General features: G+C 64.6%; 39 protein-coding genes and 2 pseudogenes. 7 read left to right on the top strand and 34 right to left on the bottom strand.

The features are described 5' to 3' along the window. Positions 1-234: 234 nt before the first annotated feature. A complete protein-coding gene (locus ACFXKA_RS37885; protein ID WP_379431084.1) occupies positions 235-987 on the bottom strand; it encodes a TetR/AcrR family transcriptional regulator in 753 nt (250 codons plus the stop codon). A gap of 247 nt (positions 988-1,234) precedes the next feature. On the opposite strand from ACFXKA_RS37885, the gene ACFXKA_RS37880 reads away from it, so the two are divergent. Together ACFXKA_RS37880 and ACFXKA_RS37875 are read left to right on the top strand one after the other, a co-directional pair. Next, complete coding sequence (locus ACFXKA_RS37880) at positions 1,235-1,819, top strand: flavodoxin family protein (protein ID WP_379431083.1); 585 nt, start codon at positions 1,235-1,237, stop codon at positions 1,817-1,819. A gap of 100 nt (positions 1,820-1,919) precedes the next feature. Next, positions 1,920-2,876, top strand: coding sequence for an SDR family NAD(P)-dependent oxidoreductase (locus ACFXKA_RS37875; protein ID WP_379431082.1), 957 nt, complete (start codon positions 1,920-1,922; stop codon positions 2,874-2,876). A gap of 534 nt (positions 2,877-3,410) precedes the next feature. Here the strand turns inward: ACFXKA_RS37875 and ltrA are convergent. Further along, positions 3,411-4,673: a group II intron reverse transcriptase/maturase gene (ltrA, locus tag ACFXKA_RS37870; RefSeq protein ID WP_379431081.1), complete on the bottom strand. Its 1,263-nt coding sequence runs from the start codon at positions 4,671-4,673 to the stop codon at positions 3,411-3,413. A gap of 787 nt (positions 4,674-5,460) precedes the next feature. Here ltrA and ACFXKA_RS37865 point away from each other — a divergent pair. Both ACFXKA_RS37865 and ACFXKA_RS37860 read left to right on the top strand, forming a co-directional pair. After that, positions 5,461-6,315 (top strand): GntR family transcriptional regulator, encoded by an 855-nt coding sequence (locus ACFXKA_RS37865; RefSeq protein ID WP_379431080.1) that lies wholly within the window; start codon positions 5,461-5,463, stop codon positions 6,313-6,315. Then, complete coding sequence (locus ACFXKA_RS37860) at positions 6,312-7,736, top strand: amidase (RefSeq protein ID WP_379431079.1); 1,425 nt, start codon at positions 6,312-6,314, stop codon at positions 7,734-7,736. Before ACFXKA_RS37865 ends, ACFXKA_RS37860 begins: the two co-directional genes overlap by 4 nt. Before the next feature lie 449 nt (positions 7,737-8,185). On the opposite strand, the gene ACFXKA_RS37855 is transcribed toward ACFXKA_RS37860, so the two are convergent. Further along, positions 8,186-8,650, bottom strand: a complete 465-nt coding sequence (locus ACFXKA_RS37855) for a hypothetical protein (protein WP_379431078.1) — start codon at positions 8,648-8,650, stop codon at positions 8,186-8,188. Positions 8,651-9,036: 386 nt separating this feature from the next. Between ACFXKA_RS37855 and ACFXKA_RS37850 the strand changes: the two genes are divergently transcribed. After that, positions 9,037-10,191, top strand: coding sequence for an alpha/beta fold hydrolase (locus ACFXKA_RS37850; protein ID WP_379431077.1), 1,155 nt, complete (start codon positions 9,037-9,039; stop codon positions 10,189-10,191). A 453-nt stretch (positions 10,192-10,644) separates the two neighbouring features. On the opposite strand, the gene ACFXKA_RS37845 is transcribed toward ACFXKA_RS37850, so the two are convergent. From ACFXKA_RS37845 to ACFXKA_RS37720, 26 genes and pseudogenes are all read right to left on the bottom strand, one after another. Then, a complete protein-coding gene (locus ACFXKA_RS37845) occupies positions 10,645-11,880 on the bottom strand; it encodes a DUF445 domain-containing protein (protein ID WP_379431076.1) in 1,236 nt (411 codons plus the stop codon). Position 11,881: 1 nt separating this feature from the next. Further along, positions 11,882-12,484, bottom strand: a complete 603-nt coding sequence (locus tag ACFXKA_RS37840) for a hypothetical protein (RefSeq protein ID WP_379431075.1) — start codon at positions 12,482-12,484, stop codon at positions 11,882-11,884. A 7-nt stretch (positions 12,485-12,491) separates the two neighbouring features. Next, entirely contained in the window at positions 12,492-13,433 is a 942-nt protein-coding gene (locus ACFXKA_RS37835) for an MlaD family protein (RefSeq protein ID WP_379431074.1), read from the bottom strand. 17 nt (positions 13,434-13,450) lie between these two features. Next, positions 13,451-14,500 (bottom strand): MlaD family protein, encoded by a 1,050-nt coding sequence (locus tag ACFXKA_RS37830; RefSeq protein ID WP_379431073.1) that lies wholly within the window; start codon positions 14,498-14,500, stop codon positions 13,451-13,453. Beyond that, positions 14,497-15,600 (bottom strand): MlaD family protein, encoded by a 1,104-nt coding sequence (locus ACFXKA_RS37825; protein ID WP_379431072.1) that lies wholly within the window; start codon positions 15,598-15,600, stop codon positions 14,497-14,499. The genes ACFXKA_RS37830 and ACFXKA_RS37825 overlap by 4 nt, the downstream gene beginning before the upstream one ends. Next, positions 15,600-16,616, bottom strand: coding sequence for an MlaD family protein (locus ACFXKA_RS37820; protein WP_379431086.1), 1,017 nt, complete (start codon positions 16,614-16,616; stop codon positions 15,600-15,602). Before ACFXKA_RS37820 ends, ACFXKA_RS37825 begins: the two co-directional genes overlap by 1 nt. After that, the gene (locus ACFXKA_RS37815) at positions 16,613-17,620 is read right to left on the bottom strand and encodes an MlaD family protein (RefSeq protein WP_379431071.1); all 1,008 of its coding nucleotides are present in this window, start codon (positions 17,618-17,620) and stop codon (positions 16,613-16,615) included. Before ACFXKA_RS37815 ends, ACFXKA_RS37820 begins: the two co-directional genes overlap by 4 nt. Next, complete coding sequence (locus ACFXKA_RS37810; protein ID WP_379431070.1) at positions 17,617-18,708, bottom strand: MlaD family protein; 1,092 nt, start codon at positions 18,706-18,708, stop codon at positions 17,617-17,619. The genes ACFXKA_RS37815 and ACFXKA_RS37810 overlap by 4 nt, the downstream gene beginning before the upstream one ends. Before the next feature lie 4 nt (positions 18,709-18,712). Beyond that, entirely contained in the window at positions 18,713-19,576 is an 864-nt protein-coding gene (locus ACFXKA_RS37805) for an ABC transporter permease (protein ID WP_379431069.1), read from the bottom strand. Beyond that, a complete protein-coding gene (locus tag ACFXKA_RS37800) occupies positions 19,573-20,433 on the bottom strand; it encodes an ABC transporter permease (RefSeq protein WP_379431068.1) in 861 nt (286 codons plus the stop codon). The genes ACFXKA_RS37805 and ACFXKA_RS37800 overlap by 4 nt, the downstream gene beginning before the upstream one ends. 362 nt (positions 20,434-20,795) lie before the next feature. Continuing rightward, positions 20,796-21,452: an SRPBCC family protein gene (locus ACFXKA_RS37795; RefSeq protein ID WP_379431067.1), complete on the bottom strand. Its 657-nt coding sequence runs from the start codon at positions 21,450-21,452 to the stop codon at positions 20,796-20,798. A 20-nt stretch (positions 21,453-21,472) separates the two neighbouring features. After that, entirely contained in the window at positions 21,473-22,876 is a 1,404-nt protein-coding gene (locus tag ACFXKA_RS37790; protein WP_379431066.1) for a phytoene desaturase family protein, read from the bottom strand. Continuing rightward, complete coding sequence (locus ACFXKA_RS37785; RefSeq protein ID WP_379431065.1) at positions 22,873-24,618, bottom strand: DUF3556 domain-containing protein; 1,746 nt, start codon at positions 24,616-24,618, stop codon at positions 22,873-22,875. Before ACFXKA_RS37785 ends, ACFXKA_RS37790 begins: the two co-directional genes overlap by 4 nt. 9 nt (positions 24,619-24,627) lie before the next feature. Continuing rightward, a complete protein-coding gene (locus ACFXKA_RS37780) occupies positions 24,628-25,869 on the bottom strand; it encodes a thiolase family protein (RefSeq protein WP_379431064.1) in 1,242 nt (413 codons plus the stop codon). A gap of 1 nt (position 25,870) precedes the next feature. Further along, positions 25,871-27,427, bottom strand: coding sequence for an AMP-binding protein (locus tag ACFXKA_RS37775; RefSeq protein WP_379431063.1), 1,557 nt, complete (start codon positions 27,425-27,427; stop codon positions 25,871-25,873). A gap of 112 nt (positions 27,428-27,539) precedes the next feature. After that, entirely contained in the window at positions 27,540-27,875 is a 336-nt protein-coding gene (locus ACFXKA_RS37770; RefSeq protein ID WP_379431062.1) for a hypothetical protein, read from the bottom strand. Between the two features lie 27 nt (positions 27,876-27,902). Next, entirely contained in the window at positions 27,903-28,961 is a 1,059-nt protein-coding gene (locus ACFXKA_RS37765) for an AraC family transcriptional regulator (protein WP_379431061.1), read from the bottom strand. Between the two features lie 152 nt (positions 28,962-29,113). Continuing rightward, positions 29,114-29,290 (bottom strand): annotated as a pseudogene (locus ACFXKA_RS37760) (acyl-CoA dehydrogenase family protein); the annotation flags it as partial. A gap of 128 nt (positions 29,291-29,418) precedes the next feature. Continuing rightward, positions 29,419-31,611 carry a hydantoinase B/oxoprolinase family protein gene (locus ACFXKA_RS37755; RefSeq protein WP_379431060.1) on the bottom strand — a complete coding sequence of 731 codons (2,193 nt, stop codon included), beginning with the start codon at positions 31,609-31,611 and terminating at the stop codon, positions 29,419-29,421. Continuing rightward, on the bottom strand, positions 31,608-33,740 hold the full coding sequence (locus tag ACFXKA_RS37750; protein WP_379431059.1) for a hydantoinase/oxoprolinase family protein: 2,133 nt from the start codon (positions 33,738-33,740) through the stop codon (positions 31,608-31,610). Before ACFXKA_RS37750 ends, ACFXKA_RS37755 begins: the two co-directional genes overlap by 4 nt. Then, positions 33,737-34,495, bottom strand: coding sequence for an SDR family oxidoreductase (locus ACFXKA_RS37745; protein ID WP_379431058.1), 759 nt, complete (start codon positions 34,493-34,495; stop codon positions 33,737-33,739). Before ACFXKA_RS37745 ends, ACFXKA_RS37750 begins: the two co-directional genes overlap by 4 nt. 256 nt (positions 34,496-34,751) lie before the next feature. Then, positions 34,752-35,939, bottom strand: coding sequence for an acyl-CoA dehydrogenase family protein (locus tag ACFXKA_RS37740; protein ID WP_379431057.1), 1,188 nt, complete (start codon positions 35,937-35,939; stop codon positions 34,752-34,754). A 15-nt stretch (positions 35,940-35,954) separates the two neighbouring features. Next, entirely contained in the window at positions 35,955-38,459 is a 2,505-nt protein-coding gene (locus ACFXKA_RS37735) for a CoA transferase (protein ID WP_379431056.1), read from the bottom strand. Further along, positions 38,459-39,868, bottom strand: coding sequence for an aldehyde dehydrogenase family protein (locus tag ACFXKA_RS37730; protein WP_379431055.1), 1,410 nt, complete (start codon positions 39,866-39,868; stop codon positions 38,459-38,461). Before ACFXKA_RS37730 ends, ACFXKA_RS37735 begins: the two co-directional genes overlap by 1 nt. 46 nt (positions 39,869-39,914) lie before the next feature. Continuing rightward, positions 39,915-40,826, bottom strand: a complete 912-nt coding sequence (locus ACFXKA_RS37725) for an HpcH/HpaI aldolase/citrate lyase family protein (RefSeq protein ID WP_379431085.1) — start codon at positions 40,824-40,826, stop codon at positions 39,915-39,917. A 111-nt stretch (positions 40,827-40,937) separates the two neighbouring features. Further along, positions 40,938-41,882, bottom strand: a complete 945-nt coding sequence (locus tag ACFXKA_RS37720; protein ID WP_379431054.1) for a MaoC family dehydratase — start codon at positions 41,880-41,882, stop codon at positions 40,938-40,940. 165 nt (positions 41,883-42,047) lie between these two features. On the opposite strand from ACFXKA_RS37720, the gene ACFXKA_RS37715 reads away from it, so the two are divergent. Continuing rightward, on the top strand, positions 42,048-42,866 hold the full coding sequence (locus ACFXKA_RS37715) for an IclR family transcriptional regulator (RefSeq protein ID WP_379431053.1): 819 nt from the start codon (positions 42,048-42,050) through the stop codon (positions 42,864-42,866). Between the two features lie 368 nt (positions 42,867-43,234). Here ACFXKA_RS37715 and ACFXKA_RS37710 read toward each other — a convergent pair. The 5 genes and pseudogenes from ACFXKA_RS37710 to ACFXKA_RS37690 form a co-directional block, all read right to left on the bottom strand. Next, positions 43,235-43,345: pseudogene (locus ACFXKA_RS37710) on the bottom strand (acyl-CoA dehydrogenase family protein); the annotation flags it as partial. Positions 43,346-43,360: 15 nt separating this feature from the next. After that, a complete protein-coding gene (locus tag ACFXKA_RS37705) occupies positions 43,361-43,564 on the bottom strand; it encodes a hypothetical protein (RefSeq protein ID WP_379431052.1) in 204 nt (67 codons plus the stop codon). A 222-nt stretch (positions 43,565-43,786) separates the two neighbouring features. Further along, on the bottom strand, positions 43,787-44,272 hold the full coding sequence (locus ACFXKA_RS37700; RefSeq protein WP_379431051.1) for a MaoC/PaaZ C-terminal domain-containing protein: 486 nt from the start codon (positions 44,270-44,272) through the stop codon (positions 43,787-43,789). A gap of 14 nt (positions 44,273-44,286) precedes the next feature. Then, positions 44,287-44,598, bottom strand: coding sequence for an acyl-CoA dehydrogenase family protein (locus ACFXKA_RS37695; protein ID WP_379431050.1), 312 nt, complete (start codon positions 44,596-44,598; stop codon positions 44,287-44,289). A gap of 27 nt (positions 44,599-44,625) precedes the next feature. Then, entirely contained in the window at positions 44,626-44,838 is a 213-nt protein-coding gene (locus ACFXKA_RS37690) for a hypothetical protein (protein ID WP_379431049.1), read from the bottom strand. A gap of 451 nt (positions 44,839-45,289) precedes the next feature. Between ACFXKA_RS37690 and ACFXKA_RS37685 the strand changes: the two genes are divergently transcribed. Then, positions 45,290-46,123 carry an alpha/beta hydrolase gene (locus ACFXKA_RS37685; protein ID WP_379431048.1) on the top strand — a complete coding sequence of 278 codons (834 nt, stop codon included), beginning with the start codon at positions 45,290-45,292 and terminating at the stop codon, positions 46,121-46,123. Positions 46,124-46,214 lie beyond the last annotated feature (91 nt).

Raw genomic sequence — 46,214 nt, 5'->3', positions numbered from 1 at the left:
TCTGAAGGATCACGCGGTGGCCACCCTGCTGTCCGGGGATTACGACAGACTCAACAGCCGATCGCTGCTGCTACACCACGCTATTGGACGCAACCGGCTACTCGTACGTGGGGCTTTCACCAGCACGTTCGAACCGACATGGCATCAGATGCAAAGGCCGGGGAATTTGTCGAGGCGGGTATCGGACGATAGCTGGCCGCTGGCTGGCCGCGGTTATCGAGATGACGGTTGCTGCTACCGGCGAGACCGGTGGGTCTGGTCGAGCCGCGTGAGCCATTCGCGCAGCAGGCCGGCCTCGAAGACGCTGAAGCCCGCGTCGGTCACGGGGTCGGTGTTGCCAGCGGGGGTGATGATTCCGAGTAGTGACTGTGCACGGTCGGCGATGGGGGATCGGTCGTCGGCGCGGGGTGTGGCTTGCTCGGTGAGGGCGTCGAGCACGATGTCGCGTAGCGGCCGGATCAACTGGGCGTCCCGCGCCTGTTCCGGCTGGGCCAGCAGGAGCAGAACCGCGCCGGTCGTAGATGCCTCGATGGCTACCATGGCCGCCTCCACAGGTACCCGGAGCAGCCCTTGTCCGTTGGCGCGTTCGAGCATGCCGCGCAGGATGGCCCGGTTTTCCGTTACCGCCGCGGGGTGGCGGTCCGGCCGCAGGTTCGCGTACATCAGCGTGTAGATGGCGGGGTTGGCCAACCCGAACTCGACGTGCGTCTCCCAGCCCCGGCGCAGATCCTCGACCGGGTCCTGGCTGGGCACGAACGCGCGCTTCTCGGCGAGGTAGCTCTCGAAACCGAAACTGGCCACCGCGTCGAGCAGTGCGTCCTTGTCGCCGAACAACCGATACAGCGTCGGTGTCTGCACTCCGGCCGCTGTCGCGACCGCCCGGGTGGACAGCCCGGATGGCCCGGCGTCGGCGAGCAACGTCACCGCCGCGCTCAGGATGCGCTCGCGTTGATCGTCCGATCCGCCGCGTCGATCGCTTGATGACATGCGTCGATGATAACGGAAAAATGTTGACGTTGACAATGACGTTGTTACGGAACTAGCGTTATCACTGTCAACAATCGGGTGGGGTGGCAGACAACCCGGCCGCGCTCGGGATCACCCTCACCGACAACGAACTCGCACGTCCGAACCAGATCGCCGAGCAGGTGGCCCCGCGATCGCTGCCCGGACATAACCAAGACCGCGGGCTCACGACAGCCCGGAGCCGCCATGTACGACGAAAGGATCCAACATGCCATCCGTTCACGTCGCCGTCGCCTACTACTCCGGCTACGGGCACACCCTCGAGCTCGCCAAGGCCGTCCACGACGGCATCGAGTCGGTGCCCAAGGCCCGCGCCGACATGGTCGACGTAGCCGACATGACCGACGCCAAGTGGGCGATCCTCGATGCCGGTGATGCGATCATCTTCGGAACACCGACCTACATGGGATCGGCATCCGGGGCGTTCCACGCATTCGCCGAATCGACCTCCCAGCGCTGGATGACCCAGCAATGGCTGGACAAACTCGCGTCCGGGTTCACCAACTCCGGATCGATGAGCGGCGACAAGCTGCACACCCTGCAGTACCTCGCCCTGCTGGCCGCACAACACGGCATGCACTGGGTCAGCCTGGGCCTGCTGCCCGGCTGGAACACCACCACCAGCAGCGAACACGACGACAACCGGCTGGGGTTCTACCTCGGCGCGGGCGCTCAAACCTGGAATGACCAGGGCCCGGACGCCGTCCACACCGCCGACATAGCCACCGCGCGCCACCTCGGGGCCCGGGTCGCAACACAGGCGCTGCGCTACCACCATCCGGTCGCGTCATAGAGCTGCGCGCAGAAACATTGCGGCAGGCGCCAAACCCCCTGAGGTGGGGCGCCAGCGGAATGTGAGCGCGATGCAAGCGCGGGAGGTGAGGCTCGACGGCATGACATGGCATATCGGCCGCCGGGCCGAGGAAAAGACGGTTCTGGTTACCGGCGCCAGCGCGGGCATCGGGTATTTCGTCGCCGAGCAGCTCGCGACCGGTGGCGCCACCGTGGTGCTGGGCTGCCGCGACACCGCCAAGGCCGAGCTCGCGGCGCAGACAATCCGTGCACGGGTTCCCGACGCTCGACTGCGATGGGTCCGCCTGGATCTGGCGGATCTCTCTTCGCTGCCCGCGACGGTAGCCGGTCTCGGAGTCGAAGGCCTGGACACGGTCGTACTCAACGCCGGGGTGATGGCGTCGGGCCCGGATCGCCACGTCAACGCTCGAGGCCACGAATTGATGTTCGCGACAAACCATCTCGGACACTTCGCCCTGGTTGCCTACCTGGAGCCGGTACTGGACGCCACCGAGAACAGCCGGGTGATCACCGTGGGAAGTTTCGCCGCGCGATCGGAGCGGCTGGATCTTGCCGATCTGCAATCGGAGCACGGCTATCGACCCAAACGCAGCTACGGACGATCGAAACTGGCTCAGATGCTGTTCGGCTTCGAACTCGATCGGCGCCTGCGAGCCCGCGGCACCACCACCGCCAGCATCGTCGTCCATCCCGGCGGTGCCCTGGACTCGCTGACTCCGTCGCGGCAACCGCTGTTCTTCCGGACCACGTCCCAGCGAATGCGCGGACTGCCCGCGGGCGTCGTGCTGCACGGCAAACACGCGGGGGCATGGGCCATCGTCCGAGCCGTCCTGGACACCGACATCACTGGCGGGGAACTGTGGGGGCCACGGGTTTTCGGCCTTCGCGGACAAGCACATCGGGAGACACCACGAGCGCACATGACCGACCCCGGCACCGCCGCCGAATTATGGTCTGCCAGTTCGGCGCTCACGGGCCTCGATCCGTTCCCGCTGCCCCCGAAGGAACCCCGCCTACTATCGGCAAGACAGCCCTGATCACCGAAACCGACGTCAGCACCACAGCATCACCGAAGCAGAGATGCACCGAAGACGACTTCGAAACTGACAGATCCACCCGCGTCCAAAGGCAACCACGGCGGCTGGCCCAAAGTTATCGACGACGACTCGCTCACCTTCGCCCTCGCACTGAAGAACAGGGGTGTCCCCGTCCCTGACATCGCAAAAAAGCTCACCATCCAGACCGGAAGAACGCTGGGGAGCACCCGTCCGTCGCCTCTCTCTACCGGGCGCACGCAGAGGCCGAGAACACCACCGACAACGACGACCTGCCACTCCGGCCCAAACCCGCTCGCATCCTCCGTCCCGGCGACCCGATGACGCCGGAGGAAATCGACCTGCGCTACCGCCTCCGGGCCCAGGTGCTCGGCCAGCCAGAAGACCGGTAGCGAGCTGAACTCAACGCGGCACCCGGCCTGACCATGTACTTACGCCAGTCGGGTGGCCCAGGGGAATCTCACCCCTGGGCTCCCACAGATCCGGGCGTAACAGTCTCCCGTTACCCGGCTCTTGTCATCCTGTTCGCCAAGCGTGCGGTGTCCACTGCCAGTGCCGGAACATGGCAGGGTATTTCCGGACCGCGTTTCTGTAGGCGCGGCGGGCTTTCTTCACCGGTTTCAGCCGCCGATATTTGCAGCGGATCCAGCGCACCAGGTAGGAGTTGATGCGCGTCAGGAGGGGATGCAGCGCGGAGGGATAGAACGCTCCGTAATATCGCATCCAGCCGGTCACGATCGGATTGATCGCTCTGGCCAGTTGGGCGAAGGTCGAGCCGGTCCGGTGATGAAGCCGCCACGAGCGAACCTCGGCACCGATCTTCTTCAAGGCTTCCTGGCTGATCGCGGGCTGGAACGATACGAAAGTGCCGCCGTTCCTGGTCCGCGCCGTGCGGGACCTGAACGTGAACCCCAGAAACGTGAACTGGGTGACGCCATATGGCTGGCGCCGGTTCGCGTCCCGGCAGTACACGATCTTGGTTTTGGCCGGATGCAGAGCAAGTCCGACCTCGGCCATCCGTTCCTGCAAGGCCGCCAGAACCTGGCGGGCCTGCCGCTCGGTGATGCAGTGCACGACCGCGTCATCGGCATAGCGCTCGAACTCGACTGTCGGGAATTCCCGTACCAGCCATGTGTCGAATGCGTAGTGCAGGAACAGGTTTGCCAGCACGGGCGACACCGAGGATCCCTGGGGAGTACCTCGGGTTCGCTCCAACACGGTCCCATCGGGCTGCTGCACCGGTGCTCGGAGCCACCGGTTGACATACAGCACCACCCACGGGGCATCGGTGTGTACCTCCACAGCTTTGACGATGAGGTCCCACCGGACGGAGTCGAAGAATCTCTGGACGTCGAGATCGATCACCCAGTCCTTCTTCCAGCACCGTTCCCGGCATATCCCCACCGCGTCCAGGGCGGACTTTCCCGGCCGGTAACCGTAGGAGTCGGGATGGAACACCGGCTCCACCCGTTTCTCCAAGTGCGCGGCCACCACCGTTTGCGCCACTCTGTCTCCGACGCAAGGGATTCCGAGGGTCCTCGTGCCGCCGCCGTGCTGTTTCGGTATCTCCACCGCTCGAACCGGAGGCGGGAAGTAGCTTCCCGAGGACATCTTGTTCCAGATCTTGTAGAGGTTGTTCTTCAGATCCTTCTCGAAGTCCTCGATGCTCACCCCATCGACTCCCGGTCCGCCCTTGTTCTCCTTGACCTTCTCCCATGCCTCCCAGACCTCCCGCTTGGAGATCTCGAACGGCTTGCCTGTTGACTTCAGCTCACTCACGCGACTCCTCCCAGGGCATCGCCTGGTTGATCGAACAAGTCCAGCCACGGATGACCTGGCCCCTTGGCTCCATTCCCACCGCGCCAGGCAGGAACTTCCCAGCTACTACGAGCCAGTCCGTCAGCACCGTCCCGCATCGGTACTCGGTCCCTCGCGGGTTCTCCGCTTGGGATGCTCCCTCTCTCCGACCGCGAATCATCTTCGCGGACAGAAGTATCGGGACGGGCCTTCTCACGTTCCACGCAAGAGCAGCAGATCAGGCTCGCGCCGCCTTCACGCCGGACACCATCTGGCCAGTAAGCAGGTTCCCGCCAGACTCATCCCAAGGTCGGATAAAACCCAGGTTTCGATGTCGTCCTAAACATTTCGACGCTTCAACAGCGAACCCCTGCAAGGGTTTTCAGCGCAACGCCTTCCTGATCCCCACCTGACGCCTCCAACGGACGCCTTTTCCCTCATCGCTCACCACGACAGTCTTCAGCTAACGCAGCAGAGGGTGGTTTGATGCCTCCCCCATGCAGGGCGACACCGGAGGGCCGAGAATCCTCCATCTCTCACGCAGCACCGCCTCGAGAAGCTCCTCCTACACCACCAGCTCCTCTCCACGTTCGTGACGCACTATCCGTTGTTTCTTCGGCGATTACTATCGGAACCCCGAGCCGCGAAACTTGTCACGTCGGCGTGCGAAAGAGCAGGTCATGAGTGTAAGTAGTGCTGCGCCGGTCGCGTAACTGGAACGTAACCGAATTCGCCTTCGCGTAATGCAGGCCCGACGCACACTTCGGTCATGCAGTTAAGAACACAACTATCGCCGCGCGACGGCAAGGACGATTTCCACACCGAGCAATCGAGGTTTCGCGACCAGCTGCGCGAGGTGATTCCCTCCGCATCGCAGCTGCTGGCCCGCCGACTCCACGATGCCATGCGCGCCGCCCTGCGCGCGGGGGCCTTCGACAGCGGCAGGCTGCCGGCCGAACCCGAGCTCATGGCCGAATACCAGGCGTCGCGCGACGTGGTCCGCGAGGCACTGGACCTGTTGCGGCGTGCCGGATTGATCGAGCGCCGCCGGGGAATGGGCACGCTGGCGATCCGATCGGAATACATTGTGACCGGCGCACTTCCACCCGCAGGGTGTTCCCTCGAGGAACATCTGGCGCTCGGCCGGATAGCGCCGAGGCTGCTGCATTGGGCATGGATTCCGGCGCCCGAGGTCATCAGCGATCGGCTCACCGGAGTGGACCCCGGGGACGACTGCCTGTGCATCGAATACGTGTTCCTGCTGGATGATCGCCCGCTGGCGATCTTCACCAACTACCTGCGCTCACCCGAGGCGGCCCGTATCGACCGGGTCGCGTTCGTCGATGACTTCTATTCGCTGCTGCATCATGGCGGCGTCGAAATCGACGCCTTCGACATCGGCGTGCAGGCCGCGCGCGCCGATGACTACGTGGCCACGCTGCTGCATGTGATGCCGGGAGAGCCCGTCATGCTGCTGGAGCAGTCGATTCGCAACAATGACGGCGAGATCGTCGACTATGCACTCGGAACCTGGTGCAGTGACTTGCAATTGCGCATCGACCAGGTTGTGCGCATCAATGGGACCGGAGCCCTGACCGCCGGACGTTTCCAGGAGCCGAAGTGAGTACTGTCGCGCCAACCATGCAAAGCCTCACCGACGCCGTCGCGGCCTTACGGAACGGTGAGATCAGCGCCGTGGGATTGGTCGAACAGGCCATCGCCAACGCCGACCGCCACGACGGTGAGGTCGGCGTGTTCCTGACCCGGTTCGACGACCGGGCCCGAGAACAAGCCGTACGCGTCGACGCCAAGATCGCCGCGGGCTCACCGCTTTCGCCGTTGGACGGAATCCCGTTGGGAATCAAGGACATTCTGGCCCATCCCCACGGACCGACCACCGCCCAGAGCCTCGTCCTCGATCCAGCCTGGGCGGATTCCGTCGGGCGCGCTGTCGCCATCCATCGTCTGGAAGCCGCCGGTGGAATCGTCATGGGTAAGACCACGACCATGGAGTTCGCGGTCGGAATCCCGGACCCGGACAAGCCGTTTCCCATCCCGCGCACCCCGTGGGACCTGGACTGCTGGGCGGGTGGCTCGAGCTCGGGCTCCGGCAGCGGCATCGCGGCGGGAATGTTCCTCGGCGCGGTGGGCACCGACACCGCCGGCAGCATCCGAATCCCCGCCGCGTTCAACGGAATCACCGGTCTTAAGCCGACATTCGGCCGTGTCCCGAAATCCGGTGTTGTGCCACTGGGCTACACCCTGGACCACGTCGGCCCGATGGCCCGCACCGCCGCCGACTGCGCCCTGCTGCTCTCCGTTCTCGCGGGCCACGACCCCTCGGACCCGTACAGTGCCTGGTCGCCGATTCAGGACTATCCGGCAGCGCTGACCGGCGATCTACATGGCGTCACCGTCGGCGTGGACAACCTCGACCGCTACGCCGCGGCAGGCATCGATCCCGAGCAACCGACACGGTTCACGGCCGCTATCGATGAGCTCCGCGCGGCGGGCGCGACCATCGTGCCGGTCGAGATCCCGATGTATCCCGAAGTGATCGCCATCGACCTCGTGGTCCTGCTGGCCGAGGCGCACGCCTACCACCGCCGCGATCTGCTGGAGCGATGGACCGACTACGGCCGCGGCAGCCGTGTCCTGCTCGCCGCCGGCTCGGCAGTCACCGGCGCGGATTACGTTCAGGCGCAACGAGTCCGGCGGATCGCCCAGAATCAGGTAGCCGACCTGCTGGACCGCGTGGACCTGATCGTCACCCCCACCGGCCACCTCGGCGCTCCACGCCTGGACACCATCGACCAACTCCAGCCATTGAACGTGCTCGCCTCCCTTCACACTCCGTATTGGAACCCGCTCGGACACCCGACCCTCGCCCTCCCGATCGGTCTGTCCAGCACGAACACCCCGCTCTCGATGTCCATCACCGGCAGGAACTTCGACGAATCCCTCGTCCTCCGTGCCGGCGACGCCTACCAACGCCGCACCACCCATCACCTCACCATCCCCACCGCCCTCAGGAAAGGCCAATGATGACAACGTGGTCCGAAGCCCCGGAGGAAAACGACGCAGTCGCGGCCCTCGCCCGCTTCGTCTCCGATCTCGCTGAAACTCTCCACAAAGTCCCCGGCGCCCGATACGCCGACCCGGCGTACTACCCCGTGACCGAAAACCCGTCCCAGCTCACCGTCCAGCAGCCTAGCCGTAGCAACATAAGGGAGTAGTGGTTACTGATAGAGCCTCTCCGAGTGGTCTGTGCCGATGAAGGCGCCTAACTTCTGCGCGCAGACCTCCGACGGCGTCTTGTGCCCCCATTCCGTCTCACTTCTGACGCGAGCTCGCCGCACTACCGAACCCCACACTCGACCCCAACGCCCAACGGCTCGACCCTCGTCAGCACTGTCCCAGCCCTTGCAGACGACGGTGAACAATTCGGGTCAACCGCGGGCAGCCTCGATCACGGCCCGGCCCGCGATGAACCATCACACGATAGACAATGCCGCAGTTCCCAGGGTTGCGGCCAGGATTCGCCAGGACGGATCTGGTTCTACGACGGGCCGGTCGTCTGGAATCCCACGCAGTTGGTTCCACCGCCACCCCAGGTGCGCCCGGGCGGAATTCACCACCGACTCGGGAAACAGGCCCAGCGTCACCCCGAATCCGCGGGTAGCGCCGATCCCGATGCCCCCGACCCACGCGACGCCGATCGCGAGCTGGCCTATCGCCGCCAAGCCGATCGCCAACTGTCCCACGGCAATTCCGCCCCGAGCGAGTTGCCCTATCGCGATCACCCCGGCGTACACCTGCCCGAATGCGATCAAGCCGGTCGCGATCTGGCCGGTCGCGATAACGCCGGTGACATGCTGGCCCACCGCCACCACGCCGACCGTCATCGGCTCCGAAGCGACAAACCCATACGCACCAGGGCCAACCGCGAACAATTGCACGACCGGAGCATACGAGGCCGGTGGCGCCGCCGCGTGTGGCCCGGCAGACAGGGCCGCCGACATCGCATCCCACAGACCTTCGCGCTGAGGCGAGCCCGGCCAGGCCGAGGTTCGGTAGCAGTGTAGCCACCGTTGCACGGTAGAGCTGGTTTTGTTCTGGAAGCTCGAATAACCGGCCCCTTGGAGTACCCGGACTCCTCAGCCACCCGCATCAGCGAGGTGTCGGCGATACCGTCGGCCAGAAATAGGTCGCGCGCGGTTCCGGCCAGCACTGCTCGGGTGTGAGCATGGCTCTGTGGTCGCGTCATCCGTGCCATGCCGCTGAAAGTGCCTTCGGTATCTGAATACTGGTAATCTGCTGCCACCCGAGCACCAAGGTGGCAACGATGCGAACTTGGACCGATCGCCTCAGCCTGAGCGCAACCGCCAGGAACACCCGCGATTTCTATCGATCCCCGAGCGGAGCGGGCGGCGGCCCCGCCGGGCAGATGCTCCGATTCGAACGGATTTCAGCGCATCTGCTGCCCGGGCTCGCCTTGCGCGCACACGCTTGGCGCATGCTCTACCGCAGCACCTCGGCCCTCGGCCAACCGAACGTGGTCTCGGGCACTGTCCTGGTACCGCGCGCGCCCTACCCCGGCCCCCGCCCTTTGATCGGCTACGCCATCGGCACCCAAGGCCACGGAACCCATTGCGCGCCTTCACTGCAACTGACCGTCGGGACCGAATACGAAACCGCCCTCATCGCCACCGTCCTGCGTCGCGGCTGGGCCGTCGCCCTCACCGACTACCCCGGACTCGGCTATGGCAGCGGCCACCCCTACGTCGTCGGCCGCGCCCTGAGCCCCGCCGTCCTCGACAGCATGCGCGCGGCCCGCCAACTCCCCGACGCCGGACTCACCCCCGACGGACCCGCCGCCCTGTTCGGCTACTCCGAAGGCGGCACCGCCGCCGGCTGGGCCGCCCAACTACAACCCACCTACGCCCCCGACATCCCCCTCGCCGCAGTCGCGGTCGGCGGAGCCGCCGCCGATATGAACTTCAACCACGACTTCTTGACCGGCGGGAGATTCGCATGGCTACTGGCCTATGTCGCCCTCGGCTACGCGAGCGCCTACCCCGAACTCGACCTCCACGCCCACCTCAACGACCGCGGCCACCGCATGATCTCCGCCATCGCCGAAAGCCACATCATCCCGCAAGTCCTCACCCGCCTACCCCGCAAGTTCAACAAGACCAGATACCTCACCACCGACCTCTTCGCTGCCCCTGACTGGCAAGCACGGTTCACCGAGAACCGCCTCGGCGCTCTCGCCCCGGCCACCCCGGTCCTGCTGACCCACGGCCGCGCCGACCAAGCCGTCGGCTACGGCCAAGCCCCACAACTGCGCGACGACTGGAGACGCCTCGGAGTCGACGTCACCTTCCACGGCTATCGCGGCCTGGAGCACTTCACCGCCGCCGTCGCACACATGCACACCTCCCTGCCCTGGCTCGCCACCCACCTCACCGAAACCCAATCCCGCAGCGCCGCAGCCTAAAGCCGCAACAGATCACATCCTGCAGCAGCCGCCGGGGACTGCCCCGGCCCAAGGCGACCTCACCGGCGCCACCTGCGATGAAACCACGAAATGGCCAGCCGCCTTCGATCACCAAGCCGCAGGCGTCCAATCCGGATGAGTCTCGGTCGGAGAACAGAGAATCGATTCGACTGGGAGCCGAGACCTCCCTGTCCCACTCCGCCAAGCGTCCGGACTCCCCGCATGTTGAACGCAGGTGAGGTGACGTCGCTCAGGACCGGTCAAAGACCCTGCCGCGCAAAGGAAAATCGCAATGGCAGAGGCTTCGCCAGCACCTGCCGATGATCGCGGAGACGGCGCAGCACAACTCAGTGCTGGTGTTGCGACCGAGGGCCAGCTCCACCATCACCCTTGCCGTGTTTCGGACGAGGGTGTCGAGCGAGGCGGTGGAGTCCGGGGCCTCGGTCGGCCGGATCATTGGAGCAGGAGATGCACTTGCAATTCGCCGATCAGGAAGCCGAGCAGAGCACCGACCACGACGAGTTTCCATTCGTCCTGTTTGAACGCGGGCCGGAGCAGGCCTTCGAATTCATCGTCGGTCATCAGCTGCATCTTGCCGCGCAGCAGATCCGGCATGTTCATGGCGTTGGCGGCGAGGTCGCCGAATTCGTCAGCGCGGTCACGCATCGTTGCGATCACCCGTGTGGCGACGTCATGCTTGACGGCCGTGTACTGGTCGCTGCCGATCGCGAATGTTACGACAGGCCTGGCGATTCCGGCGCTGGAATCGATCGCCCGCTGAATCTCGTGGTCGATCATCCAGAGAAACCGGTCCGACTTGGGGCCGGTCAGCAGGCCCTCGAGCAGGTTGGCCGGGGTGAGGATCTCGTCGGCGATGAGCAAGGAGTAATCCCGGGTGACCTCTGCGCGGCGTTTGTGGAACAGGCCCTGCCACTTGATGATTCCGAGGAACCGGCGTGGCCGCCTGGGTCGGAAGATCATCTGTAACGCGAGCCAGTCGGTGAACAGGCCGGTGAAACCACCGAACAACGGCATGATCCAGGTCGAGTGAGTAAGTGCCCAGGTCACCGCCTGGACGATGCCGAGGCCGAACCCGAACGGGACGCCCATCCGGACGATGAACTGCATCTCGTTGCGCCCGATCGTCCGGATCATCTTCACCGTCAGAGCCTTGTCCCTGGTCAAGGCATCCACCGCGAGGGTGCGGATGTCGACGACGGTGTCGACGTTGGTCTTCAGGTCGTCCTTGAACTGCGCAAGGGTCGCCGGTATCGCGGTTTCGACTCGACCGATCACGAGATTCTGGGCCACTTCTGGCAGGGCGACCCAGATAGTGGGGGCGAGGGATTGCATCAGCTCCCGGGTGATGCGCTCGACCATCTCCCGCATCGGGTCGCGCAGTTGCTCGAGCAGCGCGTCCACGTCGATCTGGTCGACGACCTCCTGTGGGTCGAGCAGCCCTTTCATCAACAGTGACACGGCGCTGTTCGCCATCCGGTCGGCGTAGCGGGGAACGATCCCCTGCCAGCCGAGAAACGGTGGGATACCGACGAATTCGAGCGGGCGGAACATCATCTCGACGGCGACGAGTTTGGTCACGTAGCCGATCAACGCCGTAATGAACGGCATCGACGCATACAGCGGCCAGTGCTCGGCCAGGTCGTGGCCGATATCGGTGAGGAACGTCAATCTATTTCACCGGTAGTGCGCCGCCGAGCCCACCCACGTCGGTGATCTTCCAGCCGGCGTTGCGGTCGATCGTGAGCGTGTAGGTGACGGTGGTCTGCCCGCCCTGCGGGGTCTGCGCGCTGGTGGAGGTCACGTTGAGAAAGACGTCGACCTTGTAGATGCCGCCGGATTCGGACATCACATTCGCATCGATCGGAGTGGCCTTCGACGTCCATTGCAGGGGAAGCAGAATCTGCTCGAGTTGTGGCGCGGTGGCGTCGAATTTCGCCGCCAGTTGCGGGGTCGTGTCGGTCTTGAGCTTGTCCAGCCAGGCCTTGGTGTCGTGGTAGTCGATGACCGAGGCGCCGAGTGCGTAGTCGGTGGCGACCTGGGTGGCGTGCCGGTCGTCGGCGGCCTTCGCATCACGATCGGCGATATCACTGCGAGCGGACTGCCACAGCACGCCGAATGTGATTGCCGCGGCCAGCAATCCGACGATCAGGAACCCACTGATCACGGTGGACAGGCGGAGGTCGAGCCGTCGGGGCTGCCTGTCGGCCTTCTTCTTGTCGGCCGTCTTTGCGTCGGCTCCGTCGTCTGCTGTCTCGTCTGACACGGTTTTCATGAGTCACCTATTTCACGTTGAGTTGCAGGTGCAAGGCCCCGTCGTCACCGACGGTGGATACCGCCTGCGAGATGAGGGTGCTGATGTCGAACTGTCCGCCGACGCCGTTGAGAACGGTCGCCAACGGCGTGACGACCGGCGTGAGCTCAGCCATGCTGGGCCCGACCTTGTTCAGAAATGCGGTCAGCGCGGCGACGAACGGGAGGAGCCCGTCGCCGGTCTCGTACATCTGTGGCGCATTGCCGGCTTCGAAGAACTTGGATCCTTCGACGATGAGCCGGTCGATGAGCGTGCCGAACCCGGTCCATTTCGGTCCGGTCTCGGCCAAGCCGGGCCCGACCCAGGCCATGTCACCGCCGATCGTCTGCGAATCGACCAACGCCTGTTTGATCGTGTCCGTGCGGGACAGCAGCGTTGCGGCGAGCAGTTTCGTCGACCGCTCGAGCGTGGGAATAGCGGTGTCAGTGTCGGCCAAGCCCTGGTCGAAGGTGGTGACAATGGAGTTGATCGCCTTCGGGTCGAGCTGGCCGACCAGTTCGACGAGCCGATGGGACAGTTGCGGGATCGAGGTCGGCTCGGTGACGTTGCGAGTGTTGAGGACTTGATTGTTGGACAAGTAGGGCCCGTTCTTACTGCTGGGCTCGAACTCTATGTACGGTTCGCCGAGCGCGGAGAGATCCTCCACCCGAACCGCGCTCGACACCGGCACTTGGTACCTGTGGTCGATGCGGAGGGCGATCTCGACGCCCGAGGCGGCCTTCGTCACCGCGGTGACCTTGCCGACCTCGACTCCGGTGAGCAGCACCGGCGTATTCGGAGCGACGCCACCGGAATTGGCCAGCAGCATCCGCACCGTGGTGAACTCGGCGCGCGGCTCGAACTGCAGCACCCCGACCACCATGTACGCGACGCCCAGCACCAGCACCAACACGATCGAGCCCAGCGACATCGCGGCTTTTGTACTTCTCATCGCACGGCACCGATCATGCGCAGCGTGTCGATGACCCGTGCGGTCTGCTCCGCAGGCGGAACCGGTGAATCCACAGCCGTCGTCGCAGTGACATTGACCTTGGGGCCTTGTTGGATGTACGGAATGATCGTGTGCTGGATGAGGTCGACCAGCTTGCGCAAGTTGGCCGGTGACTGCAGGTCGAGCGGCCGGTTGCCGAGCAGCATCGGCACGAACGCGCTCGCGCTGGCGTCGAGCGAATTCACCAGTGGTGCGAGCCACACCACTTGGTGCGACAACGGACCGAGCGCGGTGAAGATGAACAGTACCCGGACGACGGTGTCGACGGCTTTGGCCTCGTGGTCGGCACCGGCCGCGGTGAGCATCGGGCCGATGATGTCCTTGTCAGCGAGGACGGTGTTCACATTCGCCTGCAGGCCGTCCAGTACCGCGTCGACGGTCTGCAGGTTGTCACCGACGTCGGCCAGGTCGGTCTCGAGCTGCCCGACAATGCGTTCGGTGTCCTTGGGGTTCGGTGGCAGCACTGTGTTGAACTGGCGGACGGTGTCCTGGATGCTGTTGATCGCGCCGCTGCCCACGAACGTGGAGATGCTGGCGAGGGTGTCCTCGACCTGGGGCGCCTGCGCCGTCTGGGCGAGTGGGATGGTGCTGTCGGCCGGATAGAAGCCCGTGGCGTCACCGGGCGGCGTGGTCAGCGCGATATGCACATCGCCGAGCGGAGTCGCTTGGCGGAGCTCAGCTTTCGTGGTGGTGGGCAGCTTGACGGTGTCCAGCAGCTGGACCGTGGCGACGACGTATCCCTGTTCGGACGGACCGGTCGCCGGTTCGACGATGCGAACCGATTCCAGGTCGCCCACCTTCACGCCGTTGACGATCACCTTCGCACCGGGCGGAAGGTTGAGCACATTGGCGAACTCGATGTGCATGGTGTACTTGCGGCCGGCAGTTCTGGTGCCGGGCACCGGCACCGAGGAGGGGTCGAATCCGCATGCGCTCGCTGCGCACAAGGCCGCAGACACGGCGATCGCGGCGACAAGTCTTTTCATCGGGAGCCCACCGATCCAAGGACGAATTGCGTGAGTGGAAGGTCGACGAGCCCGTTGGCGGCGTCAGCGCACCGGCCGGGTGTGATGGCGTTGACAGCCGAACACACCTGTGCGGCTGCCGATTCCGGGATGGCGACCATCGGCGATGCGTAATCGATCGAGACGCGGCCGCTGCCCGGGTCGATCGAGCGCTGGAAGGCGCTCAGGATCGGCGGGACCAGGTCGACCACCTGGCGCAGCTCGGTCACTCCGGCCGAGATCCGTTGCGGCAGGTTCGGGATCGTGTCGACACGACGCAAGATCGGACCGCCGAACATCGTGGTGAGATCGTTGAGGAACGGGAACACGTCGACCAGTCGCGTGATCACGTCGACGATCGGCGGTGCGATGGTGTCCGTGATGTTGTCCAGGTTGCGTCCCAGCCGGGTGAGCGTGGACTTCACCTCGGGCCAATTGACGGCGGCGCTGCCGACCAGGGCGGCGAGACTGTCGATCAGCGCACCGATGTGCCCGATCGCCGCATCGGGAGAGTTGAGCGCTGCGCTGAGGTTCTTGACGAGGTCGTTGAACCGTTTGCCGTCGCCGGCGACAGCGTTGTTCACCGCGATGATTCCGCCCTGGAGCAATTTCTGCTGTGCGGGGTCGCCGCTGCCGTTGAGTTGATCGGCGAGATCGGCCAACGCGGTGAAGGTCTGGCTCATACTCTTCGGGGTCAGCGTCTTGGTGATGCACTGATCGGAATTCCAGCCCGGGCCCGCGGGTTCGGTACCGACGAGGGCGAGCTTGCGGTCGGCGATCAGCGACTGCGACAAGGTTGTCGCTCCCACATCCGGCGGCAGTTTCCGGGCGGCGGGGATGTCGAATTCGACGCGCGCTTTGGGGCCGTCCGGTTCGACCTTGGTCACCTGTCCGACCGCGACACCCATGATCTGGACGTCGCTGCCGACGAACAACCCGATCGCGTCCGGCATGAGCGCGCAGTAGCTGCGCATCTGTGGGGTCGGCCGGCTCAACTTCCATCCGACCACCACCGCGAGGGCGAGAACGAGGACCAGCCCGACCGACAGGAATCCACGTGAGGCGAACATCTTCGGTAGCATCAGCACTCCCTTCCTGGCACCGGGACGCACAGGCCAGGCACGGTGATGGCGGACTGGTCGATCGAGACCGCGCCCTGGGACCCGACCAATGGCTGCAGCGCACCGAGCATGCCCTGCACCGATTCGAGCAGTTCGCCGAGCTTCTGCGTCAGTGCTGCCACGTCAGGGATGGAATCCGCCACCGGCTGCGCCATGGGTTTGAGGGTCGATTGCCACTCCCTGGCGATCCCGGAGAGCCCGTCGAAGACCTCGGCGGTTTTGTCCAGTGATCCGGCGGCCCAGACGTTGTTCTCGACCAGCGTTTCCAGCAAGCCGAGACTGCGGATCAGGGTGCCGACGACGGCGATATTGCCGCGCAAGGCGCCGAGATACTCGTCGGCGACTCCGAGGGTGCGCGAAATGTCGGAGTTCTGCCGGTTGAGGATGTCGACCAGGGTGGTGGCGGCGGTGAGCGCGCCGTGGATGGACTTGGGCTGGCTGTTCAGCGAGGCTTCGAGCGCGCCCACAGAATCCCGCAAGACGGTGCCGTCGATCTCCCGGACCGGCCGGATGGCGTCCTGGAAAATCTCCGGCAGGCTGTACGGCAGGATGACCCGATCTCGCGGAATCCGGTGCTCGCCAAGCGGTTTCGTCCCAGCCGGGTGCACTGCGAGGTAGTGTCCGCCGACGATGGTCAGCATCCGCACGTCGAGGCTGGTCTGGTCGCCGACGAACACGCCCTGATCGACGGTGAAGCGAACGTCGACGTGGTCGGGCTCGAGTGTCACCGACTGGACGGAGCCGACCGGCACGCCGGCGATCCGCACATCGTCGCCGGCACGGATCGCACCGGCATCGGAGAGTTCCGCGGTGTAGCTGCTGACGCCGAAATGGACCTGGCTCACCACCCCGAATGTGACGGCGAGCAGAACGGCTCCGAGCAGGCCGGCGATGCCCCACCGCACATCGGTGCCGCGCTGGCGCGCGGCGAGCGGCCGGTCATGGCTGACGGCGCGGCGCCAGCGCCGGAAATTCATCGGTTGCACAACGAGATCCTTTGTCCGGCAATCAGCAGACCAATCGGCTGCGGGGCGGCCGCGGCACCGTGCGAGCAGCCGAGCGCGACGCCGTTCGCATCGGCTGGCACCATCGCGGTGAGTGTCTGCAGCACACTGGGCACCCGGTTGAGCACGTCGACGATCTGATGCGGGTCGGGAATCGCGGTCCGCAGCAGATCGTCCAACTCCGGATTCGGGACCTTGTCCAGCTCAAGGGTTCCGAGCAGACGCCGCACGGGTTCGATGAGCGGTGGGATGGTCAGCATGTAGTCGACCAGGGAGACTGTCTTCTGTTGCAGATTCTGGAAGATAGTCGTGAGCGAGGTGAGCAGCGACACCGCGTTGCCCGAGGTGCCGCCGAGTTGGTCGGCGACCTGAGCGAGATTGTGGACCAAGGTGGAAATCACCGCCTGGCGGTCCTTCGTGTAGTGGTCGGTAAGTTTCTGGATCGCGTCCAGAGCGGAGCCCACCTGGGACCCGTCGCCCTGGACGACCGCGAGCAAACTGGTCGCGAACTGGTTCAAGTCCGCTGGCGTGAGGGTGGCGAGCACGGGCTGCAGGCCGTTGAACAGCGTGGTGATGTCGAACGACGGAATAGTGCGACCGGCGTCGATCCGGTTCTTCGGATCCTGTTGTCCCGCAGGCTTGTCCGGTTGCTGGACGTCGAGATACCGCTGACCGGTCAGGTTCTGGTACTTGATGGCCAGCTTGGAATTGGTGAAGACATGGTTCGGATGCTCGAGGGTGAACCGCACGCGCGCGGTCGTCCCGTCCAGATCAACGGCGGTGACCTTGCCGACCCGCACACCGTAGACGCGGACGTCGTTGCCGACCCGCAGCCCGTTCGCGTCGGTGAACGTCGCGGTGTAGGTATCGGTGTCTCGGGCGACCGGGCGCGAGATGGTCTGGAACACGCCGAACAGCAACAGGATCATCGCCGCAGCGAAGAGGCCGAGCCGGACCAGCAGCGAAGATACTTTCATCGCGGGACCCCCGGCAGTGGCACGGGCAATCCGGGCAGTGACGCACCCGGCGGCGGAGCGCCGCCGAGCAAAGGCTGCGCGAGGGCGGGGACGCCGCGCAAGGTCACATCGATGTTCAGTACCGAACCATCGGGACCGTTGTGGAAGGCGGCGCCGAGGCGATCGAGTAGGACCGAGAGGTCACGAGCGGATCGCTCTGGTGCGGACACACTGGCCGCCAGCGTGTTCAGCAGCGGAGCGAAAACGTTCTCGGTATATCCCTGGAAGTACGGTCGCGCGGTTCCGGCCGCGGCAGCCACTTGCGGGATCAGTTGGTTGGCCACCAGGTCGATGATCGCGTTGGCTTTCTCTCGATATTCGTCGGATTGCAAGTATTCGTTGACGAACGGCCCGTTGAGCATCCGGAATCCGCCGTCCAACGTCGGCGGGACACCGGCGAGCGCATCGCCGAACTGGCCCAACAGGAATGACGTCGCGTACCGCTGGCTGTCGGCGACCGAGGTCGCAGTGGTGACGATCGCTTGGAACAGCGGAGTGAACGCCCGGGTGTCGTGGGCGATCTTGTTCACCACGGACGTGAACTTCGGGGTGAGGACGTCGGTGGACAGTTGCCCGACGCTGCGCAGCAGGGTGGACAGCGTCGCGTCGTAGGCGCGGTTCGCATTCGCGCCGGTGAGGTCGACGATGGCACCGTTGCGCAGCTCGGTGCCGCCGGCGCCCGGGGTCAAATCCAGTTCGCTGATCCCGAACAGGTTGCCCGGCGTGTACGCGACACTCACCGCATCGGTGAGGCCGAAAAGCTGAGACTTGTCCAGCCGCACGCCGATTCGCTGCCAGCCGACGCCCGCCGCCTCGATCGAGGACACCGACCCGACCTTCACACCGTCGAGTCGCACCGCGGTGCTGTCGGTGATCCCTTCACCGATCTGCTCGGTGAGCAGAGTGACGTCGAGCCGGTTCTCGTCGCCGCGGGTCGGCGCGACCCGCCATGCCACCAGCGCCAGCGCGACCAGCGCGACGGCGACACAACCGGTGATCCGTGCGCCGCGTGGGCGGACGGCTACTCCCGGGAATCCGTATGCAGGCATCGCCCTATCCTGTGAACGAGATCGGAGAATTGAAGCCCCACAACAGGATCGTCATGATCATGTCCAGGGTGATGATGGCGACCAGGCTCGCACGGATCGCGCGGCCCGACGCAAGGCCCACGCCCTCGGGACCGCCCGCGGCGAAGAACCCCTGATAGCAGTGGATGAGGATCACGGCGACCACGAACACGACCACCTTGATCACCGATGCCAGCACATCCCAACCGACCACGAACTGGTGGAAGTAGTGCTGGTAGACCCCGTTCGGCTGGCCGTGCACCGTGGTGACGACCAGGCTGGTCGCGATGTAGCTGATGATGAGGGCGAGCAGGTAGGTCGGCACGATCGACACGACGCCGGCGATCACGCGAGTGGTGACCACGAACGGCACCGACCGCACGCCGAGCGATTCGATGGCGTCGATCTCCTCCGAGATCCGCATGGACCCGATCTCTGCCGTCATCCGGCACCCCGCCTGTGCCGCGAAGCCGACTCCGGCGATGATCGGCGCCAGTTCCCGGGTATTCGCGAATGCGGACACGAGGCCTGAAAGCTGGCCCAAGGAAACGAGATTCAGTGAGGAGTATGCTTCGATGCCGATCGATGCGCCGACCGCCGCGCCCAGCACCACCATGATGGCGGCGGTGCCGCCGCCGACGACGACAGCGCCGTTGCCCCAGGTCAAATCAGTGATCCGGATGATCGTCTGCGACCCGTACTTCTTGAGCGTCAATGGGATCGACCACAGTACCTGCCAGCAGAAGCCGAGCACGAAGCCGACCGTGTCGATCGGTCCCAGCAGCGAGAACTGTTTGGCACGAAGACGGTTCAGCCCGCGCCGGGCGGGGATGTTCGGAGCGACCGTCATGCCAGCCTCAGCGGGAAGAACATCGTGACGACCTGGGTGATCGCCGTGTTCAGCACCGCGATGCCGACCACGGACAGGATCACCGCGGCATTCACGCCGTCGGCGACTCCACGCGGCCCACCCTTCGCTTCCATGCCGCGTTGACAGGCGATAATCACCACGAGGTAGCCGAAGATCACCGATTTCGCCAGCGATACCCACACATCGATCCCGGTGGCGAATGCGCCGAACGTCTGCCAGTAGCTGCCCGGCGTCACGCCCAGGGCCGCGATAGCGACGATGTAGCCGGACAGGATCCCGATCACGATGATCAGAATGTTGATCAACGGCGCCACGATCAGCATCGCCGCGATCCGCGGAATGACCAGCCGCTGTACCGGATCGACGCCCATCACCCGCATCGCGTCGATCTCCTCACGAATCGCGCGTGCGCCCAGGTCAGCAGCGATCGCGGCCGCCCCGGCGCCACCCAGCAACAGCCCGGTCGCCATCGGGGCGCCCTGCTTGATTACCCCCAACCCTCCGGCGGCGCCGATCAACGTGTCTGCGCCGAGCTGGCTGACGATGTTTCCGACTTGCACCGAGACAATGACCCCGAACGGAACCGCCATCAGCATGCCCGGAATCGACGTCACCTTCACCAGGAACCACGCCTGCTTCAGCATCTCGTGCCACTGGAAACGCAATCGCACGATGTCGGTGGCACCGACCCGGGTCGCATGCGCCCCGGATCGCAGCGCCCGCCCGAATGTCTCGAGGCTCGACACCGCCGTCGAGGAGAAATTGGTCCGCAAGACCTGAAACGCACCTGGGCGAGCCTGCTTCGGCCGCTCGGACACCCGCTCCGTAACTGTCATATCGACCTCCGAGCCGCCGGGGCGCTCACCGGAGGCCGCCGGGCGATCGAAAGCTCGGGTTGGCACCCGAGCTCGGCGGCACCGCCCACTCGGCAGGGGGAACCTGCATACAGCGCGCCCTCCGGCTGTCCGGGCTCGCACAGGGTCCGGATCGCGTCGAAGGTCAGTGCGTCTGTCACTGCCATTGTTGTCTCCTGGATAAGGTGGGTGTTCGACGTCCGCGCTCGATCGAATCCGGCGCGTACACACCCCCTGCGTGCACCGGCGCAGCATCGGGTCAGCAGGCCCGATCGCGCGCAGCGACTGCGCGCGGTCAGTCCCGGTGCAGCAACCGTCTCGGCATCGTTCCCCGACGATGGCGTCTACCGACGATCATCGATTTCCATGCGCTGCTTGAGATTCTCCAGCGTGACCGACAAATTTCTACGTTGAATGTCCGGGCCCGTCAGACCGTCCGCGCTCCAATGCTTCACCGCGTCGATCACCGGCGGCAGCCAGGGACCCACCGCCCACGTTTCACTGACCGCGGTCGTCTCCTCGTCAACGACCCGGAACTGGAATGACCAGGTGGCGATTCGGAGCGGCACGAGGTACCGACCCCACCCGAGCGCCTTGACCTTGAAAGCGAAGCACTCGTTCTCGTCGGCGGTGATCACCTCACAACGAGTGGTCCAGCGCAGCCGGCCCCGCCGATTGTGACCATAGAAGACCGTTCCGACTCCCACGGGGCCGCGGCCGCGGACAGCCGCTCCGGTGTTCTCGGGGCTCCACTGACCCATCTGGGTGACGTCGGACACCCGGGCGTAGATCCGTGCAACAGGAGCGTCGATAACCACCTCTTGGGTAGCGGTCACCGTGGTGTCGCCGGTACTGGCCGCACGCCGAGCGGGCAGTAGCGCTTTGCAAATTTCGACCGCGAGTGTCGGCACTCGGTACACGAGCTTCTCGGCAGCTCGTTCGGCTTCGATCCAACTATGGCCATCCCAAGACGCGGGCGCCGTTGCCCTATTCGCCATCATTCTTCATCTTCTTTCTACGACTACCCGACAAGGTCTCGCAGCGCTGACCGCGCGGCGTTGTATCCACACATTCCGTGCACTCCCGCACCCGGCGGGGTCGAGGCTGAGCACAGATAGACGCCCTTGACCCCGGTTCGATAGGGGTTGGCCGCGACCCTCGGACGGAACACCAGCTGTCGAGGGCTGTTGGCACCGCCGATGATGTCTCCACCCACATAGTTCGAGTCGTAGGCGGCCAAATCCTTGGTGGAGCGATGGGTCACGGCGACGATCTGATCCCGGAAGCCGGGTGCGAACCGCTCGATCTGCCGCACCACGGCCTCGGTCGCATCGCCGGGGAAGCCCGCGGGGACATGGGCGTAGGCCCACACCGGATGGAGAGTGCCCTTCGAGCGTGTGGGATCAGCGAGGTATTGCTGGCCGACAAGAACGAAGGGCCGCTCTGGCATCCGGCCGCGATGGATCTCCGCTTCGGTCGCGACGATCTCCGGAAAGTCGCCTCCGAGGTGCAGGGTGCCCGCTCGGCGACAATCCTCGTTACGCCACGGGATGTCTCCGTCGATCGCGAAGTCGACCTTGAAGGCTGCTGAGCCCTGCCGGTAGCGCCGGTAGGCGCGGGCGATTCGGGGGTGGAGCCTGTTCCCGAGAATCTCGGACGCGCTCGAGGGCGAGGTATCCAGCAGCACGATGGCGGGGGAGCCAAGCTCGGAGATCGACTCCACCTTGGAGCCGACCACCACGGTTCCTCCGAGTGACTCCAACGTGGTCACCATGGCGTCGGTGATCGCCTGCGAACCTCCTACAGCCACGGGCCACCCATACCGGTGGCCCGAGGCGACCATCATCATTCCCAACCCAGCCGACGTCGGCTGAGTCAGCGGATGGAACAGGTGGGCGGCCGCACCCCCGAACAGGGCCTGGGCTTCGGGCGTCGCCCAGCGACGCGCAAGCAAGGTCGCTGGTAGGAGGGCCCGGGTGCCATAGTTCGCGGTTAGCAGCGGGTGGCGTGGCAGGTGAAGAAGAGGCTGAAGCAAGTCCTCAGCGAGCGCGTCGAAGTTCGCCGCGAGCGGCCCGAACAAGCGACACCACGCCGACCCATCAACGCCGAGTCCACGCGCCGTCATCTCCACCGAGCGTCGCATGATTCCGGCCGAGCCGCTGTCCAGTGGATGCGCGAGATCGATCTCGGGCCAGGTCCACTCGATCCCCTCGATCGTCTGCATGAACGGCGAGCCGACGCCAAGAGGGTGCACCGCAGAGCAGTGGTCGTGGATGAGACCGGGCAGGGTCAGTTCGCTACTACGCGCTCCACCACCAGGTGCGTCCGCGGCTTCGATCACCGTGACGCTGACACCCTGCCGGGCCAGCGTGATCGCCCCTGCCAGGCCGTTCGGACCCGCTCCGACTACGATGGCTTCGGTCATCGCCGTGAAGTCTCTTCCCCGGTAGGAACCGATGGCGATGTCACGGTGAGTGGTATCGGGGAGTCGTCCCACGGCTGACGCTCGAGCAACGGGGCGAGTGGAACGATGCCGGCCTCGATCTGACCGGTGGCGGCATCCACAATGCGGTAGGCCATCGAATTCCTGACCAGGGGCTGCGACTCCATATGCACGAGAACGAGCTCGCCGGGTGCGAAGTTGCAGCGCTTCTGCACGGACTCGAGGAGTTTCTCGTTGTGCATGTGGCCATCGCCCATGTTCCAGCCGTTGAGCGACGAGCCGACGATCTCGCCGTCCAGGACGACGTACGCCTCGACGTCGTCGACCGAGCGTCGCAGCAGGCTGTTCAACGCCATGCCCACGGGGAAGAAGGACCGGAAGGCGCTCATCCTGTACCGGGTGACCAGGGCATAGTCCTCACCGTAGATCCGCTCCAGTTGCTCGTCGGCCAGACCGGATGCCTTGGTGATCTTCTCACTGAGTTGACGCCACGACTCGCCGCGGAAGCACCACAGACTGGCCGGCCAGGTTCCGGCGTAGTAGCGCATGCCCATGACGAACGAGATCAGGTCGGGACGGACGTTGCCGAGCATGACCACGCCGACCACGCCGACGCCCAGTAGCGCGATGAGCAACGGGTTGCTCAGGTCCGTCACGCGCACATCGGCGTGCGTTCCGAACAGGAAGATCGCGCCGGCGATCATGTAGATGTTCCATTCATTGGGAACCGCGAGCGGGACGTTGGAGATGATGTAGACGTGGAGGAGAACGATGATCGTCACCGCCGTCCACGAGACCACGCCGCCGTGTGAGAACAGCATCACCACGGGCACGCCTATCTCGACCACGGTGCCGCTGTGCGCCAGCCAGAACGCGAGCCGGCTGGGTCGCAGGTCGGCCTGGGCATCGCGGTACATCATCCGCTTGAGCCACTTCGGTCGGCCTGGCGCGTTGCTGGTCATCGTCGTCACGACGTACGGGAAGACATGGGTGAGTTTCGAGACGCCGGCGCCGATCCAGATCGCCGCGAGCATGAGCTTGAAGCCGATCATCATCTGGCCGTAGGGGAAGAGGAAGATCAACGTCGTGATCAGGTAGAGGTCGGCGCGACTCGCGATGTAGAGCAGCTTGTCGCGGAGGCCGATCACCAGCATCGTCACCACGAGGGCGATGACGAGTCGATTGTCGAGGAGCCCGACGGACGCTCCCGGAGGGACCTTCCCCGTCCCTCGCGAGACGAGCAGCCAGACCATCAGCGCAGTCGCGACCAGAGCGAGCGCGACGTCGATGACACCGCGGCGATCACCTTTGGTGAGAGGGACCGCCTTGGGCCACGGTGGCTGGCGAAGCGTTCCCGGACGGAACCAATGAAGGGGGGCCACCGCCGGCGGCAAGAACTTGAAGGTCAGCGGCCCGAACGAACCACCCAGACCCAACAACTCGAAGAGCCAGATCAAGATGACCAGCTTCTCGTAAACGATCGGCTCGTGCCACCAATGGGCGACGTTGCCGATGCTGCCGAGGTCGGACGTCGCTGCGATCAGGTAGAGACCGCCGACAACGAATGCGAGCAACTTCACGACGTAGAGGGCGTAGACGGGCGCCGGGGCACCCGCACCGTTCTCGACCCAGTCCAGCGCGAGGACGCGGACCTTCTCTGTGCGAGGGAGTTGCTTGAAGGACTCGATCTCGACCGGCAGCGGCGGCGGCGTGAGCATGGGCATGGCGTGTCCTCAGTTCCTCGTCAGGATGTGAATGGCAACGGCCGCTTCCTCATAGCCGAGGAACCCTCCGCCGTTTTCTTGAATGGCGTGGCGTGCGCCGTCTACTTGCCGATCGCCCGCTTCGCCCCGGAGTTGGGTCACGAGCTCGTACAGTTGTCCGAGCCCGGTGGCGCCAATAGGGTGGCCCTTCGATTCCAGACCGCCGGAGGGGTTGACTGGCACGCGGCCGCCGATGGTGAAGTCGCCGCGTTCGGCGGCCGCTCCCCCCTCCCCCGCCGCCGCCAGGCCGAGATTCTCGGTTTGGATTATTTCGCCCATGGCGGTCGCGTCGTGGACCTCGGCGACGTCGATATCATCGGGCCCGATCCCCGCCATTTCGTACGCGGTGAGAGCGGCGAGGCGGCTGACGTGAAGTTCGGGCTGTTCGGGCCCGCGTTTGGAGAAGCTGCGCATCACGCTGGCCGCGATCCGGATGCTGCGCTGCCGGTCCGCACCGATGCGCTCGAGACCCTCCGCTGTACAGAGGAGGACAGCAGCGGCGCCATCCGAGAGCGGCGAGCACATCGGCAGGGTCAGCGGGTAGGTGATCGGGGGAGCGGCGAGAACTTCCTCGATCGTGAACGGCTTGCGGAACTGCGAGTAGGGGTTGTGCACCGAGTGCTGATGGTTCTTGGCTGAGACCGCGGCGAGCTGGCGTTGGGTCGTTCCCCAGGTCCTCATGTGATTGCGGGACAGCGCGGCGTAGATCGCCATGAACCGGCTGTAGGGCTTGTTGGACTCCGATCCCTCGGGAATCGCGACTCCCTCACCGATGCCGATGAGCTGGGCGTAGTTCTCGTCGGCGCGTGCGACGTCCCACCCTGCCTCGAACAACGCCATGGCGGCGGCTCGGTCCGGGACATTCATCTTCTCCGCGCCGATGGCGAGGGCCACGTCGTTGGTGCCGGCCTTGAGGCTTTGGACTGCCAGGTGCACTGCCGAACTGCCCGAGGCGCAGGCATTCTCGACGTTGAAGATCGGGATCGACTCGATGCCCAGCTTGCTCAGCACGACCTGCCCCGGGATGGCGTGCTGCCCCTGCAGCGGACCGTTGGTCACGCCGGAGTAGAAGGCGGCGCGCAGGTCGGAGACCTGGCAGCCAGCGTCTCGAACGGCGCCGCGGAGTGCTTCACCGGCGAGATCTTCGAGCGAACGGTCGGAGTGTCGCCCGAAGACCGTCATGGCGGTGCCGGCAATGAAGATATCGGTCATCTCAGATTGCTTTCGAGGTGTGGGCCCAATAGGTGTCACGAAGGTCCTTCTTGAGGACCTTGCCGATGCTGCTGCGAGGGAGAACATCCATGAAATCAACGGTCTTGGGCGTGCGTACGCTGCCCAGCTTCGCCTTGCAGAGCGCGATGAGCTCCTCCGCTGAGACCGACTCGCCGGGATTCAGTTCCACGACGGCCTTCACGGCCTCGCCCCAGTCGGCGTCCGGAACGCCGATGACGGCGCAGTCCTGGACCGCGGGGTGAGACCAGAGCACCTGCTCGACCTCGCTGGGATAGACGTTGAAACCCCCGCTGATGATCATGTCCTTCTTGCGGTCGGTGATGTGCACATAGCCCTCGGCGTCGAGGTGGCCGATATCGCCGGTGTGCAGCCAGCCGTCGATGATGGTTTGGGCGGTCTGGTCCGCGGCTTTGTAGTAGCCCTTCATCACCAGGTCACCGCGTACGCAGATCTCACCGGTTTCGCCGGCGCCCAGCACGCGGTTGTGGTCGTCGAGGATCTCGACCCGAACCAGCGGGGTGGGTCGCCCCACCGACGAGAGCCGTTCGTCGCCGGCGACGGCGCCGTCGGTGAAGTGTTCGGCCGGTGTCAGGAAGGAGATCGACGCAGGCGCCTCGGTCTGGCCGTAGATGCCGGTCATCGCCGGACCGAAGACGGTGAGTGCCTTGCGGAGCTTCTCCACTGACATCGGTGCGGAGCCGTAGAGGAAGTACTTCAAGGAGGAGAAGTCCACCTGATCGATCCCGGGAATCTCCAGCAGGCGATAGATCACGGTGGGAGGCAGGAAGAGCTCGGTGATGCGGTGCTGGGGGATCTTCTCGAGCATCGCGCCGGCCTCCGGCCTGGGAAGAATCACGACGGAGCCGCCCCGGGCGGTCGCGGGCAGGGTCAGCACCCCAGCCGTGTGGGTCATCGGTGCGGCGGCCAGGTTGACCGGGTTCTCATCGGCGCCATAGGGAAGCGACAGCATGAAATTCGCCACGAACGTCTGAACTGTCCGGTGGGTGTTCAGCACGCCCTTGGGCTTGCCTGTTGTTCCTCCGGTTGACGACAGCATCACGGTGTCGTCGAGCGAGACCACCACAGCAGGGTCCGCGGCCGATTGGTTGGCGATCCAGTCTTCCAGCGACACCGCGTCAGGTGCTTCTCCATCGATACAGACCCAGCGCCTCACCTTTGGCAAACCGGAGCGGACCTCGGCGATCACCTGAGAAAGCCCAGCCTCGAAGAAGACGACCTCACAGTCGAAGTCGTCAAGGATGGCCCGGTTACTCTCAGCTGCCTTGTGAGCGTCGACCGGAATACACGCCAGGTTCGCCCGCCACATGCCCAGCGTGGAGATCCACGCGGTGGCGTCGTTGCCGGACCACACTGCCCCCTGGGTTCCGGTCGTGAAGCCTTCGGCCAGCAAGGCATTCGCGATACGGCAGGACAATTCGCCAGCCTCGGTGAAGGTATAGGTCCGGTCGTCCTGGATGTAGGCATCTCCCTCCGGATTGATGCGCCAGCCGCGGTCGAAGAAGTCAATAATCGCCATGAAGGATCCCCTGAAGTCGGGCTCGGAAGTGTCGTGTGACAATGCGCAATAAAGCGCCGCAGCGGAGGTGCCGCTGGAGGTACGCGATTTGATGGGCCTGGATCTGCCGTTTTCAGTCGCCGTCGTACACGTCGAAATGATCTACCGGGCAGGTGATGATCTCCGCGTGAGAACCGGGTCGATTGAACGCGACAGCATAGGAGATTCGCCACGCCGTGATGCGCTGCGGATCTATGCTCGGCAAGGCTTTCGAGACTGCGGGGGCGAAGCCCTTGGCATAGTCGAGTAACGCCGTGTCCTTGGTTCCACCGAACCCGTTGGCCATGACGACGCAGAGTCGTCCGGCTGGAGCTGCGAGGCTATTGCCGTCCGGGCTCAGCTGCCACGCCGCGCGGTGGACACCTCCGCTCGCGAAGGTGATATCGCGGTAGGCCTGCTGAACGGTCATTCGACGATGATGGCCGATAGGCGGCGCTCAGGTCTTGGCCTCGCGCGACACACTTTTGGCTTTTCCGGACACGGTTGTCGCTGCCGCCAACTGGGCTCGATACTCACCGGGGGTGGCGCCAAACCAGCGTTGGCATGCCCGGTTGAGGCTGCTTTGCTCCGAGAATCCAAGCAGGCCTGAGATCTGTCCGAGATAGAGCCGAGGTTCCGCGAGGTATCGCATGGCCAGTTTGCGGCGCTCCTCATCGACGATGTCATGGCACCGCATTCCCTCCTCGGCGAGGCGCCTTTGGAGCGTCCGCGGGTGCATCGCCAATTGCTCGGCGATCGCCTCGGAGTTCGCACGGCCCACAGGGAGAAGACGACGGCTCAGCGCCGCCACCCGGTCGGAGAGATTCGGAGTCAAATGGAGGAACTCGCTCTTCAAGTACTTGGTTGCGAGGCGATGGGTCTCAGGGTCTGCGCTGTCGATTAGTTTGTCGGACAGGGAGGCCGAGACTTGGAAGAGGCACTCAGTTTGGTTGAAGCGGACCGGACAGCCGAGAGCGTTCTCGTAGGACGAGTCCGGACTGAGCTTGTGATGCATGAACGAGACCATCTCGAGGTGCGCGCTGCCACCGGAAAGGAGAGCGACGATCCGCGCGAAGTTCGCGATACTCAACTCGTAGGCTTGGCGGAGTTCTGATAGGCCCTGCTCAGTGATCTCGTAGTGGAAGATCAGTTCGGCCTTGCGAGGAGTCTCCTTTACCTCCAGGTGTAGGGCCGGCGAGTGTGCGTACATGAACCGGGCGACCTCGGTGAGTGCCTCTCTCAATGTCCGCGCGTTGCGCACGATGACCGCGACTGGCCCGAGGATGTCTAGCCCCTGCCATTGCGAAAGACGAAGTCCGAAGTCAGGACAAAGCAGCTCGTCGGCTGTCGCCTCGATCATTCCCGCCCCCGCACGGAACGGGATAAACGCATCGGGTTCGTGTTCGACGTTGATCGGGAGCTGGAATCGAGCCAGGTACTTCTCGGGGTCGCCTCCGAGCTGCCTGACGAGCGTTGAGTAGCCCCGCAGGTTCGTCGCACGAATCAAGCTGCTCACCTGGCGTCACCCGCGTCCCTCATGTCTCGGACCTTAGACCAGCACCGGCTGGTGATCGATCGCTAGCCTGAACTCGTGGCAGCACGTAGACCGCCGCTGGGAGCGGGAGTAGTGGGGTCGGGCCGGCCGGCAGACCGGGGTCGGCGATGATGTCAAGTGGCATGGTCCGCGCCCTGTCCGCCGTACTCCTCCGGCACGGCCAATGCGGTGAGACCCGCACCGGCCAGCTCCCGCGGCTCCGCGCGCGGGTATTCAATGCTCGCAGCCCGCTGCAACTGGCCGGGCGTGAACTTCTCACGGGCGAACTTGCGGATGTTGTCGCGGAAGACGAGGTGATCCTCCGCGTCAGGAAGAAACCGCGACCGTCGTTGACCACGATCGGGGTCTTGTTGATCAGCCGGACCGCGTTGACGGCCCGCGACACCGTTTCCCGGTCGGTGAGCGGCCCTGTATCTAACTACGTCAAGATCAGATCCGTCGTTAGTTCATCTCCAACACGATGGACCACGATCGAGTGTGAGCGCCCACAACTCGGACACAAGCGCGCGGTCACAGCCATCCTTGGGTCGAGTGATGTCCGGCCGCCAAGGTCCGGGCCCTCGAGTCGCAGCGACCTCAATGCCGATTGCCAGTCACCCGCCGCATCGCCGATACCTTCACCACAGGACCTGCAAACTATGTGGCGGGCACCGTCTGGCCCCTGTTGAATCAGGAGCGATGCCCCTAGCTCGGTGGTAGCACCGCCGGGGTCAGGTACGGCGTCAGTCTTCCTCACCGGCGCGTCAGCCTTCGCCAATCGTGAGGAGAGCGCCTTCCGACGTTCTTCAGCTGTGGCCTCGGAATCCACGTCACCAGCCGAGGTCACCACTACACCGTAGATGTTGCGTGCCGCCATGTCGGAGACGAGCCGGGCCCGCACATCTTCGGCAACCGACTCCGGTTTCCGTTCCAAGGGGTCGCCGTAGCCACCTCCTCCTTGCGGGATCACGTTAACCACGTCACCGGAGGTAAGAACGAAGGGCGGCGGCTTCGCGCCGAACACATGTGTATCGCCGGGAATCGCGTCGACGCTGTCCGGGACATATCCGTCCGACAATCGCTCGTATAGTGCTGTGTTCGTCACGCACTCATAGCCTGCCGTGGCGCCGGGCAGGCCGCCGAACAGTCCCGCGCAGTTTGGCTGCGCGATACCGTGAGTCGCCAGCGTCGCCTGAATCGCGTCCACCCCATGAGGTGTGATCGCGAACTCCGACGTGACTCCGCCGCGGTGCATGCCCGGGCCGCCGGTGTCACGGCGTTGCCGCCGCCACATGTACAGCACGGGAACCGCGTTCTCTTTCGTCTCGACGTCTAGGATGTGCGCTGTCGGACCGACGAAGGCGCCACCAGCATCGATTCCGTCACGATGCAGGTATGCTCCGCCGCCCCACGCGACCGGGTCGAGGAACATGTCGCCGAACGGTTCGCCACGCGTGTCCAGGCCAAACAGGTTGAGCAGCGGCCAACACCCGTCACTGGTCGCCGTAGCTTCGTCACGCAGGTCTTCGCCGCAGGCCGCGAGCTTGCTCAACGCCGCGACGACGGTGTGGCTGGCGGTCCACGCAGCGGCCACCGACGATGCGCTGACCGGCGCCGGCGGGAGCGGATGGACGATCGTCCCCGGTTCGGTTTTCACCGCGATCGTCCGCAGGATGCCGGAGTTCCAGCTCGGGGCGTTTGCACCCAACAGCGGAAAGACGCCGCTGATGATGGCGCCGAGCGTGGCCGGCTGGGTGCTGTTGATGAACCCGGGAGCCTGTGGAGACGACTGCGAGAGATCGAAGGTTAGCTGCTCGCCCTTCTTCGTCAACACGCAAGTGATGTGATAGATCTCGTTCGAGTGCCCATCGTGGTCCAGAAAGTCGGTATGGGTGAACACCCCATCCGGCAATGTCGACAGCGCGCTTCGCACGGCGGTCTCGCTGTGGTCGAGCGACCGCGACATCGCCATCAGCACGGTGTCAACGCCATACCGCGCGTGCAGCTCCCGGATGCGGCGGTGCGCGACTTCGTTGGCAGCCGTCATCGCCGTCAGGTCCATCTCAAGTGACGCGGCCAGACGCGAGGCACCCAGAATGATCTGGTAGATGTCGTCCTGCCGCTCACCTGCTCTGCGCAACCGCACCGGTGGCACCCGCAGGCCTTCCTGGAACACATCGGTCGCGTTCGGGCACCAGCTGCCCGGCTGCATACCGCCCACGTCCAGCTCGTGCGCGCACGCACCGGTCCACGCGACCAGTCGCCCGTCGATGAACAGCGGCGCAACGATCTGAACATCGTTCTGATGCGCCGCAGCCAGGTACGGGTCATTGCAGAAGAAGACGTCGCCGTCGGCAATCGAATCGCCGAATCGTTCCTGGATCAGTTTCACCAGCACCGACATGGTCCCGACGGGAATCATGTAGAGCATGCCGACCGTGGCCATGTCACCGTCGGGTGTGTAGATGGCGAAGTTGAAGTCCGACGCGTGGACCACCGGCGATCCCGACACGTGCACCATCGTCGTGCAGGCCTCGTCGTTGATCGCCGCCAGTCGGTGTCGGATCACCTCATATGTAACCGGGTCGATCTCCGTGTCATCGGCGGTCCGATCGGGGGGCTGAGCAGTCATCGCAGATTTCCTTTCGTAGAAATGATGATGCTGCGGTCGTGATTCATCTCCGCCGATTGACCGGAGCCGACGAAGACCGACGTGTTCGGCAGCTCGACGACTGCCGGTCCATTCACCCGTGTGCCCGCAGCCATCCGGCTGCCCTCGAAGATGTCGACAGGAACCGCCGCCGCCAACTCGGGAAGATAGATGTCCCGAGTCGTGGCCACGGCGCCCACCGAATCGGCGGCCGAAGCGTCAACGTGCTGTGCGTCGGACAGATTGCCACTGGGCGGTGCGCTGGCGTCGACCCGAAGCGTCACGAGTTCGATTCCGGCGCCGGCCAGCGCCGATCCCTTGCCGAACCTCGCCTCGTACTCCGTGACGAAGTTCTGCGGCAGTTCGTCGAGATCCTGCTCGGTGAGGGCCTGGCGCGGCAGTTCGATCGACAGCTCGTGAATCTGGCTGCGCATACGGACGTCAGCGACGAATCGGAGCGTGACATCGTCCGCTTTCGCGCCCTGCGAGACCAGGGTCTCGATGGCGCTGCGCGCGAGGTTCTCCAGGATTGGGTTCACATCCGACGGTGACATGGCCATCGACGCGCGCTCGGTGCTGGCCGGGGTGCTGAGAAGCACCGATCGCTCCGTGGTGGCCCGTAGTTGCGACGTCGCGATGCCGTATGCCGAATGCACCGCCGCGGTGCTCGGAACGATCACTGTGCTGATTCCCGCGTCTGCGGCCAGGTAGGCGGCGTGCGTCGGTCCTCCGCCGCCGAACGCGACAAGGGTGAAATCGCGCGGGTCATGCCCCTGCGAAATGGTCACCTGTCGGATAAGGTCGGCCATCTTGTTGTCGGCGATGGTGCGAATGGCCGCGGCCGCTTCCATGACGCCGAGGCCAAGCGGCTTGGCCACCTTCTCCTCGATGGCCTTCACTGCGAGATCCCGGTCGAGGGCCAGTTTGCCTCCCAGTCGCGCGTTTGCCTCGATGAATCCGAGCACCAGGTTCGCGTCGGTGACCGTCGGGTCAGTTCCCCCCTTGCCGAAGCAGGCGGGCCCGGGCGTCGAACCGGCGCTCTGTGGGCCGACGTTGAGGAAACCGTCTCGCACGGCGGCGATGCTGCCCCCGCCCGCACCGATCGTGTGGACGCCGACAGCCGGCAGCGCCACCGGATACTGGCCCATGTAGTAGGAGGTCGACATAGTCGGCAGTCCATCGGTGACCAGGCCGACATCGAATGATGTGCCACCCATATCTGCAGTGACCAGGTTAGCCAGCCCTGTTCGCTGGCCTACCTTAGCGGCACCCGCGACACCGCCCGCAGGCCCGGACAGCAGCGTTGACGCGGCCGCGGCGATCGCTCGACTCACGGTGCTCAATCCGCCGTTGGACTGCATGAGAAACGGCTCGGACTGCAGGCCTTTGGCCTTCAACTCGTCGGCCAGGCCGCTCAGCGAGTTCCCGAGGATCGGTCCGATGTACGAGTTGATCGCCGTGGTCGATGTCCGCGAGTACTCCCGGATCCGGGGGATCAGCTCGGAGGAGATGGTGGTGAACATCTGTGGGCTGAGCTCGGACACTATCTCTTCGATCAGGCGCTCGTGCACCGGATTCTGGAACGACCACAGCAGACTCACGGCTATGCTTTCGGCGCCCCGGTCGATAAGCGTTTGCACCGCCTCACGTGCAGCAGCCTCCGTTAGCGGCGCTACCACCTTGCCGTCTTTGTCGATACGCTCGGCAACCTCCACGACGAGCCCGGGATCGACCAGCGGACTCGGTTTGGTCAGCTGGCTGAGTCGGCGCATTTCGTCCTCGGACCGCCCGTCGCCGCGGCCGCCCGCGAGCATGATGGACAGCGTGTCGCCGAAACCCTTTGTCTGAATCAGTCCGACTCGCGAACCCCTGCGCTCCAACATCGCGTTGGTCGCCACAGTCGTACCGTGCGCAAATCGCGAGACCTGCCGCAGGAAGTCCCCGAGCGCGATTCCGACGTCAGCCGCCGCCATCTCGAGAGTGGCCAGCACCCCATCCTTGAGATCCCCGTGTGTGGTGGGCGCCTTGAACTGCTTCACCGATCCGCTCGCGTCGAGTACGACCGTATCGGTGAACGTTCCCCCGATGTCGCTGCTGATGATGTAGCTCATTGGATTGACCGCCCGCCGTCGACATCGAGGCAGACGCCAGTCAGCATGCTCGCCTGATCCGAGGCCAGGTATGCGATGGCGTTGGCGACGTCCTGCGGCTCCGTCATCCGGCCGATGGGCACGTTGGCGGTCATAGCGGCTACCGCCTCGGCGCCGAGCTGGTCGACACCGAGAGCGTTCTTGATGAACCCGGTCTGCGAGACGAGCGGATTGACAGCGTTCACCCGGATCTGCGGACCGAGTTCGCTGGCGAGGCTCCTCGTCAGCGTGATCACCGCACCCTTGGTTGCGTTGTAGATCGTCAGCCCGGGCCGCGGCCTACGGCCTGCGATCGATGCGGTATTGACGATGACACCACCACCACCGGTGTTCTGCATTGCCAGCGCGGCGTACTTGCACCCGAGGAAGACGCTTCGCACGTTGACTGCGAATTGCCAGTCGACCGTCTCGGTATCCATCTCGATCATGGGTCCTGACAGGTGCGGGAGGCCGGCATTGTTGACCATGACGTCAAGGCACCCGTAGGTGTCCACCGCCGTCTTGACGACGTTCTTCATGGCGGACTCGTCGAGCACATCGGTCTCGACCGCGATCGCCGAGGGCAGATCGGCCGCCACTGCTTGTGCGCGTTCGAGATTCACGTCTGCGATGACGACGTTGGCGCCGGACGAGCCAAAGGTTCGGGAGGTGGCCTCGCCGAAACCTCCTGCGCCTCCCGTGACGATGACCGTCTTGTCTTGGAATGAGATCTGCACGAGCTAAGCCTCCATGTGTGCCGTATGTTGAAACAGTGTGCCGATTGACGCAACAGTGGCTGTTATTTTCGCCACATCCTGTGTTCGGTGTCAAGGGGTAAGATCAGTGGTTCTAACCGGAGTCCGGACCGGCATCCAAAAGCAAAACTGCAGGCAGGCACGACAAAATCCGCGGGGGACCACCCAGTGACCGTCCCCACGAGGTCCGGTCGGTCCAGGGATTACGTCCCCAACGGTTACCGCGCCAGCACGACGGCTACCGCGCCAGCAGTTTGTCCGAGATCAGCTTCATCTGGATCTCCGAGGTCCCTTCGAAAATCTTGGTCAGGCGGGCGTCTCGCCAATACCGCTCTGCAGCGAAGTCCGTGGTGTACCCGGCGCCACCGTGGATCTGCAGGCCCTGGCTGGTCACCCATTCGGACATTTCACTCGCCGACAACTTCGCCATTGAGGCCGCGAGGCCACCGCTGCCTTCGCGGGAATCAATCAGCCGGCAGGCTTGGTGCATCATCTGCCGATTGACTTCGATCCGAGTTGCCATATCGGCGATCTTGAACCGGATCGCCTGGAAATCCGCGATCCGAGAGCCGAACTGTTCCCGCTGCTGCGCATACGCGATCGCGTCTTCCAACGCGCCCTGGGCCAGCCCGATGCTGCGCGCGGCGGTATGTGCACGAGCCGTGTCCAGCGTCGTCATCGCCGCGTAGAAGCCTCGCCCCTCTTCGCCGAGCATCGCCGACGCCGGAAGTCGCAGGCCGTCGAACGTCATCTCCCAGGTCTTCCAACCCCGGTAGCCGATCTTGCGAACGGGGGTCGCGTTGATTCCGTCCGGGAATCCGCCACGTTCCTTGTCGATCAAGAAGATGCTGATGCCGATGTGTCGGCGATGTGCGTCGGGGGACGCGCTGGTACGTGCGAACAAGAGAATGTAGTCGGCGCGGTCGGCGAAAGTGCACCACATCTTGCTGCCGGTGATCACCCAGTCCTCGTTGTCCTGCACCGCTCGACAGCTGATGTTGGCGACGTCGGAGCCCGCCTCGTTCTCCGACAATGCGAACGCGCCCAGGTATTCTCCGCGTGCCACCTTCGGCAGCAGGAGGCGGCGCTGCTCCTCGGTGAAGCCCGGCAGCAGGCCGTTTCCTCGCGCGATGAGGCTGGCGACGCTCATCCAGCCACGCGCGAGTTCCTCTGCGATCAGGCAGTATTCGAACACTCCCAGGCCCAGACCTCCGTACTGCTCGGGAATCAGGATCCCGAAGAATCCCATCTCGGCCATCTGCGCGATGAGTTCATCGGGGATCGCGCCGTCGACCTGGTCGAGTTGATTCGCAACGGGCAGCACCTGCTCGTGTGTGAACGTGCGGGCGAGGTCTTGGATTTCTTTCTGGGTTTGAGTAAGCACGTCAGGCCTCCAATCAAGAAGGGAGAGAGCGATTGATGACACACGCCGTCGTCGGCGTCACTGGTTCGGCATCAGCGCCTCACTCAGATCTGCGACCGGACGACCATCGGCGAGGTCTTCGATCACACGGAGCGCCGCGACAGCACCGGTGTCGCCCAGAAGAGGGGCGGCAAAAAGCGCGAACTTCTCTCGGGCCACGGCGCTGCGGGTCGCGGCGGCTGGCACGCGAGCCGAGTCTGCCTCCGTCGACAATGTGGTTCCGTCGGTGCGCACAACGGTCACGGATGCCTGTTGAGTTCGAAGCGCCGGATCGAAACGAATTCGCACCCGCGACGCCAGCTCTCGGACCAGTGGATCGGAAACGACCGATGGGTCGAAATCCGTTGCGGTGCAGTGGCCCCGCACCATGGCCAGTGCTGCGGTGAAGGCGATGCTGAACTTGGCCTCGAGGGCGGTCTGCGGATCCTCGATCGCGCAGACCGTCGACAGGAGCTGCGCGGCAGCGACCTGAATCTCAGCGACGGACGCATGGTCGCATCGAGTGCGCAACTCCAGCATGCAATCAATGACCGCATGCGTGCCGAAGCACGATGCATGGCGTTTGTTCAGCACGTCGCGGAGGAACCACCGCTGCGACACCGAGAGCGTCGCGAGATCGATTCGGCCCTGATGACCGTGAGCGTCGACGAATCCCTGGGGACCGAAGACCCCGTCCACCGGAGCAGACATCGGTGACGCCGCGAGCTGCGCCGCAAACACACCGGCCTCCGCTGCCCGTCCGACCTGCAGGGACTTCGCGGCAGTCCCGAAGGCACGACGCAATCCGGCCGCCGAAGTCGCGGCGAAGCCGAGAGCGCGTTCGGCCATCCTTGGATCACTCGAGATGATTCGCGTCGCTCCGATCGCGGCACCGAAGCACCCCACAGTGGCGGTCTGATGGAAGCCCGACGCGTAATGCGCCGGTGAGAGCGACGCGCCGATCCTGGCCTGGCCCTCGAATCCTGCGATGAATCCTGCGAGCAGCCGATCGCCGGTGGCGCCGGCCGCCTCCGCCTGGGCGAGCACCGCGGGCAACAGCGGTGCCGATGGGTGGATACTCGCATCGGCGAGCCAGTCATCGAAATCCAGTAGGTGTGCCGCAGTTCCATTGACCAGTGCGGCCGATCGAACGTCACGGCTCTCGCGTACGCCGATCAGCGAGCAATCGCCGGGCGTGGTGACTATCCCTCGAATGTCGGCCGCTTCGTCTGCGCCGTGCGCACCGAACGTCACGGCGATCGTGTCGATGATGCAGTCGGTGGCCGCTGCCAGCACATCGGCCGGCACCGCTGGCACCTCGATCGCCGACACGATGTCGGCCACCTCGCGATCGAGGTGGGTTGCCTGGGTTGACGCTTGCGCTCGCGAGTACCGGGACCGGATCGCCTCGCCATGCTCGTCGAGCATGGGTGCGCGGCGCACTGGTCCGGCAGTGGTCCGGGAGAACTTGATCGGCTGTCCGGCGACGGCCAGCTTCCGGCTGGTTCCCGGGTGTTCCAGTTCGACCGCCATGTGCCGAGCGGCTACCTGCTCTCCCGCCAGGATTTCCGCGGCATTGCACACGTCACCGACCGGCACCTTGCCCCCCATAAGGCCCGCGATCTGGGCCCGTGTCCGCGATCGCGTCCAGTCCGACAGGACCTGGTAGGTATCGCCGCGGTGAGCGACGCGCTCGGCGTTGGTGCGGAAGTCCGGATGATCGATCAGATCGGAGCGGCCGATCAAGTCGCACAGCATCGCCCACCGATTGTCGTTCGGCGCCGCGACCGCGACCCAGCCGTCGGCGGCAGGCAGGATGTCGAACGGACTCAGCAGTGGATGCTTGTTGCCCTCGGCCACCGGAATCCGGCCGGTGTAGGAGTACTGATAGACGATCCGCTCGCACAGTGACAGGACCGAGTCGTACATCGCCACATCGACGAACTGGCCGGCCCCATGCACCCGCGCCTCATAGAGGGCCGAAACGATGCCGAGCGCCAGGAGCGCTCCCGGGAAGATGTCGCCGACACCCGGACCGACCTTGATCGGGGTGCCGTCCTCGGTTCCTGTCACGCTCATCAGGCCGGCCATCGCCTGGACGACGATGTCGAAGGCGGGCCAGTCCTGATACGGGCTCACACCGGAGCGAGGATTGCCGAATCCGCTCAGAGCCGCGTAGACCAGGCGCGGATTCGCAGCCGAGAGTTCGTCGTACGACAGGCCCAGCCGGTCCATAACCCCGGGCGTGAAGTTCTCCACGAGGATGTCGGCTTCAGCGGCAAGCGCGCGGAGGGTATCGGCGCCCGCCTTCGACTTGAGGTCGAGCACCACGCTGCTCTTTCCGCGGTTCACGCTCTGGAAGTACCCGCCGAATGCGCGTAGTTCGTCATCGTCGGAGAACGGGCCGGCGGCCCGGGTGACGTCCCCGGCCGCGGACTCCACCTTGATGACCTCCGCCCCCATATCGGCGAGCATCATCGTGCAGTACGGGCCGGCGAGTGCATGGGTGAGATCGACGACCTTCACCCCGGTCAGCGGCCCCATCAGAGCTCCACGACGACAGTCTTGGTGTGCGTGTAGTGGCTGAGCGCCTCGAGACCCTTCTCACGTCCGTAGCCGCTGTTCTTGTTGCCGCCGAACGGTGTCTCGATCGCTGCGGCGAGCCAGGCGTTCACATACACCTGGCCGGAGTCCAGCTGGTCGGCGAAGCGCAATGCGCGCGAGAGGTCGCGGGTCCACAGACCCGAGACCAACCCGTAGTCGCTGTCGTTCGCGATCGAGAGCGCTTGCTCGTCGGTGTCGAATGGGATGACCACCAGTACGGGCCCGAAGATCTCCTCGCGTGCGATCCGCATGCTGTTGTCGACAGCGGTGAACACCGTCGGCTCGACGAACCATCCGCCGCGAATGTCGTCGGGCCGCCCACCTGTTGCCGCGGTCGCGCCCTCATCCGCGGCGATCCGGAAGTAGTCCTGGACCTTGTGGTACTGAGCCGGAGTGGACAGCGGGCCCAGCCGTCCCGACTGCCGCAGTTCGTCGCAGGCTCCGACCAGGCGCTCGACGACCTGGTCGTGAATCGACCGGTGGACCAGCATCCTGGTTCCCGCCGAACACACCTGCCCCGCATTGAAGGTGAACGCGTTGAGCGACCCCGGGATCACCCGGTCCAGATCGGCGTCATCGAAAACGATGTTCGCCGACTTGCCGCCGAGTTCCAGTGTCAACGGGATAATCCGGTCGGCAGCGATATGGCCGATCTCGCGGCCGGCGCGAACCGACCCGGTGAACGCCACCTTCCGGACCTTCGGGTGGCGCACGATCTCGGCGCCGGCATCGAGCCCGGTCCCGTTGACCACGTTGAGCACACCCGGCGGGAAGCCGACTTCGTCGGCGAGTTCGGCCAACCGGGTCGACGTCGACGGGGTGAACTCTGACGGCTTCAGAACGACGACGTTGCCGGCCGCCAGCGCTGGCGCGGCGGCCCGTGCCGCCTGATTGAGCGGGGCGTTCCACGGCGTGACGATCCCGATCACTCCGTACGGTTCACGACGCGTGTAGCAGTGATATTCCGGGCCGAGGTCGATCGTCGATCCCTGGATCGCATTCACGAGTCCGCCGTAGAACTCCAGATAGCCTGCTGCGCCGGCGATCTCGAGAGGGGCCTGCCACGCGGGCTTGCCGGTATCAGTACTCTCCAACTTCGACAGCGCCTCGATCTCACGATTCACCGCGTCCGCCAGTCTCATCAGCAGGCGACCCCGCTCGATCGGTTTCTGCTCACGCCAGCCGATAGCTGCGGCATCGGCGGCGTCCACCGCCGCCACGACGTCTGCCCGTGAGCCCGCTGCCACTGTAGGCAGCGGCGATCCGTCGGCGGGGCTCATGCGATCGAGATACTCGCCGGAAGCCGGCGGCGTGGTCTGTCCGTTGATCCAGTGATCGATAGTGCTCATGTCGAAATCCTTTGTCTGCGCTGCCCATTGGTGCGCGATCGTGCCGCTAGTGGCTGAATGTCGTGGTGCGTGACATACCGAGCAGTCGGCCGCGTTCGGCGTTCACCAACGCGAGCTTGCGACTCGCTTCGTCGATCATCTCGTCGCCGAGCATCACCGCTCCGCGGCTGCCGCCCGCCTCTGACGTCGCATGCGCGTACGCATCGAGGATCATTTCCGCCTTGTCGTAGTCCGCCTGGCTGGGCGCATAGACGTCGTTGGCGATGTCCAGCTGCGCAGGATGGAGAACCCATTTCCCGTCGAAACCGAATGCCGCCGACCGCTCAGCAAGGGACCGGTAGCCGTCGGCATCGTGAATGACCGCGTAGGGGCCATCGATCGCCTGCAGCCCGTACTTTCGGCTGGCCGCCGCGATCGCCATTAACACCGTGTCGAATGGATTCACCCCGCCGGCAACAGGCGCGCCGATGGTGAGGGCGGGCATCTTCATCGCCGCCATGAAGTCGCCCGGGCCGAAGATCAACGTCTCGGTGCGAGGCGTGGCGGCGGCGATGGCATCGATCTCACTGAGCCCTGCTGGACCTTCGATCTGGGCTTCGATCCCGATACTCCCCACCGGGATTCCGAATTCCTTCTCCAGCTGGGTCAGCAGGATATCGAGCCACTGGATATGGGCTACGCGTTCTACCTTCGGCAACATGATGCAGTCGAGGTTCTGGCCCGCACCACGGACCACCGTCAGGACGTCGTCGTGCGCCCATTCGGTGTCGGCGTCGTTGATTCGTACTACTCGCGTCTTCCCCGACCAGTCCCCCTCGTTGAGGGCCGTCACGATCGTTTGTCGCGCAGGCGCTTTCAACGATGGCGCCACGGAGTCCTCCAAGTCGAGGAAGATCTGGTCGGCGGGCAGCGTCTGCGCCTTCGTGATCATTTTTTCGCTGCTACCTGGCACCGCCATGCAGGAACGGCGGGGCCGATAGGTTCGGGATTCGGTCACGATCTATTCACTCGCTTTCATTGACAATTGAGAAGTGGATTCGATACCGGTGCGTCCGTACGGCGACGGACCTCATGCGGCCGGTGCGTCCGCGCGGCGACGCACCTCGAGCGTTCGTTTGGCCTCGCAGACGACCTCGCTGCGCTGGTTGATCCCGTAATGCTGGAAGGTGACGACCCCGCCGGCATCATCAACGGCAAGGACCTCCGACAGTGCGGTGATGCTGTCGCCACGTTTGACCGGCGACCTGAACGCGATCGCATCGAGGCCCCGTTCGCGGACACACTGCGCGGTCGTGTCCTGAGTCGCGAGACCGATCGTCAGAGAGAGTGTCAGGCCACCGAAATTGATGCGCTCACCAAACTCGGTGTCCGCCATGGCCTCGTCACTGAAATGCCCGTCCGCACTATTCATCACCAGGAGGGTCAGGCCGTTGAGGTCGATATCGGTGATGGTGCGGCTCCGGGAGTGGCGGAACCGAGCACCGATCTCGAAATCGTCGAGGAAGCCCGACGGAACCTTGCGCGTGTTCGCTTCCGCCGGACGCCTGAGCACCAGGTTGGTTCGGTCGAACTCGACGACCATCGCGCCGTCCGCAGCGAATCCGCGCGTATGCCAGGTGACGATCCCGAAATCCGGGCGCGATGCGGAGTCTTTCGCCTCAACGACAACGCTTGAGGCGTAGAGCGTCTCCCCCGGGTAGACGTCTCGAGCGAAGACGACGTTGCGCGCCCCGAGAAACGCTCCGCCGACCTCACTCAAGTCCTCAACGCTCAGACCGAACACCACCGAGAAGACCAGCATCGGATTCACAACCTCATCACGATGGCCGGCGCGTATCGCGTGATCGCGGTTGAAGTGGTTGGGGTTGAACGCCAGGTTCTGGGTGCTGAACTGGACGTTGTCGGCGGCGTCGATCGTCCGTCCCCAGTGGTGGTTGAACGTCTTTCCGACCACGTGATCTTCGTAGAAGTTCCCACGCGAGACCAGTGGCCAGTCTGAGAGATCGATAACCATACCGTTCCATTCTGTGGCACATCGTTTTATTATTTGGCACATTGATAGTGGCTCAGCACTGTGTCGGCGTCAACAGGCGCTCACCACCTTTTTTGGACCGACTTCGACGGCGTTGTGCCGCAGAGCGGAACGATCGACACGATTCGTGCCATAATCGGGGATGTCATGACGAAGAGTGTCATCACACGAGAGGACGCGATGAGTACCCCAGACGATGACAATGCGCGTACGAGCGCGGCCGGTGCGCAAACACTCATTCGTGGGCTGCGGGTGATCGAGGCGCTGGCGGTCACCACTGAGCCGATCGGCGTCGGCGACCTCTCACGCTCGCTGGACCTGCCAAAATCGACCGTGCAAAGACTGCTACGCACCCTCGACCAGGTTGGGTGGGCAGAGGCGGTTTCGGTTCCGATCACCAGGTGGCAGCTAACCCCCCGCCTGCTCTCTCTGGCCCAGTCCGGCACCCCGGCTCGCTCGCTGCGCGACATCGCGTTGCCGCATCTGACAGCGCTGGGGTATCAAACCGGGGAGACAATCCACTTCTGCGTTCCGAATGGTTCAGAAGAACTCGTCCTAATCGAACGTATCGATTCGATCCACCCGGTGCGCACCTTCAACCAGATCGGCGCCGTCTCGCAAATGCACAACACAGCATCAGGCAAGGCGTGGTTGTCCACGTTGGAGACTGCTGAGCTCGACAAGTTTCTCCAAGCCCCCGTGGTAGCTATGACCGATGATTCGATCACCGACACCGAAGTGATTCGGGCCCAAGTGCTTCAGGCGCGCGAGCTCGGGTACGCGGTGAACCTGGGTGAGAATCGCCCCCATGTCTGCGCCGTCGGCGCCGTGGTCATCGGCGCGGACTCGAAACCGCTTGCGACAGTGGCGATCAGCATGCCCGACTCGCGCTTCGAGGCGGCGCGGGTGCCTGAATGGGGCGCAATGGTCGCGGAGGCGGTAGCCGCGATCGCGCGGGACTTCTAGGCACTGGAAACCGACGGTGTTGGCGCGTACTTCAGCCAGAGGCTGGACGAACGGCGAGGCGATATCATCTGCCCCAACGCCGCCAACGCTCTGGGCCGCACCCTAGTGCGACGCGGCTACGACATCGCTATGTTGCAGCGTTGTTACCGGGCTTTGCAGTGCATCAGCTGGGCCAAGACAATGACTTCTGCCCTGCCGTGAAATCACCGATCCGCAGCTGCCACCGGCTGTTCTGGATCTGCAGTGGGACCACCTGAGCCGCAGCATATCCCACGCCAGCGTGCGCACCGAACGCCTGCAGGCTGCTGTCCGCGGATCCGGGTCGGGTCACCCAATGGACCGCGCGGCAGAATCCGCTCCGAGATGATCTACTGCTGGATCTGGCCGGTGCCTTCGAAAACCCTAGTCAGGCGGGCGTCCCGCCAAAAGCGTTCGACGCGTCGCTCGGTGGTATACCCGTTGCCGCCGTGTAGCTGCATCGTGCCCCAGCCTGGTCAGCCGGTGCCCTCATACAAGGGGAACAGGACGGGGAACCGCAACACCGGGCCTGCGTCCTCGGTGTGCTTCACGAACTCGGGCAGTTCCTCGGCCAGTGCGGCCACGGCCTCGCCCGGAGTGAGCACCGGTGCGACCGGAACGCCGACTGCGATGAAGGTCGGCGACGACCGTCGGAGCCCGAACTTGCCGAACCTAGACATCGGACTCGAAGTGGAGTCGGTCCGTCGATGCCCACCAGTGCAGGGCCGACAGGAAAGCGGCGAGTCGTTCCGCCTCCTTCCCGGGGCCACCCGCCGACGGTGCCGCGGGCGGCCCTGGGGCAAGGTCGAGCGGTGTCGGCGCCGTCGACGGCTCCGGGTTGGCGCCGCGGGTGCGGCGATCTGGCGAGCGGGCGCCGGCGACGATGTCGAGTGCTATGTGATTCAACGAATTCCTCCGATCGCGGCGTCAGTTGGTGCGGCCGGCAGCGGTTCGCTTCGGCTGTGGACGTAGCCGTCGAGATCGATGACCATCACGCGCTCGTCGTACTGGTTGGCGAGTTCGCCTTGGATGCGGACCTTCGCTCGCCCGCCCCGCGCCGATGCGACATCGGTGATCGTGACCCGGCCCGTGAGGGTGTCCCCGGGGCGGACCGGTTTCGGCAGCGTCATGCTCCTGATGTCACGTCCGGCGACGACGGCCCATCGCGAGTAGACGCCGGCCACGGCCAGTCGTTGAAACACGCACAGGGTATGTAGTCCGCTGGCAATCACCCCGCCGAAGTGTTCGCCGTCGCCGACATGGATCGCCAGCGGATCCCACTGCTGCGCGAACGCGCGGATGGCCTCCTCGGTCAAGCTGTGTCGGCCGAGTTCCTGTGCGACACCGATCATCTCGGTGAGGTCCTCGGAATACAGACGCTCGTCCACGGACCGGCTCGCGTTCACCGGGAGTACAGGTCGCGGGCGATGATCATCTTCTGGATCTGCGGTGTGCCGTCACCGATCTGGTAGCCCGACACGTCGCGCAGCATGGCCTGCAACGGCCTTTCCTTGGACCAGCCGATGTGGCCGTGCAGGGCGACACAGTCGAGTAACGCCGTGTCCTTGCTTCCACAGAACCCGTTGGCCACGACGGCACAGGGTCGTCCGGCTGGAGCTGCGAGGCTATTGCCGTCCGCGCTCACCTGCCACGCCGCGCGGTGGACACCTCCGCCCGCGAAGGTGATATCGCGGTAGGCCTGCTGAACGGTCATTCGACGATGATGGCCGATAGGCCACGCTCAGGTCTTGGCCTCGCGCGACACACATTTGGCTTTTCCAGACACGGCTGTCGCTGCTGCCAACTGTCCGGCGCCTTGAGTACCGTATTCACCCCACGCCAACGCGGTCTTGCTCGCGAGTGTGCGCAACGCGATATCTTCGGCTCGCGTCACCCGCTCACCCTCTACCGCCACGCCCTCCATCACCAGCGGCAGCAATCCCGAAAAGGGCATGGCGGCAGTATCTGTGAGTGCACGAGACTGTGGTAATCCCGTCGACAGGCGGCGTCTGTGCTGGAACTCAACGCCAGCAGCAACCAGGAGATGATGCATCAGTGGTTGAGGTGGATAACGTTGTTGCGCTTGCGCGGCAGCGCCCTCGGGTTCCGCAGCCTCACCAACTACATCGCAAGATCGCTACTGGAGACCAGCGGCTTCAGACCCCAACTACATCCCCGATCGTGAAGAGCGATGTTACCCTCGACCATCTGATGTTAGGGCCGCTGAACGACCCAATTCTGCTCTGCCGCAAGGATGCATACGCGACGTCAGCGCGCTATCGAAGAGGCCACTAAACCCGCTTTACACAACCCGGAAAGCGGTTCCCAAATAGCCTGTTGACCGGTCGAGACGCCGCACGAGTTCACTCAAACAAGCCACTCGCATTTCCGGAGGAGAAACGCTGATGACTGAATCAAAGCCTGACACGATCGTTCTTATTCACGGCATCGCGATGACGCCGTTGTCGTGGGAGCACTGGGTGCCGCACTACGAAGCCAAGGGTTTCAAGGTGCTCACTCCGGCCTACCCTGGCATCGAGCCCGGTGAAGCGGGTGTGGCCGCGCTCCGAAAAGATCCGTCGCCATTGGCCGGACTCGGCACCGGTCAGGTCGTTGAACATCTCCAGGCGTTCTTGGACAACCTGGACACGAAGCCGATCATCATGGGCCATTCGTTCGGCGGAATCTTCGTTCAGTTACTCCTCGACGCTGGCTACGGGAGCGCCGGAGTGTCCATCGACGGTGGTGGCACCAAGGGCGTGAAGGCGACGCCGCTGACTGAGATCAAGGCTGCTCTGCCTGTCGTTGGCAATCCTGCCAACAAGGACCGCGCGGTCACGATGACCGAGGAGCAGTTCCACTACGCCTTCACGAACAACCTCACCGATGAGGAATCGAAGGCTGTTTACGATCGATACGCGGTCGCCGTGGCAGCCAGGATGATCTTCCAAACGGCCTTGGCCAACGTCACCCCGAACGCGGCTACTACCGTCGACTACTCCAACGACGACCGTGCGCCTCTGCTGTTCATCGCAGGTGGCCACGACCACATCCTCCCGCATGCCATCCAACATGAGAACTATAAGAAGTGGGCTAAGAATTCGACTGCGATCACTGCCTACGAATTGTTCGAGGGTCGGGACCACTTCACCTGCGGAGAGCCCGGTTGGGAGGATGTCGCCGACTTCGCTCTGGAATGGGCGCTGAACCCCGTAGCTGGCGAACTACCCCCGAGGTAGTTCGGCGGCTGCGGACCGACGGTTCGATCTCGATCCGCGACGGGTCACTGCACTCACACGGGTCATACTCACGGAGGGCGCTCCGCTGAAG

Source organism: Nocardia sp. NPDC059228, assembly GCF_042754245.1.
Lineage (GTDB): Bacteria > Actinomycetota > Actinomycetes > Mycobacteriales > Mycobacteriaceae > Nocardia.
Note: the sequence above shows the minus strand (reverse complement) of the source record. Positions and strands in the feature narration are given on the sequence as shown.

Excerpts from the sequence above, each read along its gene's own strand:
- ACFXKA_RS37885 (WP_379431084.1), bottom strand. The coding sequence starts at position 987 with ATGTCATCAAGCGATCGACGCGGCGGATCGGACGATCAACGCGAGCGC.
- ACFXKA_RS37880 (WP_379431083.1), top strand. The coding sequence starts at position 1,235 with ATGCCATCCGTTCACGTCGCCGTCGCCTACTACTCCGGCTACGGGCAC.
- ACFXKA_RS37875 (WP_379431082.1), top strand. The coding sequence starts at position 1,920 with ATGACATGGCATATCGGCCGCCGGGCCGAGGAAAAGACGGTTCTGGTT.
- ACFXKA_RS37865 (WP_379431080.1), top strand. The coding sequence starts at position 5,461 with ATGCAGTTAAGAACACAACTATCGCCGCGCGACGGCAAGGACGATTTC.
- ACFXKA_RS37850 (WP_379431077.1), top strand. The coding sequence starts at position 9,037 with ATGCGAACTTGGACCGATCGCCTCAGCCTGAGCGCAACCGCCAGGAAC.
- ACFXKA_RS37840 (WP_379431075.1), bottom strand. The coding sequence starts at position 12,484 with ATGAAAACCGTGTCAGACGAGACAGCAGACGACGGAGCCGACGCAAAG.
- ACFXKA_RS37835 (WP_379431074.1), bottom strand. The coding sequence starts at position 13,433 with ATGTCGCTGGGCTCGATCGTGTTGGTGCTGGTGCTGGGCGTCGCGTAC.
- ACFXKA_RS37830 (WP_379431073.1), bottom strand. The coding sequence starts at position 14,500 with ATGAAAAGACTTGTCGCCGCGATCGCCGTGTCTGCGGCCTTGTGCGCA.
- ACFXKA_RS37825 (WP_379431072.1), bottom strand. The coding sequence starts at position 15,600 with ATGCTACCGAAGATGTTCGCCTCACGTGGATTCCTGTCGGTCGGGCTG.
- ACFXKA_RS37820 (WP_379431086.1), bottom strand. The coding sequence starts at position 16,616 with ATGAATTTCCGGCGCTGGCGCCGCGCCGTCAGCCATGACCGGCCGCTC.
- ACFXKA_RS37815 (WP_379431071.1), bottom strand. The coding sequence starts at position 17,620 with ATGAAAGTATCTTCGCTGCTGGTCCGGCTCGGCCTCTTCGCTGCGGCG.
- ACFXKA_RS37810 (WP_379431070.1), bottom strand. The coding sequence starts at position 18,708 with ATGCCTGCATACGGATTCCCGGGAGTAGCCGTCCGCCCACGCGGCGCA.
- ACFXKA_RS37805 (WP_379431069.1), bottom strand. The coding sequence starts at position 19,576 with ATGACGGTCGCTCCGAACATCCCCGCCCGGCGCGGGCTGAACCGTCTT.
- ACFXKA_RS37800 (WP_379431068.1), bottom strand. The coding sequence starts at position 20,433 with ATGACAGTTACGGAGCGGGTGTCCGAGCGGCCGAAGCAGGCTCGCCCA.
- ACFXKA_RS37795 (WP_379431067.1), bottom strand. The coding sequence starts at position 21,452 with ATGATGGCGAATAGGGCAACGGCGCCCGCGTCTTGGGATGGCCATAGT.
- ACFXKA_RS37790 (WP_379431066.1), bottom strand. The coding sequence starts at position 22,876 with ATGACCGAAGCCATCGTAGTCGGAGCGGGTCCGAACGGCCTGGCAGGG.
- ACFXKA_RS37785 (WP_379431065.1), bottom strand. The coding sequence starts at position 24,618 with ATGCCCATGCTCACGCCGCCGCCGCTGCCGGTCGAGATCGAGTCCTTC.
- ACFXKA_RS37780 (WP_379431064.1), bottom strand. The coding sequence starts at position 25,869 with ATGACCGATATCTTCATTGCCGGCACCGCCATGACGGTCTTCGGGCGA.
- ACFXKA_RS37775 (WP_379431063.1), bottom strand. The coding sequence starts at position 27,427 with ATGGCGATTATTGACTTCTTCGACCGCGGCTGGCGCATCAATCCGGAG.
- ACFXKA_RS37770 (WP_379431062.1), bottom strand. The coding sequence starts at position 27,875 with ATGACCGTTCAGCAGGCCTACCGCGATATCACCTTCGCGAGCGGAGGT.
- ACFXKA_RS37755 (WP_379431060.1), bottom strand. The coding sequence starts at position 31,611 with ATGACTGCTCAGCCCCCCGATCGGACCGCCGATGACACGGAGATCGAC.
- ACFXKA_RS37750 (WP_379431059.1), bottom strand. The coding sequence starts at position 33,740 with ATGAGCTACATCATCAGCAGCGACATCGGGGGAACGTTCACCGATACG.
- ACFXKA_RS37735 (WP_379431056.1), bottom strand. The coding sequence starts at position 38,459 with ATGGGGCCGCTGACCGGGGTGAAGGTCGTCGATCTCACCCATGCACTC.
- ACFXKA_RS37730 (WP_379431055.1), bottom strand. The coding sequence starts at position 39,868 with ATGAGCACTATCGATCACTGGATCAACGGACAGACCACGCCGCCGGCT.
- ACFXKA_RS37725 (WP_379431085.1), bottom strand. The coding sequence starts at position 40,826 with ATGGCGGTGCCAGGTAGCAGCGAAAAAATGATCACGAAGGCGCAGACG.
- ACFXKA_RS37720 (WP_379431054.1), bottom strand. The coding sequence starts at position 41,882 with ATGGTTATCGATCTCTCAGACTGGCCACTGGTCTCGCGTGGGAACTTC.
- ACFXKA_RS37715 (WP_379431053.1), top strand. The coding sequence starts at position 42,048 with ATGACGAAGAGTGTCATCACACGAGAGGACGCGATGAGTACCCCAGAC.
- ACFXKA_RS37705 (WP_379431052.1), bottom strand. The coding sequence starts at position 43,564 with ATGTCTAGGTTCGGCAAGTTCGGGCTCCGACGGTCGTCGCCGACCTTC.
- ACFXKA_RS37695 (WP_379431050.1), bottom strand. The coding sequence starts at position 44,598 with ATGACCGTTCAGCAGGCCTACCGCGATATCACCTTCGCGGGCGGAGGT.
- ACFXKA_RS37690 (WP_379431049.1), bottom strand. The coding sequence starts at position 44,838 with ATGCCCTTTTCGGGATTGCTGCCGCTGGTGATGGAGGGCGTGGCGGTA.
- ACFXKA_RS37685 (WP_379431048.1), top strand. The coding sequence starts at position 45,290 with ATGACTGAATCAAAGCCTGACACGATCGTTCTTATTCACGGCATCGCG.